General features: G+C 72.0%; 51 protein-coding genes (2 of these 51 only partly in view). 22 read left to right on the top strand and 29 right to left on the bottom strand.

Annotation, left to right across the window (positions count from 1 at the left end; genetic code table 11):
• Positions 1–514: the 5' portion of a hypothetical protein gene (locus ACZ561_RS29945; RefSeq protein ID WP_471000768.1), read on the bottom strand. The gene continues 920 nt to the left of window position 1, outside the view; only the first 514 of its 1434 coding nucleotides appear in the window; it begins with the start codon at positions 512–514; its stop codon lies off the left edge, out of view.
• Between the two features lie 193 nt (positions 515–707).
• On the opposite strand from ACZ561_RS29945, the gene ACZ561_RS29940 reads away from it, so the two are divergent.
• The gene (locus tag ACZ561_RS29940) at positions 708–1625 is read left to right on the top strand and encodes a Gfo/Idh/MocA family protein (protein WP_471000765.1); all 918 of its coding nucleotides are present in this window, start codon (positions 708–710) and stop codon (positions 1623–1625) included.
• Positions 1626–1672: 47 nt separating this feature from the next.
• Here the strand turns inward: ACZ561_RS29940 and ACZ561_RS29935 are convergent, their stop codons facing one another.
• The 3 genes from ACZ561_RS29935 to ACZ561_RS29925 all read right to left on the bottom strand — a co-directional run bounded on the left by ACZ561_RS29935 (position 1673) and on the right by ACZ561_RS29925 (position 4401).
• Positions 1673–2326 (bottom strand): hypothetical protein, encoded by a 654-nt coding sequence (locus ACZ561_RS29935; protein WP_471000762.1) that lies wholly within the window; start codon positions 2324–2326, stop codon positions 1673–1675.
• A 65-nt stretch (positions 2327–2391) separates the two neighbouring features.
• Entirely contained in the window at positions 2392–3825 is a 1434-nt protein-coding gene (pdxR, locus tag ACZ561_RS29930; protein WP_471000759.1) for a MocR-like pyridoxine biosynthesis transcription factor PdxR, read from the bottom strand.
• A 108-nt stretch (positions 3826–3933) separates the two neighbouring features.
• Entirely contained in the window at positions 3934–4401 is a 468-nt protein-coding gene (locus ACZ561_RS29925) for a MarR family transcriptional regulator (RefSeq protein ID WP_471000756.1), read from the bottom strand.
• Between the two features lie 64 nt (positions 4402–4465).
• Here ACZ561_RS29925 and ACZ561_RS29920 point away from each other — a divergent pair, with 64 nt between their 5' ends.
• Positions 4466–5320, top strand: coding sequence for an alpha/beta fold hydrolase (locus ACZ561_RS29920; RefSeq protein ID WP_471000753.1), 855 nt, complete (start codon positions 4466–4468; stop codon positions 5318–5320).
• Between the two features lie 5 nt (positions 5321–5325).
• Here the strand turns inward: ACZ561_RS29920 and ACZ561_RS29915 are convergent, their stop codons facing one another.
• On the bottom strand, positions 5326–5685 hold the full coding sequence (locus ACZ561_RS29915) for an arsenate reductase family protein (protein ID WP_471000751.1): 360 nt from the start codon (positions 5683–5685) through the stop codon (positions 5326–5328).
• Positions 5686–5833: 148 nt separating this feature from the next.
• On the opposite strand from ACZ561_RS29915, the gene ACZ561_RS29910 reads away from it, so the two are divergent.
• The 3 genes from ACZ561_RS29910 to ACZ561_RS29900 all read left to right on the top strand — a co-directional run bounded on the left by ACZ561_RS29910 (position 5834) and on the right by ACZ561_RS29900 (position 9638).
• Positions 5834–6109 (top strand): hypothetical protein, encoded by a 276-nt coding sequence (locus ACZ561_RS29910; protein WP_383559931.1) that lies wholly within the window; start codon positions 5834–5836, stop codon positions 6107–6109.
• Between the two features lie 219 nt (positions 6110–6328).
• Complete coding sequence (locus ACZ561_RS29905) at positions 6329–6640, top strand: trypco2 family protein (protein ID WP_376446378.1); 312 nt, start codon at positions 6329–6331, stop codon at positions 6638–6640.
• Between the two features lie 7 nt (positions 6641–6647).
• Positions 6648–9638, top strand: coding sequence for a trypsin-like peptidase domain-containing protein (locus tag ACZ561_RS29900; protein WP_471000748.1), 2991 nt, complete (start codon positions 6648–6650; stop codon positions 9636–9638).
• Positions 9639–9738: 100 nt separating this feature from the next.
• Here the strand turns inward: ACZ561_RS29900 and glnA are convergent, their stop codons facing one another.
• The gene (gene glnA, locus ACZ561_RS29895; RefSeq protein ID WP_352191411.1) at positions 9739–11148 is read right to left on the bottom strand and encodes a type I glutamate--ammonia ligase; all 1410 of its coding nucleotides are present in this window, start codon (positions 11146–11148) and stop codon (positions 9739–9741) included.
• A gap of 231 nt (positions 11149–11379) precedes the next feature.
• Between glnA and ACZ561_RS29890 the strand changes: the two genes are divergently transcribed.
• The gene (locus ACZ561_RS29890) at positions 11380–11847 is read left to right on the top strand and encodes an RDD family protein (RefSeq protein ID WP_471000745.1); all 468 of its coding nucleotides are present in this window, start codon (positions 11380–11382) and stop codon (positions 11845–11847) included.
• Between the two features lie 79 nt (positions 11848–11926).
• Here the strand turns inward: ACZ561_RS29890 and ACZ561_RS29885 are convergent, their stop codons facing one another.
• The 4 genes from ACZ561_RS29885 to lipB form a co-directional block, all read right to left on the bottom strand.
• Positions 11927–12631 (bottom strand): DUF4191 domain-containing protein, encoded by a 705-nt coding sequence (locus ACZ561_RS29885; RefSeq protein WP_376440925.1) that lies wholly within the window; start codon positions 12629–12631, stop codon positions 11927–11929.
• A gap of 10 nt (positions 12632–12641) precedes the next feature.
• Entirely contained in the window at positions 12642–12854 is a 213-nt protein-coding gene (locus ACZ561_RS29880; protein WP_329121351.1) for an SCO2195 family GlnR-regulated protein, read from the bottom strand.
• 471 nt (positions 12855–13325) lie between these two features.
• Positions 13326–14279, bottom strand: coding sequence for a lipoyl synthase (lipA, locus tag ACZ561_RS29875; RefSeq protein WP_471000742.1), 954 nt, complete (start codon positions 14277–14279; stop codon positions 13326–13328).
• 106 nt (positions 14280–14385) lie between these two features.
• The gene (lipB, locus tag ACZ561_RS29870) at positions 14386–15195 is read right to left on the bottom strand and encodes a lipoyl(octanoyl) transferase LipB (RefSeq protein ID WP_471000739.1); all 810 of its coding nucleotides are present in this window, start codon (positions 15193–15195) and stop codon (positions 14386–14388) included.
• A gap of 300 nt (positions 15196–15495) precedes the next feature.
• Here lipB and ACZ561_RS29865 point away from each other — a divergent pair, with 300 nt between their 5' ends.
• Positions 15496–17088: a regulator gene (locus ACZ561_RS29865; protein ID WP_471000737.1), complete on the top strand. Its 1593-nt coding sequence runs from the start codon at positions 15496–15498 to the stop codon at positions 17086–17088.
• A 63-nt stretch (positions 17089–17151) separates the two neighbouring features.
• Here the strand turns inward: ACZ561_RS29865 and ACZ561_RS29860 are convergent, their stop codons facing one another.
• Together ACZ561_RS29860 and ACZ561_RS29855 are read right to left on the bottom strand one after the other, a co-directional pair.
• On the bottom strand, positions 17152–18564 hold the full coding sequence (locus ACZ561_RS29860; protein WP_471000734.1) for an NAD(P)/FAD-dependent oxidoreductase: 1413 nt from the start codon (positions 18562–18564) through the stop codon (positions 17152–17154).
• Between the two features lie 175 nt (positions 18565–18739).
• Positions 18740–19636, bottom strand: coding sequence for a TIGR01777 family oxidoreductase (locus ACZ561_RS29855; protein ID WP_471000731.1), 897 nt, complete (start codon positions 19634–19636; stop codon positions 18740–18742).
• A 46-nt stretch (positions 19637–19682) separates the two neighbouring features.
• Here ACZ561_RS29855 and ACZ561_RS29850 point away from each other — a divergent pair, with 46 nt between their 5' ends.
• On the top strand, positions 19683–20183 hold the full coding sequence (locus tag ACZ561_RS29850; RefSeq protein WP_471000727.1) for a GNAT family N-acetyltransferase: 501 nt from the start codon (positions 19683–19685) through the stop codon (positions 20181–20183).
• Positions 20184–20244: 61 nt separating this feature from the next.
• On the opposite strand, the gene ACZ561_RS29845 is transcribed toward ACZ561_RS29850, so the two are convergent.
• Positions 20245–20892 carry a TetR/AcrR family transcriptional regulator gene (locus tag ACZ561_RS29845; protein WP_471000724.1) on the bottom strand — a complete coding sequence of 216 codons (648 nt, stop codon included), beginning with the start codon at positions 20890–20892 and terminating at the stop codon, positions 20245–20247.
• A 138-nt stretch (positions 20893–21030) separates the two neighbouring features.
• On the opposite strand from ACZ561_RS29845, the gene ACZ561_RS29840 reads away from it, so the two are divergent.
• Positions 21031–21816, top strand: coding sequence for an SDR family NAD(P)-dependent oxidoreductase (locus ACZ561_RS29840; RefSeq protein WP_471000721.1), 786 nt, complete (start codon positions 21031–21033; stop codon positions 21814–21816).
• The gene (locus ACZ561_RS29835) at positions 21816–22661 is read left to right on the top strand and encodes an SDR family NAD(P)-dependent oxidoreductase (protein ID WP_471000718.1); all 846 of its coding nucleotides are present in this window, start codon (positions 21816–21818) and stop codon (positions 22659–22661) included. Before ACZ561_RS29840 ends, ACZ561_RS29835 begins: the two co-directional genes overlap by 1 nt.
• A gap of 65 nt (positions 22662–22726) precedes the next feature.
• On the opposite strand, the gene ACZ561_RS29830 is transcribed toward ACZ561_RS29835, so the two are convergent.
• Positions 22727–23245, bottom strand: coding sequence for a DUF4240 domain-containing protein (locus ACZ561_RS29830; protein WP_471001006.1), 519 nt, complete (start codon positions 23243–23245; stop codon positions 22727–22729).
• 99 nt (positions 23246–23344) lie between these two features.
• Here ACZ561_RS29830 and ACZ561_RS29825 point away from each other — a divergent pair, with 99 nt between their 5' ends.
• Positions 23345–24262: an SDR family oxidoreductase gene (locus ACZ561_RS29825; protein WP_471000715.1), complete on the top strand. Its 918-nt coding sequence runs from the start codon at positions 23345–23347 to the stop codon at positions 24260–24262.
• A gap of 279 nt (positions 24263–24541) precedes the next feature.
• Here ACZ561_RS29825 and ACZ561_RS29820 read toward each other — a convergent pair whose 3' ends face one another.
• From ACZ561_RS29820 to ACZ561_RS29795, 6 genes are all read right to left on the bottom strand, one after another.
• Positions 24542–25504 (bottom strand): helix-turn-helix transcriptional regulator, encoded by a 963-nt coding sequence (locus ACZ561_RS29820; protein ID WP_471000713.1) that lies wholly within the window; start codon positions 25502–25504, stop codon positions 24542–24544.
• Between the two features lie 39 nt (positions 25505–25543).
• The gene (aceE, locus tag ACZ561_RS29815) at positions 25544–28249 is read right to left on the bottom strand and encodes a pyruvate dehydrogenase (acetyl-transferring), homodimeric type (protein ID WP_471000710.1); all 2706 of its coding nucleotides are present in this window, start codon (positions 28247–28249) and stop codon (positions 25544–25546) included.
• A gap of 316 nt (positions 28250–28565) precedes the next feature.
• The gene (locus ACZ561_RS29810; protein ID WP_329121377.1) at positions 28566–29189 is read right to left on the bottom strand and encodes a GntR family transcriptional regulator; all 624 of its coding nucleotides are present in this window, start codon (positions 29187–29189) and stop codon (positions 28566–28568) included.
• Positions 29190–29306: 117 nt separating this feature from the next.
• Entirely contained in the window at positions 29307–31073 is a 1767-nt protein-coding gene (gene sucB / locus ACZ561_RS29805) for a 2-oxoglutarate dehydrogenase, E2 component, dihydrolipoamide succinyltransferase (RefSeq protein ID WP_471000707.1), read from the bottom strand.
• 62 nt (positions 31074–31135) lie between these two features.
• Complete coding sequence (gene lpdA, locus ACZ561_RS29800) at positions 31136–32524, bottom strand: dihydrolipoyl dehydrogenase (protein ID WP_376440962.1); 1389 nt, start codon at positions 32522–32524, stop codon at positions 31136–31138.
• Positions 32525–32827: 303 nt separating this feature from the next.
• Positions 32828–34342: a leucyl aminopeptidase gene (locus ACZ561_RS29795; protein ID WP_471000704.1), complete on the bottom strand. Its 1515-nt coding sequence runs from the start codon at positions 34340–34342 to the stop codon at positions 32828–32830.
• A 325-nt stretch (positions 34343–34667) separates the two neighbouring features.
• On the opposite strand from ACZ561_RS29795, the gene ACZ561_RS29790 reads away from it, so the two are divergent.
• Genes ACZ561_RS29790 through ACZ561_RS29775 form a run of 4 tightly spaced genes read left to right on the top strand, consistent with a single transcriptional unit; the run spans position 34668 to position 40322 of the window.
• A complete protein-coding gene (locus ACZ561_RS29790; protein WP_471000701.1) occupies positions 34668–36692 on the top strand; it encodes a hypothetical protein in 2025 nt (674 codons plus the stop codon).
• A 57-nt stretch (positions 36693–36749) separates the two neighbouring features.
• Positions 36750–38273 carry a GT4 family glycosyltransferase PelF gene (gene pelF / locus ACZ561_RS29785; RefSeq protein ID WP_471000698.1) on the top strand — a complete coding sequence of 508 codons (1524 nt, stop codon included), beginning with the start codon at positions 36750–36752 and terminating at the stop codon, positions 38271–38273.
• The gene (locus tag ACZ561_RS29780; protein ID WP_471000695.1) at positions 38270–39694 is read left to right on the top strand and encodes a hypothetical protein; all 1425 of its coding nucleotides are present in this window, start codon (positions 38270–38272) and stop codon (positions 39692–39694) included. Before pelF ends, ACZ561_RS29780 begins: the two co-directional genes overlap by 4 nt.
• Before the next feature lie 7 nt (positions 39695–39701).
• Complete coding sequence (locus ACZ561_RS29775; RefSeq protein ID WP_471000692.1) at positions 39702–40322, top strand: spherulation-specific family 4 protein; 621 nt, start codon at positions 39702–39704, stop codon at positions 40320–40322.
• Positions 40323–40337: 15 nt separating this feature from the next.
• Here the strand turns inward: ACZ561_RS29775 and ACZ561_RS29770 are convergent, their stop codons facing one another.
• Positions 40338–41516, bottom strand: coding sequence for a hypothetical protein (locus tag ACZ561_RS29770; RefSeq protein WP_471000688.1), 1179 nt, complete (start codon positions 41514–41516; stop codon positions 40338–40340).
• A gap of 56 nt (positions 41517–41572) precedes the next feature.
• The gene (gene cobS / locus ACZ561_RS29765; protein ID WP_471000685.1) at positions 41573–42337 is read right to left on the bottom strand and encodes an adenosylcobinamide-GDP ribazoletransferase; all 765 of its coding nucleotides are present in this window, start codon (positions 42335–42337) and stop codon (positions 41573–41575) included.
• A gap of 67 nt (positions 42338–42404) precedes the next feature.
• Between cobS and ACZ561_RS29760 the strand changes: the two genes are divergently transcribed.
• The gene (locus ACZ561_RS29760; RefSeq protein ID WP_471000683.1) at positions 42405–43184 is read left to right on the top strand and encodes a hypothetical protein; all 780 of its coding nucleotides are present in this window, start codon (positions 42405–42407) and stop codon (positions 43182–43184) included.
• On the opposite strand, the gene ACZ561_RS29755 is transcribed toward ACZ561_RS29760, so the two are convergent.
• The 4 genes from ACZ561_RS29755 to ACZ561_RS29740 form a co-directional block, all read right to left on the bottom strand.
• Positions 43112–43834 (bottom strand): hypothetical protein, encoded by a 723-nt coding sequence (locus ACZ561_RS29755; protein WP_471000680.1) that lies wholly within the window; start codon positions 43832–43834, stop codon positions 43112–43114. The genes ACZ561_RS29760 and ACZ561_RS29755 overlap by 73 nt on opposite strands.
• A complete protein-coding gene (locus ACZ561_RS29750; RefSeq protein WP_471000677.1) occupies positions 43831–45591 on the bottom strand; it encodes a phosphatidylglycerol lysyltransferase domain-containing protein in 1761 nt (586 codons plus the stop codon). The genes ACZ561_RS29755 and ACZ561_RS29750 overlap by 4 nt, the downstream gene beginning before the upstream one ends.
• 96 nt (positions 45592–45687) lie before the next feature.
• Positions 45688–46776 (bottom strand): nicotinate-nucleotide--dimethylbenzimidazole phosphoribosyltransferase, encoded by a 1089-nt coding sequence (gene cobT / locus ACZ561_RS29745; RefSeq protein WP_471000674.1) that lies wholly within the window; start codon positions 46774–46776, stop codon positions 45688–45690.
• A gap of 44 nt (positions 46777–46820) precedes the next feature.
• Positions 46821–48026 carry a bifunctional adenosylcobinamide kinase/adenosylcobinamide-phosphate guanylyltransferase gene (locus tag ACZ561_RS29740; RefSeq protein ID WP_471000671.1) on the bottom strand — a complete coding sequence of 402 codons (1206 nt, stop codon included), beginning with the start codon at positions 48024–48026 and terminating at the stop codon, positions 46821–46823.
• Between the two features lie 91 nt (positions 48027–48117).
• Between ACZ561_RS29740 and ACZ561_RS29735 the strand changes: the two genes are divergently transcribed.
• Positions 48118–48321, top strand: a complete 204-nt coding sequence (locus ACZ561_RS29735) for a hypothetical protein (RefSeq protein ID WP_376441001.1) — start codon at positions 48118–48120, stop codon at positions 48319–48321.
• Positions 48322–48391: 70 nt separating this feature from the next.
• On the opposite strand, the gene ACZ561_RS29730 is transcribed toward ACZ561_RS29735, so the two are convergent.
• Positions 48392–49126: a class I SAM-dependent methyltransferase gene (locus ACZ561_RS29730; protein ID WP_471000668.1), complete on the bottom strand. Its 735-nt coding sequence runs from the start codon at positions 49124–49126 to the stop codon at positions 48392–48394.
• A gap of 80 nt (positions 49127–49206) precedes the next feature.
• Complete coding sequence (locus ACZ561_RS29725) at positions 49207–49803, bottom strand: DUF3043 domain-containing protein (protein WP_329121412.1); 597 nt, start codon at positions 49801–49803, stop codon at positions 49207–49209.
• A 269-nt stretch (positions 49804–50072) separates the two neighbouring features.
• Between ACZ561_RS29725 and ACZ561_RS29720 the strand changes: the two genes are divergently transcribed.
• The 5 genes from ACZ561_RS29720 to ACZ561_RS29700 all read left to right on the top strand — a co-directional run bounded on the left by ACZ561_RS29720 (position 50073) and on the right by ACZ561_RS29700 (position 56478).
• Positions 50073–50870, top strand: coding sequence for a PspA/IM30 family protein (locus tag ACZ561_RS29720; protein WP_471000665.1), 798 nt, complete (start codon positions 50073–50075; stop codon positions 50868–50870).
• 12 nt (positions 50871–50882) lie between these two features.
• The gene (gene pspAA / locus ACZ561_RS29715; RefSeq protein ID WP_376441013.1) at positions 50883–51161 is read left to right on the top strand and encodes a PspA-associated protein PspAA; all 279 of its coding nucleotides are present in this window, start codon (positions 50883–50885) and stop codon (positions 51159–51161) included.
• A gap of 85 nt (positions 51162–51246) precedes the next feature.
• On the top strand, positions 51247–52473 hold the full coding sequence (locus ACZ561_RS29710) for a sensor histidine kinase (protein WP_471000662.1): 1227 nt from the start codon (positions 51247–51249) through the stop codon (positions 52471–52473).
• Complete coding sequence (locus ACZ561_RS29705) at positions 52470–53162, top strand: response regulator (RefSeq protein ID WP_376441019.1); 693 nt, start codon at positions 52470–52472, stop codon at positions 53160–53162. Before ACZ561_RS29710 ends, ACZ561_RS29705 begins: the two co-directional genes overlap by 4 nt.
• Before the next feature lie 157 nt (positions 53163–53319).
• Positions 53320–56478 (top strand): efflux RND transporter permease subunit, encoded by a 3159-nt coding sequence (locus ACZ561_RS29700; protein ID WP_471000659.1) that lies wholly within the window; start codon positions 53320–53322, stop codon positions 56476–56478.
• Positions 56479–56617: 139 nt separating this feature from the next.
• On the opposite strand, the gene nadA is transcribed toward ACZ561_RS29700, so the two are convergent.
• Positions 56618–57217: the 3' portion of a quinolinate synthase NadA gene (gene nadA / locus ACZ561_RS29695; protein WP_376446752.1), read on the bottom strand. It continues 582 nt past the right edge of the window; the window shows 600 of its 1182 coding nt (coding positions 583–1182); its start codon lies off the right edge, out of view; its stop codon occupies positions 56618–56620.

Below are 57217 nucleotides of genomic sequence, written 5' to 3'. Positions count from 1 at the left end.
CGGATTCGGCGGCTGCGTCGGGGAAGGGGAGATGGGTGTGGCGGGCGGCGGTCTTCAGGCCGGCGCGGTACTTGACGGCGTCGTGGCCGAGGTCGGCGCGGTCGGCGAGCCAGTCGCGGACGATCGCGCGCGTACGGCGGTTGTTGACCTTCGCGGCGCGCAGGGCGCGGAAGAGCCGGTAGACCCGCTGCGGGGGCAGCAGCGCGAGCCGTGCCGCGATCAGCCGGCCCTCGACGCGCTTCTCGACGGGCCCGCCGGCCTCGTCCGCGGTGCGGAGCAGCTGCTCGACGATCGTCGCGGCGTTGTGGTCGTTGATGTCGAGCGCGAGCGCGGCGGCGTACACCGGGCGGTAGTTGACGCGGACGTACTCGTGGAGGAAGGCGAGGGACAGCCGCTGTTCACCGGCCGAGGAGCGGAACTCCCGCTGTCCGGTGGCGGTGACGGCCGCGTTGACGAAGAGTAGGACGTCCTCGGCGGCGATGAGGTCGGAGAGCGTCTCCGTCGGCGTGGTCATGGGTTCCCTCGCAGTGGCATGGGTGCCGGCCGGGGAATGGGGGAGCGAACAGCGAAAACGTTGCTTCAAAGGCAGGTCCCGGAAGTCGCACCGGAGTCCCGCGGCCGGCGGACGAAACGTAACACCGGGGGAGGGGAGGGGTGCCAGCGGATTTGCGGTCCCCGGTGTCGGTGGGGACGGGCAGACTGGGCCCATGACCAAGCACCCGGGCGTGAAGCCCCGTATCGGACTCCTCGGCACCGGCCCCTGGGCCGCCCGCGCCCACGCGCCCGCGCTCGCCGCGCACGACGGGGTCGAGTTCGTCGGGGTGTGGGGACGGCGGCCCGAGGCGGCGGCGGAGATCGCCGCCGCGTCCGGGGCGACCGTGTACGAGGACGTGGACGCGCTCTTCGAGGCGTGCGACGCCGTCGCCTTCGCCCTGCCCCCGGACGTGCAGGCACCGCTCGCCGTCCGGGCGGCGGCCGCCGGCTGTCATCTGCTCCTGGACAAGCCCGTGGCCACGACGCCCGCGACGGCGCGGGAGGTGGCCGACGCGGCCGAGAAGGCCGGGGTCGCGTCGGTGGTGTTCTGCACGCTGCGGTTCGCCGAGCCGACGGGGCGTTGGATCGACGAACAGGCGGCGGCGGGCGGCTGGTTCCTGGGGGAGGCGCACTGGCTGGGTTCGCTGTACGGCCCCGGATCCCGGAGCGCGTACGCGGACTCGCCGTGGCGGCGTGAGAAGGGCGGTCTCTGGGACGTCGGCCCGCATGTGCTCTCCGTGTACCTGCCGGTGCTCGGCGACGTCACCGAGGTGACGGCCGTGCGGGGCCCGGCGGACACCCGGCACCTGGTCCTGCGGCACGCCTCGGGCGCGAGCAGCACGGCGACGCTGACCCTCTCCGCCCCGCCGGAGGCGGCGGAGGCCGCGCTCACCCTGTTCGGGGAGCGGGGCAGGGCGGTGCTGCCGGCGTGGGACGGCGCGTTGGGTGCGTTCGCCGGGGCGGTGGACGCGCTCGTCGAGTCGGCTCGGACGGGGGTACCGCACGGGTGCGACGCCCGGTTCGGGGTGCGGCTCACGGAGATCCTGACCCTGGCGGAGGAGGCGGTGGGCCCCGAGGGGCCCACCGCCTGACACCGGACCCGAGCGCCCCACCGCCTCACGCCGCGCTTGGGTCGTTCCTAGCCGACGCGCTCGATCCGGGCCTTGCGGATCAGGAACTTTCCGGGTTCGCGGACCTGCTCGAAGGCCGCGTTGTTGAGGAGTACGCAGCTGCCGGAGACGGAGGTGACTTCGACGGTGGTCGACTGCGCGTTGTCGAGGTTGGTCACCTTGAGGCGGGTGCCGAGCGGGAACTGGTTGCTCGACGCCGCCGGGGCTCCGCCCTCGCCGGAGAGGGTGACGGTGGAGCCGGCGCAGACGACGTCTCCGGAGCCGGTGTCCCCGGCCCCGCCGCCGGCGGGCGGGGCGGACTCGGCGGGCGGCGCGGTCGTCGCGGGCGGCGCGGCCTGCGTGGGCGGTGCGGCCGGCGGGGCGGCCTGCGCCGGGGGAGCCGCCTCGGCCCCGCCCCCGCACCCGGACGCCGCCTGCTTGCGCCGGATCTCGGCGATCACCGCCTCCCGGTTGGCGATCCGTGCCTGCGACAGCGCGTCCGGGTTGGCGCGCTGGTCCGCGATGAACCGCTCGTTGTTCGCGAGCGCCGTGGCCAGGCCGTCGCAGGCCACGGACGCCTGACTCGTACCGGCCACGACCACCGCGGTTCCCCCGGCGAGTACGAGGGCACTGGCCAACAGCGCGATCTTCTTCTTCCGGCTGAGCGTTTTCCTGCGTGACACGTGAGGCTCCGTTCGATTCCTGTCGGTTCCTGTGGCGTCAGATACGAGGAGCCCTCCGGTTCTGCTCAACGCAGTGCGGAATCAAGGGCGTTGCACAGTGCGTCGAGTGCCCCGCCGTACAGCCGCTCGGGCGGCGTCGCATACCCCACGACCAGCCCGTCCCGTCGTTCCGGCCCTTCCCGCCCGTCGTCGCGTACGCGATCCGCCGTGTCCGGATGCTGGTACGCGCTCAGCCCTTCCACCGCGACCCCGTGCCGCTCCGCCGCCGCGAGCGCCGCGCGTTCCGTCCCCGGGGGAAGCTCCACCACCGCGTGCAGTCCGGCCGCGATCCCCGTCACGCGCACCTCCGGCACCCGTTCGGCGAGGACCGCCACCAGGAGGTCGCGGCGCTCACGATGGCGCCGGCGCATCCGCCGGACATGCCGGTCGTACGCGCCCGAGCCGAGGAAGTCGGCGAGTGTGAGCTGCTCGGTGGCGGAGGAGTACGGCTCGCGCTCGCCCTTCGCCGCCACCACACCGTCCACCATCCCGCCCGGCAGCACCATCCAGCCGATCCGGAGGGTGGGGGAGAGGCTCTTGCTGACGGACCCGATGAGGGCCACACGGTCCGGGTCGAGGCCCTGGAGGGCGCCGACGGGACGGCGGTCGTAACGGAACTCCCCGTCGTAGTCGTCCTCCAGGACGAGCCCGCCGGCCGCCCGCGCCCAGTCCACGACGGCCGAACGCCGCTCGGGATGCAGTGGCCCGCCCGTCGGGAACTGATGCGCGGGCGTGAGCAGGACGGCGCCCGACCCGCGCGGGATCTCGTCGACGCGCGCCCCCTCCTCGTCGACGGCCACCGGCACGGTACGGACCCCGGCCTCGGCGAGCAGCCCCCGGTGGAAGGGGAGCCCGTATGCCTCCACCGCCCAGGGGCGGCCGCCGACGACCCGGGCGAGGAGCCGCAGAGCGTGGGCCGCGCCCGAGCAGACGACGATCCTGTCCGGCACGGTCCGCACCCCGCGCACCCGCGCCAGATACGCGGCGAGCTCCCGACGCAGCTCCACCCGGCCCCGGGGATCACCGATGCCGAAGGCGTCGTTCGGCGCGGCGGTCAGTGCCCGCCGCGCCGAGGCCAGCCAGGCCGTACGGGGGAAGGCGGCCGGGTCCGGCTTGCCCTGGACCAGGTCGTACGGGAGCGCTCGTACCGTGCCCCTCCGCGCCCCCTCCGGCTGCGGCGCCGCGACGCGCTCGGCGACCCGTGTCCCCGATCCCTGCCGCGAGGACAGCCATCCTTCGGCGACCAGCTCCGCGTACGCGTCGGCGACGGTGTTGCGGGCGACCCCCAGATCGGCGGCGAGCGACCGGTAGGGCGGCAGGCGCGTCCCCGCGGCCAGCCGCCCGCTCCGTACCGCCTCGCGCAGCGCCCGGATGAGCACGGCCCTTCGGCTGCCGGCCCCGGTCAGCTCCAGATGCAGATCGACCCCGAGAACCTCGGCGACCTCGCTCCCCTCGCTCACGCGCCCACTCCGGCCGCGTCCAGGACATCGGCCATGTCGTCTTCGGGGAGTGCGGGGTTGGCGGCGACTCCGCTCGGAGCCGATGAGTACACGGCGACCATGAATTCCCTACCCCTGTGTCGTTCCGGGCCCGTCGGCGGTGGACATGATCTCCCGTGCGCCCGTCAGGAACCGCTGTACGGCATCCACCTCGTCCTCGTCGAAGGTGTTCAGCAGCGCGATCGTCCGGTCGATCAGCGGGCCGAACGACGCCCGGCCCAGTTCCTTGGCGCTCTCCTCGACGCGCAGCAGTACGCGGCGCCGGTCGCGGTCGTCCCGCACACGGCCGACATGGCCGAGCCGTTCGAGGCGGTCGATGACGGCGGTCGTCCCCGCGGAGTTGAGCCCGAGCTGTGCGCCGAGCCATCCGGCGGTCGCGTCCGTCCCCGCGCGTTCGGCGTCGAGGAGGCAGATCAGAGCCCGGACGTCCGTGGCGTGCATGTCGTTGCGGGCGGCGAACTCGCCCTGCCGCAGACCGAATTCGACCGTGACCGCGCGCAGCAGATGAAAGATCCGCAGCTCCGGTGAGTCTGTCACTCCGCCGCTCTCCCTTCTATTATCTCGCTCAGCAAGATTATCGCCGAGCGAGAGGTCTTCCGCCATGTCCGTCGCCGTCTCCCGGGCCTTCCTCGCCGCCTACGACGCGGTCCTCGCCCGCTGGCCCGCCGGCACCACCACGTCCGAGCTGGTAACGGCGCACGGCACGACCCATCTGATCAGCCACGGCCCCGAGGGCGCCCCGCCCGTCCTCCTGCTGCCGGGCGGCGGCGCCACCGCCACCGGCTGGTACGCCACGGCCGCGGCCCTCGGCCGAACCCGCCGCGTCCATGCCGTCGACCTCATCGGGGAGCCCGGCCGCAGCGTCCCGGAGGAGGGCAACCCCATCCGTACGGCCGACGACCTGACGGCCTGGTTCGGCAGCCTCCTCGACGCCCTGGGGCTGCGCTCCACCAGCCTGGTGGGCCACTCCTACGGCGCCTGGATCGCGCTTCGGTACGCCCTGAAGGCCCCGGCCCGCGTCGACCGGCTCGTCCTCCTCGACCCCACGAACTGCTTCACCGGCTTCAGCCCGCGCTATCTGCTCCGGGCCCTGCCGATGCTGCTGCGCCCCACCCCTGCCCGGAGCGCCGCGTTCCTGCGGTGGGAGACCGGCGGCGAGGAACTCGACCCGCGGTGGCGGCATCTGGCCGCACTGGCCGCGGACTTCCCGGCCGCCCGCCCGGTCGTCGGCCCGCGTCCCACGCCCGCGCGGCTGCGCACCCTGAAGCCGCCGACCCTGCTCCTGCTCGCCGAGCGCAGTCGCGCCCACGACATCGCCAAGGTGGCGGCCCGGGCGCGGGCGGCCCTCCCCGACGTGGAGACGGCGACGCTGCCGAAGGCCACGCACCACACCCTGCCGGTGGGGTCCCCGCCGGAGACGTACGACCGCGTCGCGGGCTTCCTGGCGTCGGAGTGACGACGTCAGCGGGACAACGCGTCCCGCACCGCCTCCTCCGTCCGCCCCACGACGGCCGTGCCGTCCTCCGCCGTGATGATCGGTCGCTGGATGAGCTTGGGGTGCGCGGCGAGCGCCTCCACCCACCGGTCCCGGTTCGCCTCGTCGCGCGGCCAGTCCTTCAGGCCCAGCTCCTTGGCATCGGCCTCCCCGGTTCGCGTGATGTCCCACGGTTCGAGTCCGAGCCGCTCCAGAACGGCCCGGATCTCGTCCGGGTTCGGCACGTCCTCCAGGTAGCGGCGCACCGTGTACTCGGCGCCCTCCGCGTCGAGCAGACTGATCGCGCTGCGGCACTTGGAACAGGCGGGATTGATCCAGATCTCCATGCGCCACACGGTACCCCCTCCGCCCTGCTCCACCACCCCCCAAACCCTGTCTGGCCAGGGGCGATTGTCAGTGGGGGCGCCTAAAATAGGGGGTGAAGGTGAGGGTCCCGGGGAGGGCCCGCACCCAGTTTGCGCCAGGAGGTCGCCCATGGCTCTCGCCGTGATCCGGACACCGTCCCTCGAACCCTGGAAGCCCCTCCAGAAGAGGCCGCTCCCCGCGGGCCGTCCCCGCGAGTGGTACATCGCCCACAACCGCCGGCTGAAGGCCATGCGCCTCGCGATCGTCCTGCTCGACGCGGGGGTCCACGACCCCGCGAAGGCCGGCAACGCGAAGATACGCACCACGGCCGAACTGCTCGGCATCCACCCGCCGTCCGACACCACCTGCCGCATGGTCCGCGCCCTGATCCGCTACGGCCGCTGATCCGACCGCACCACCCTGCCCGAACGGGCCGTCACCCCGACCCAGGGGCGGCGGCCCGTTCGCAACTCGACCGGAGGGGGGCCTACTTGAGGGCGAGTGAGTCGACCTGCCGCCGCCCTCCGTCGACCTCCCGCCGATATGATCTCCACGTAGACGTACGGCCGTTCGGGCCCGGGAGGGACGGCCGCCCGGGGCGACGGGGGACGAGGGGGCACACCGGTGGACAACGCCGTGGAGTTGGCGGACATCATCGCTCAGCTGCGCCACGACCTGAGCCGCGCCATGGCGGAGGGCGAGGGCACCGACCTGCGCTTCCAGGCGGAGCAGATCGAGCTGGAGCTGACCGTGGGCGTGGAGCGGAGCCGGGAGCCCGGGGTGAAGGTCCGGTTCTGGGTGTTCGACGCCGGAGCCACCGCGCGCAAGGCGACCACCGACACCCAGCGGCTCACCCTGACCCTGAAGCCGGTACGACCCGACGCACCGGACCGTTCGGTGCTGATCTCCGGTGACGAACTGCTCGGTGAGGACTGATCGCACCATGCCCGAAACCAGCAGGCGCGCCGCCGGCGGACTCGACCCGCACCGCATCGCCGAGGTCATCGTCACCACGCCGGCCGGCCGCCGGCGCGGCTCGGGCTACCGGGTCACCGACACGACGGTGCTCACCGCCGCGCATGTCGTGACCGGCACCGCCGGGACCCGGGTCCGCTTCGACGTGGACCGGCCCGGACAGTGGGAGGCACCGGCGGACGTGGCCTGGTACGACGCCGGCAGCGACGTGGCCGTCCTGACCTTCGTACCGCCGCCGGACGCCCCGGCCGTCGAGCCCGCGCCGTTCGGGCGCATCACATCGGACCACCACGCCGTCGTCGCCGTCCACGCCGCGGGCTTCCCGCTGTGGAAGCAGCGTCGCCGACCGGACGGCGGACAGTTCCGGGAACTCCACCAGACCGACGGCACCGTCGCGGCCCTGTCCAACCTCAGGACGGGCACGCTGGAGATCACCGTCGCACCGGCCGGAGCCGACCCCAACCCCCAGGTGTCGCCATGGTCGGGGATGTCGGGTGCGGCGGTGTGGGCCGGAGACCTCATCGTCGGCGTGGTCGCCGAGCACCACCGCTGGGAAGGATCGGGACGGCTGACCGCCGCCCGGATCGACCACGCGCTGCTCCCGCCCGGCGCACCGCCCCCGGCCGAGCCGGCCGCGCTGCTGGCCGTCGACCCGCAGGCGCTGCCCGAAGCGGGCGCCGAACGGCCGGGCGCGCACGGACCGCACCAGGAGGAACCGGCCGCGAGCAGCCCCCCGGTCCGGTCCAAGGTGATCGGGCTGCCGGTCGCCCACGGCATCGAGCTGTTCAAGAACCGCACCCGCGAACTCGACCTGATCGGCGGCCACCTCGGCGATCCCGCCATCCGCATGGTGACGGTCACAGGGCGCCGGGGCATGGGCAAGAGCGCGCTCGCCGCCAAGGTCATGGACCGTCTCGACCAGGGTGAATGGCCCGGCCACACCGGGGCGCCGCTCCCGTCGGGACTCGTCAACCTCAGCACACGTACGTCGGGCATCTCCCTGGAGCGCCTCTACTTCGACTGCGCCCAGCTGCTCGGCGGCGAACACGAGACCCACCTGCGCGAGGTCTGGGCCGCCCAGCTGCCCGTCCAGGACAAGCTCGACGAGCTGTTCGCCGCGATGGGCGACCGGCTGTTCGTCATCCTGATGGACAACTTCGAGGACCTCCTCCACGACGACGGCCGGATCCGGGACGAGGAGGTGGCGATCTTCCTCGACTGCCTCTTCCGGGCCAGATCCACCCCGCGCCTCCTGGTCACGACACAGGTACCGGTACGTCTGGCGCCCGAGCTGCGCCGCTTCGTCGCCCAGGTCGACCTCGCCGAGGGGCTGCACCCCGCCGAGTCCGTCGCGCTGCTGCGTGAACTGGACCGCGACGGCAGCCTCGGTGTCGCCCACCTGCCCGACGAGGAGCTGCTCCAGGCCGCCGTCCGGGTGCACGGCGTCCCGCGCGCCCTGGAGCTCCTCGTCGGCGCGATGGCCGACGACGACATGATGCTGCCCACCCTGCAGGACGTCCTGGCCGACTACGCCCAGCGCCGTGACGTGGTCGAGGGCCTCGTCCAGGACCGCCACCGCCAGCTCGACACCGGCAGCCGTACGGTCGTCGGCGTCCTCGCCGCGCTGCGCACCCCCGTACCGCAGCCGGTGATCCGGACGATCGTCGGCGGTCTCGATCCCACGCTCGACATCGCGCACATCCTGACCCACCTGGTACGGATCCACCTGCTGTCGGTGGACCGCAGGCACCGCACCTTCGCCCTGCACCCGATGGACGCCGACCTGGCGTACGGCGAGCTGCCCGCGGACGGCCCGACGGGGCGCACGGCCGTCGAGCGCCGGATCGCCGACTGGTACGCGAACATCGCCCCGCCCCGTTCGGCCTGGCAGACCGCGGACGACGTCCGGCCGCTGCGCCGGCAGTTCGATCATCTGGTGCGCGCCGGTGACGTCGACGCCGCCGCGATGGTCCTCGGCGGGATGGGGGAGTGGCTGGTCTGGCAGGGCTCGGTGCTCGGGGTGATCTCGATGCACCTGGCCATCGACGGCCGTCTCACCGACGACCGGGCTCGGCTCGCCCACCTCGGCTCGTTCGGGCATGCCAGGTTGACGGCGGGGCCGATCAAGGACGCCGTCGAGCTGTTCACCGAGACGGCCGCCCTGGCGGAGCGTCTCGGTGATCGCCGCGCCCTGCAGAACGCCCAGTTCGGTCTCGGCGACGCCTACCGCCAGCTGGGCCGTCTCGACGCCGCGGTGGGCCCGCTGGCCCGGGCCGGCGAGCTGGCGCACGAGATCGGCGACACCGAGCGCGAGGTGCACGCGATCCTGTCCTTGAGCCTCGCGTACAGCTCCTTGGGCGACGGGGAGACCGCTCTCGCCAGTGCCGACCGGTTGAGTGCCCTCGGTCAGGAGTCCGGGGACCTGCTCACGCAGGCGCGGGCGGGGAACGCCCGCACGATCGCGCTGCTGACGCTCAGCCGCTGGGAGGAGACGATGGCCGCCGGCGACCTGGCAGTCCGCGCGTACCGGGCGTCGGGCATCCCGGAGGGGATCAACAACGCTCTGAACGCCCAGGGCATCGCCCTGCTGGCGCTGGACAGGGTGGACGAGGCGGTGACCATGCTGAAGGCGGCGCTCGACGAGGCACTGCTGACGGAGAACCCCCGCGCCGAAGGCGTCTGCCTCTGCAATCTCGCCTGGGCCCACTGGCGCGACGGACAGTACGCGCAGGCGGCCGAGACGGCCGAGCGGGCGGCGGTCTCGCTGGGGATCGCGGGTGCGGCGGAAGCGGCGGCGGCCCAGGCCCTCGCGGAGGCCGCCCACGCCCGCGCCGTACCCCGCCCCCGGGCCGCCGCCGAGGCCCTGCTCCGCGCGGCCGACGCACTGGGAGGCAACGTCGAGGTGGTCGGCCCGACCTGGCTCGTCGCCCAGGCGGACCTCCTCCGCGCGGACGGCTGACGCCCTGCGGCCGTCGCCGGCCGACAACGGCGAGGGCCGCCACCCCGATGCCGGGGTGGCGGCCCAAGTCGTCGATCAGTCCGCGACGTCGGTCCGCGATCTAGAGGTCGAAGTAGAGCTCGAACTCGTGCGGGTGCGGGCGCAGCTGGATCGGGGCGATCTCGTTGGTGCGCTTGTAGTCGATCCAGGTCTCGATGAGGTCGGAGGTGAAGACACCGCCGGCCTGCAGGTACTCGTTGTCCGCCTCGAGGGCGTCCAGGACCGCCGGCAGGGAGGTCGGGACCTGCTGGACGTTCGCGTGCTCCTCGGGAGCCAGCTCGTACAGGTCCTTGTCGATCGGCTCGGCCGGCTCGATCTTGTTCTTGACGCCGTCGAGGCCCGCGAGGAGCAGCGCCGAGAAGGCGAGGTACGGGTTCGAGGACGGGTCCGGCGCGCGGAACTCGACGCGCTTGGCCTTCGGGTTCGAGCCCGTGATCGGGATACGCATGGCGGCGGAGCGGTTGCGCTGCGAGTACACCATGTTGACCGGGGCCTCGAAGCCCGGGACCAGGCGGTGGTACGAGTTCACCGTCGGGTTGGTGAAGGCGAGCAGCGACGGGGCGTGCTTGAGGATGCCGCCGATGTAGTAGCGGGCGGTGTCCGAGAGGCCCGCGTAGCCGGTCTCGTCGTAGAACAGCGGGTCGCCGTTGGCCCACAGCGACTGGTGGACGTGCATGCCCGAGCCGTTGTCGCCGAAGATCGGCTTCGGCATGAAGGTCGCGGTCTTGCCGTTGCGCCAGGCGACGTTCTTCACGATGTACTTGAAGAGCATCAGGTCGTCGGCCGCGGCGAGCAGCGTGTTGAACTTGTAGTTGATCTCGGCCTGGCCGGCGGTGCCGACCTCGTGGTGCTGGCGCTCGACCTGGAGGCCGACGTTCTCCAGCTCCAGGGAGATCTCCGCGCGCAGGTCGGCGAAGTGGTCGACCGGCGGGGCCGGGAAGTAGCCGCCCTTGTAGCGGACCTTGTAGCCACGGTTGTCCTCGACCGCACCGGTGTTCCAGGCGCCGGCCTCGGAGTCGATGTGGTAGAAGCCCTCGTTGGCGGTGGTGTTGAAGCGCACCGAGTCGAAGACGTAGAACTCGGCCTCGGGGCCGAAGTACGCGGTGTCGGCGATGCCGGTGGAGGCGAGGTACGCCTCGGCCTTCTTCGCGATGTTGCGCGGGTCACGGCTGTACTGCTCGCCCGTGATCGGGTCGTGGATGAAGAAGTTGATGTTCAGCGTCTTGTCACGGCGGAACGGGTCCAGACGGGCCGTCGACAGGTCGGCGCGCAGCGCCATGTCGGACTCGTGGATGGCCTGGAAGCCGCGGATCGACGAGCCGTCGAAGGCGAGCTCCTCGGACGGGTCGAACGCCGTCGCCGGGATCGTGAAGTGCTGCATCACTCCCGGAAGGTCACAGAAACGGACGTCGACCATCTTGACGTCGTTGTCCTTGATGAACTTCTTGGCCTCGTCGGCGTTCTGGAACATCCAACTCCTCCTACTCCCGGCCCGGGGAGGGGCGGGGTTGCAGCTCGGTCGTGCGGCCAGTGCGGTGGCACACGCTGGACCCGACCATAGGCAGACGGGATTTCTCAAGCATGACCCATTTGTTTCGCCCAAGTTAACCGGGGCGGCCGCGCTCGGCATCGCGAAGCGCCGTCCGTTCCTCACGTCGACCCGGGCCGAAGTGATCAAAAACGGGCGCAGTACCGTGGACGCGTGGACAACAGGCAAGCAATGGGATCGTGGCTCTCGGGACCCCGCGCGGCGGCCGAGGACGCAGGCGTCGACTTCGGTTACCGGGGGGAGCAGCTCGGGCTTCCCGAGGAGGGGCCCGGCTCGATCGCCCGGCCCGGCCGCCGGATCGGCGCCCTCGCCGTCGACTGGGCTCTGTGCATGTTGATCGCATACGGCCTGATCACCGACGGCTACAGCCAGGCGACCGGCAACTGGGCCCTCGTCATCCTGCTCATCCTGAGCGTGCTCACGGTCGGCACCATTGGCTCCACTCCCGGTAAGCGGCTCTTCGGCCTCCGTGTCGCCTCGGTGAACGGCGGCCGGCTCGGCTTCCTCCGTGTCGTCGCCCGCAGCATTCTCGTCTGCCTCGCCATCCCGGCCCTCATCTGGGACCGCGACGGCCGCGGCCTCCACGACCGCCTCTCCGGTGCCGTACAGGTCCGGATCTGACACACGCGGGACGAAGGACGAAGAAGGGGCGCCCCGGAACCGATCGGTTCCGGGGCGCCCCTTCTTCTCACAGAGATCGTCAGCGCATCTTTCCGCCGCGCGGCATCCGCATGCCCTTCGGCATCGGGCCCTTCGGCAGGGGCATGTTGCTCATCAGGTCGCCCATGGCACGCAGCCGGTCGTTGGCCGCCGTCACCTGCGGGCCGGAGAGCACCCGCGGCAGCTTCAGCATGGTCGTACGGACCTTCTTCAGCGGCACCTGGCCCTCGCCGTTGCCGACGACGATGTCGGTCACCGGAACGTCCACGACGATCCGGGCCATCCGCTTCTTCTCGGCCGCGAGCAGCGACCGCAGGCCGTTCGGGTTGCCCTCGCCGACCAGCACGATGCCGGCCTTGCCGACCGCGCGGTGCACGACGTCCTGGTTCTTGTTCATCGCGACCGCCGGGGTCGTCGTCCAGCCGCGCCCGACGTTCTGCAGGACGGCGGCCGCCGCGCCGGGCTGCCCTTCCATCTGACCGAAGGCCGCGCGCTCGGCACGTCGTCCGAAGATGATCGCCATCGCCAGCAGCGCCAGGATGAAGCCCAGGATGCCCAGGTAGACCGGGTGCCCGATCAGGAAGCCGATCGCGAGGAGAACGCCGAGTACGACGATGCCCACGCCCGCGACGACAAGCCCGACCTTCGGGTCGGCCTTTCGGGTCATCTTGTACGTGAGGGCGATCTGCTTCAGTCGCCCCTGGTTCGCAGCGTCACCGCTGCCCGTGTTTGCAGTCCTCGCCATGTCCTGAAGTTTACGTGGCCCGAGAGGCGCGGCCAGCCACCGCCTCCATCACATGCTGGGCCTCGACCCGGTCCTTGGCCCGGCGGCGGTCCTCCAGGACGGAGGTCCAGGCGTTGCGGCGGGCGGTCCGCTGGCCGCTGCCGAGCAGCACGGCCTCCACGGCCCGCAGGGCATCGGTGACGGACGGGATCGCGGTGGCGCGGACGTGGGTCGCGGCCTGCATGACGGGGTCCTCCCTCAAGCATGGATGAGATGAGGTGGGGGGCTGAGCGAGAGATGTCACTCGTGTTGTGGCGGTGTGTGAAGCCAGGCTCACAGACTGGTGTTACCAGCGCATGACTCGGTGGTCAAACACTGATGAAACGTTGATGCGGCCATCCGTACGAACCCGTGAACGCCGACGCGGCCCGTACGCACCCCCTGACCTGCGGGGGCGTACGGGCCGCGACGAATTCGGCCACTACTGGCCGGTAACTACTTGTGCTTGGATTCACACGGTCGGCGTGGTGGCCGTCTCGGCGCTTCTCCTGCCTGTCGGTCGCGCTCCGCCTCGCCACCGCTCCGGCCGCGTGCCTCGGGCGGACCCGCAACCTACGCTCCGGCTCGGCTGCGCTTCTCCTGCCTGTCGGTCGCGCTCCGCCTCGCCACCGCTCCGGCCGCGTGCCCACCCTCGTGCCTCGGGCGGACCCGCAACCTACGCTCCGGCTCGGCTGCGCTTCTCCATCGCCTGCTGGTAGAGCCGGCCGGCACGGTACGAGGAACGGACCAGCGGGCCCGACATCACACCGGAGAAGCCGATCTCGTCGGCCTCCTCCTTCAGCTCCACGAACTCCTGCGGCTTCACCCAGCGCTCCACGGGGTGGTGGCGCACCGACGGGCGCAGGTACTGCGTGATCGTGATGAGCTCGCAACCGGCGGCGTGCAGCTGCTGCAGCGCCTCGCTGATTTCCTCGCGGGTCTCGCCCATGCCGAGGATCAGGTTCGACTTCGTGACCAGACCGTAGTCACGGGCCTTCGAGATGACGTCCAGCGAGCGCTCGTAGCGGAAGCCGGGGCGGATCCGCTTGAAGATCCGCGGCACCGTCTCGACGTTGTGCGCGAAGACCTCGGGGCGGGAGGCGAAGACCTCCGCCAGGAGCTCCGGCACCGCGTTGAAGTCGGGGGCGAGCAGCTCGACCTTCGTACGGCCGTCGGCGCGGGCCGCGGTCTGCTCGTGGATCTGGCGCACGGTCTCCGCGTACAGCCAGGCACCGCCGTCCTCCAGGTCGTCGCGCGCGACGCCGGTGATGGTGGCGTAGTTCAGGTCCATCGTGACGACCGACTCGCCGACACGGCGGGGCTCGTCACGGTCCAGAGCCTCGGGCTTGCCCGTGTCGATCTGGCAGAAGTCGCAACGCCGCGTGCACTGGTCACCGCCGATGAGGAAGGTGGCCTCGCGATCCTCCCAGCACTCGAAGATGTTGGGACAGCCCGCCTCCTGGCAGACCGTGTGCAGCCCCTCGCTCTTCACGAGACTCTGCATCTTCGTGTACTCGGGACCCATCTTCGCCCGGGTCTTGATCCACTCGGGCTTGCGCTCGATGGGGGTCTGGGCGTTACGGACCTCCAGGCGCAGCATCTTGCGTCCGTCGGGTGCGACTGCGGACACGACCGGCTCCCTGTAGCTTCGATTCTTCGGCGCACACCAGGGTACGCCCGTTGTTCATGCGGTTTTGTTTACGCCTGGGCAACCTGTGGCCAGAGCCCGGCATTCCCTAGGCGTTCGCCTCTACGGGAGAGGTCTCGATCTCGCGCGGCTTCAGCTCCGCGTTCTCCAGGACCGCCCGCAGGTGCTTCTCGACCACCGGCAGGACTTCCTCGATGGTGACGTCCCGGCCGAGCTCGCTCGCCAGCGAGGCCACGCCGGCGTCCCGGATCCCGCAGGGGATGATCCGGTCGAACCAGGCGTTGTCCGGGTTCACGTTCAGGGCGAAGCCGTGCATCGTGACGCCCTTGGCGACCCGGATGCCGATCGCCGCCAGCTTGCGGTCCTCGCGGCGCTGCCCGGCGTTGGACGGGGCGTACTCCGGGCCGTTGAGACGGGGGTCGAACTCCGGGTCACCGAGGCGCGGGTCGAAGTCCAGCGACAGGCCGCCGAGCGACGGGCGCTGCTCCACCGGATCGCCCAGCACCCAGACACCGCTGCGGCCCTCGATCCGGGTGGTCTCCACGCCGAACTCGGCGGCGGTGCGGATCAGCGCGTCCTCCAGGCGACGGACGTGCGCGACGACGTCGACCGGGCGGGGCAGCTTCATGATCGGGTAGCCGACGAGCTGGCCCGGGCCGTGCCAGGTGATCTTTCCGCCGCGGTCCACGTCGACGACCGGCGTCCCGTCCAGGGGGCGCTCGCTCTCCTCCGTGCGCCGGCCCGCCGTGTACACGGGCGGGTGCTCCAGGAGCAGACAGGTGTCGGTGATCTCGTCGGCGAACCGGGCGGCGTGCACCTCGCGCTGCTTGTCCCAGGCCACCTGGTACTCGACGGCGTCGTCGCCGAAGCCCAGACGGACGAATCGCAGCTCACTCACGGCAGTGCCTCCTCCTGGGTGCCGGTGCCGGGTTCCGGGGATCGTCCCGGGGCCGGCTCGGCACCATGCGTCATTCGCGCCCATGCCACTGTACGGCCGCCCGGCGGAAAGCCGTCCGGCAGGTGCGGAGGGCCGGCGACGAGGACGTTTGTGTCAGCGACGACCCAGATCCTCACACGATCGGATGAATGTGGGGCGAAGGAGGCGGTATAGGCAGTGAGGGCCGCTAAATTCACGCCGTTCCATGAGGGTCCATACGGGCTTGCTCCGGGGCCCGGAAGGCAGGAGACCGCACAGCTGATGACGGAACGACCCCCGCAGCGCATCCCGAACCGCCAGCTCGCCGCGCTCATCGCCGAAGCCGGGTTCTCCAACGCGGGTCTGGCCAGGAGGGTGGACCAGCTCGGCCTGGAGCACGGACTCGACCTGCGGTACGACAAGACCTCCGTGACCCGTTGGCTGCGCGGTCAGCAGCCGCGGGGCACCACCCCCGCACTGATCGCCGAGGTCTTCACCCGGCGCCTGGGCCGTCGTCTCTCCGCGCAGGACCTCGGTCTGGACGCCTGCGCCCCCGTCTACGCGGGGCTGGAGTTCGCGGCGACGCCCGAGGAGGCGGTCGACATCGTCAGCGGGCTGTGGCGGAAGGACTCCGGCAGCCATGCCGAACTCCGCAAGATCGCCTTCACCCCGGCCGGGCTCGTGGTCCCCAGCCGCGACTGGCTGATCGGCCGGGCGGACGACCGAGTCGCGCGGGGGGACATGGCGGCGCCCAACGGCCGTCTCGGCCCGGAGGGTCGGCTCGGCCAGGACGGCCGTCCCGGCTCGGACGGTCGGCTCGCGACGGAGGCCCGCCACGGCGCCGAGGCACGTCCGGGCGGGGACGGCGGACGGCTCGCCACCGAAGCGCGCCGCCCGGTCCAGGACCCCCGGGTCCCGCAGCAGGGCAGGGTCTCCGTCCCCCGCCAGCGCGGCACCGACCGGGGCCCCGGGCAGCGGGTCTCCAGCGGCGACATCGCCGCCCTGCGCTCCGTCGGCGAGCTCTTCCGCACCCTCGACCACGCCTACGGCGGCGGTCACGCCCGCCAGGCTCTCGTCCGCTACCTGGAGCACGAGGCCGAGCCGATGCTGCGCGGCACGTACGGCGAGTCCGTCGGACGGCGTCTCTTCGCCGCGGCCGCCGACCTGACGAGGCTGGCCGGCTGGACCTCGTACGACATCGCCGCCCACGGCCTGGCCCAGCGCTACTTCGTCCAGGCGCTGCGGCTTGCGCAGGCGGCGGGGGACCGCGCGTACGGCTCGTACGTCCTGATCACCATGAGCCGGCAGGCCGTGTACCTCGGCCACGGGCGCGAGGCCGTGCAGCTGGCGCGCGTCGCCCAGCAGGGCGTGGGCTCCTCCGCGCCGCCCGTCGTCCAGGCGCTGCTGCACGCGGTGGAGGCCCGCGGGCACGGTGTGCTCGGCGAGGCGCGGGCGTGCAGTGCGTCCCTCGCCCGGGCCGAGCGGGCCCTGGAGGCGGCCCGGCCGGGCGACGACGTGCCGTACTGGGCGCGGCCCTTCGACGAGGCGCAGCTCGCCGACGAGTTCGGGCACTGCCACCGGGACCTCCAGCAGTACCGCCCCGCGGCGCAGCACGCCGAACGCTCCCTGCAGCTGCGCGCCCCCGGGTTCGCCCGCAGCCGCCTCTTCTGCCGTGTGGTCCTCGCCTCGGCCAGGCTCGGCCTCGGCGAGCTGGACCAGGCGTGTGCGCTGGGCGCGGAGGCGGCGCAGCAGGCGTCCGAGATGCGCTCGGCGCGGGCGGTGGAGTACGTACGCGACTTCGAGCGCCGCCTGGAGCCGTACCGCGACGCGGCGGCGGTCCGCACGTACCGCGACCGCGTGGCAGCGATCGGCTGACCGGCCGGGCGCGCCACGACGGCTGACGCCGGTCCTGGGCTCGCGCCGGCGTGCGCGGGGTCGTCAGGCAGCCTCCGTCGTCGATTCCCCGTGGGCGCCGACCCCCAGGTCGCGCAGGGCCGCCTGGGCCGCGCGGCGGCCCGAGGACAGGGCGCCCTGGGGCGTGGACGTGTCGCGGTGGTCGCCGCAGACGTACAGGCCCGCGAGCAGCCGGACCGGCCGGCGCGGGTCGTGCGGCGGCGGCATCGCCGGAATCGCGTCCGGGGTGTGATGGAGCGCCAGCAGCTCCCACTCGTCCGTCGACGTGCCGTACAGCGTCGCGAGGTGCTTGCGGACCCGCCGCTCGGTGTCGTCCGGCGGAGTGCCCAGGACCGTCGAGGTGACGAGCACCCGGCCCGCCGGCGCCCGCGTGGGATCGACCGCGCTCATCACCGCCGTGTGCGCGACCGGGCCGCCCGGGTCGGACTCCAGGAGCAGCACCGGATCGGGCGTCGGCGCTGCCGGAGCGGTGTGGTGCAGCACGGTGACGGGGTGGAAGGCGGGGGTCCGCAGCCCGGGCAGCAGCTCGGCGGCGGTGCGGGCGCCTGTCGCCAGCACCACCGAGCGGCACCGGAACACCCCGTGCTCCGCCGTCGTGACCCGGTCGACCGCGATGTCCGTGACCCGGACGCCCGTACGAACCGTGCCGGACGGCAGCGTCGCTGCCAGCAGGTCGGGCAGCGTCGCCGAGCCGCCCTGCGGCACGCACAACCGCCCCCGGGCGAACGCGCGCAGCGCCAGATCGGCCCAGCGGCTGGACGTGGTGAGGTCGGGGTCGCCGAGCAGCGCGGCGACCAGCGGCCGCAGCACCCCCTGGACGGTACGGGCCGGCAGCCGGGCCGTCAGGGCCTCGCGCGCGGCCCGCTCCGGACGGGTCAGCAGCCGCTGCGCCGGCGTGGTCGCGAGCCGCGCCAGCGAGGCGCCGAGACGCGCCTGGTCGAGCGAGGCGGCCGGATGGCGCGGGGCGCTCGCGAGGGCGCGCGCCACCGTGAAAGCTCCCCCTACGCGCCGGGGCGGCTGGGGGGACCCCCACCCCACGCCCCAAGGAGCCTGCGCGGACCCCCTCGCCGTACCCCGGGCCCCCCGCGCGACCCCCACGCGCCAGGGCGCGTGCGGGAACGGTTCGCCGACCCTGACGTACCGTCCGTCGCTGTGCACCAGAGCCCCCGGTGCGAACGGCCGCAGCGCCACCCCGCCCAGACCGGGCGTGCGGCACAGTTCGGCGTACGAGGCGGTCAGCAGCGGCCCGACCCGGTCGAGCCGGAAGCCGTCGATGTCGTCCGTGGTCATCCGGCCGCCGACCCGCGGCCCGGCCTCCAGGACCGTGACGCCGATTCCGGCGCTGGTCAGCCGATGGGCGGCTGCGAGCCCCGCGATCCCGGCTCCCACGACGACGACGTCCGTGACGGCGTCCGAATGGCGTGCGGTACTGAGCACGTGCCCCTCCCCAGGTCGGCGCGGCTGGTGGGGTGCCTATGCCCCCAACGTGCCCCAGGAATGCCCGCGTTCGCATTCAGGGCCTGCCAGCCTAGGCAGCGCTCCCACGGGTGCCAGCCGCGCGCGGCGGGGTGCACGAAGCACGGGTCGCACACGCCGTGCTCCCCGCCCGTGGTCAGGCGGCGGCGCGGATCGCCTCGTCGATCGTGGGGAACGCGAACCGGAACCCGGACTCCGACAACCGGCCCGGCAGCACCCGCTGACTGCCCAGCACATCCTGGGCGAAGTCCCCGAGTACGAGCCTGAGCGCCGGCGCGGGGACCGCGCAGACCGTGGGACGACGCAGCACACGGCCCATCGCCGCCGTCACCTCGCGGTTGGTGACCGGTTCGGGCGCCGTCAGATTCACCGGGCCCGAGAGGGAGTCGGTCTCGATCAGATGCCGCAGGGCGGCCACCTCGTCGTGCAGCGAGATGAAGCTCCAGTACTGGCGGCCATCGCCCATCCGGCCACCCACACCGGCACGGAAGACCGGGAACAGCCGGCCCCACGCCCCGCCCTCGCGGGCCACCACCAGACCCGTGCGGGCGTACGCGACCCGGATACCGGCCTCTTCGGCGGGGGCGGCCGCGGCCTCCCACTCCACGCACACCGAGGGCAGGAAACCCTCGCCCGCGGGTGCGCTCTCGTCCACGGCGCGCGAGCCGGTGTCGCCGTAGTAGCCCAGTGCCGTGCCGCACACCAGGACCTTCGGCGGATCGGCGAGCGAGGCGAGGGCCTGCGCGATCGCCGTCGTACCGAGCACGCGGCTGTCGCGGATCTCCTTCTTGTACGCCTCGCTCCAGCGGCGCTCACCGACGCCGGCGCCCGCCAGATGCACGACCGCGTCGACGCCCACGAGCCCCGCCGCGTCCACGTACAGCCGCGCCGGGTCCCACTCGACCTCGTCCGCGGTCCGGGCGGGCCGCCGTACCAGCCGGAGCACCTGATGGCCGTCGGCGCGCAGCGAGCGCACCAGGGCGGAGCCGATGAGTCCGGAGGCGCCGGTGACCGCGATTCGGGAGCGTTGCATGGGGACATCCTGCCCTCCCCGGTCCGCACATGGCACAGTTGCCGACATGATCGCGCCGGAGACGCACATACGACGGGCCCTTCCCGCCGACGAGTACGCCCTCGGGGAGCTGGACCGCGCCACCTGGTCGCCGCTGCACGCCGTGATGCCCGCGCCGGAACCCCCGTACGAACCGTTCTTCGACGAGCGGCACCGGCCCGAGGACTATCTGGTCGCGGAGCAGGGCAGGACCGTCGTCGGCTATCTGCGGCTCGTGCCGCCCACCCCGCTCGCCTGCAACGCGCACGTCCGCCAGATCCAGGGCCTCGCCGTCGCCGAGAGCGCCCGTGGCCGGGGCGTGGCCCGCGCGCTGCTGCGCGCCGCCATGGAGGAGACCCGGCGGCAGGGCGGCACCCGGCTCACCCTGCGCGTCCTCGGCCACAACAAGCCCGCCCGCGCCCTCTACGCGTCCGAGGGCTTCGTGGTCGAGGGCGTCCTGCCCGGAGAGTTCTTCCTGGGCGGCGCGTACGTCGACGACGTCCTGATGGGCCGCGCGGTCACGCCGTAGGGAGGCGCGGTCCGGCGGATCATGGCCGGTGCCCGAGGGGGTCCGGCGGATCATGGCCGGTCTAGGAGCGCCCGGCCTCCCGGGGTGTCAACGGGGCCATCCCGCCCATCAGTTCGCGCAGGCACCGCACCGCCAGCTCGGCCGGTGCCCCCTTGCCCCGTACCGGCGCGTCCGTCTCCGCCCATGCCTCCAGGGCCACCCGGATCGCGTCGGTCGCCGCCGCCGCCGCGAGCCGTACCTCCAGCGGGTCGGCGTCCGGGCCGGCCAGCTGGGCCACCACGGCCAGCAGCTTCTCCTCCGACTCCTGGTTGACCCGGTACCAGACCGCCCGCAGCGCAGGGTCCGTGGCGGCCGCGCGCAGCAGCCCCCGCGTCCACCGCAGCCCCTCCGCGGCCTCGTCGTCGGCAGCCGCGAGCGCTTCCCTGATCGACCGTTCCAGCGCGGTCGGCACGGTCGAACCCGGCTCCGCCGCCGCGAGCGACTCGCGCCAGCGGTCCGCGCCGCCCGCCAGGAGCGGGGCGACGGCGTCCTGCTTGGAGCGGAAGTAGCGGTAGAAGGTCCGCAGCGCGACCCCGGCGCGCAGGGCGATGTCCTCGGCCGTCGTGCCGTCCGGGCCGCGCTCGGTGAAGAGCTCGGCGGCGGCCCGGGCGATGTCGAGCTGGGTGGCGGCCTTGCGGCGCTCCGTCAGGGAGGGGGGCTTGGTGCTCACCGTACGAAGGGTACGCCCCGCCTCTGCCGTCCATGCATTTCATGCAGGTGTGGCAAATCGTGCCACATGGACGTACGGTGTCCGTACATCGTGAGGCTCGCCACCGAGAGCCCTCGTCGTCGAGAGGTCGGACAGGACATGAACCGCTACGAAGGACGCCGCGCACTGGTCACCGGTGGCGGCTCCGGCATCGGCCAGGCCACCGTGCTGCGCATACTCGCCGAGGGCGGCAGCGTCGTCGCCGCGGACATCAGCGAGGACGGCCTGAAGGACACCGTCGCCAAGGCGGACGCGGCCGACGGCCGACTGGCCACCGTCGTCCTGGACGTCGCCGACGAGGCCTCGGTGCGCGCGGCCGTCGCCACCGCCGTCGAGACGCTGGGCGGCCTGGACGTCCTGGTCAACGCTGCGGGCATCCTGCGCTCCTCGCACACCCACGAGACCAGCCTCGACTCCTTCGAGCAGGTCCTCCGGACCAACCTGACCGGCACCTTCCTGGTGATCCGCGAGGCGATCCCCGCGCTCCTGGAGGGCAGCGGCTCCGCCGTGGTCAACTTCTCCTCCACCTCGGCGATGTTCGCCCACCCGTACATGGCCGCCTACGCGGCCAGCAAGGGCGGCATCCAGTCCATGACCCACGCCCTCGCCGCCGAGTACGCCAAGCAGGGCATCCGCTTCACCGCCGTCCAGCCCGGCTCCATCTCCTCCGGCATGACCGACGGCACCGGCGCCAGCCGCCAGTCCGTCGGCCCCGGCCTGCCCGAGGACACCGACTGGTCCCTCTTCGCCAAGCTCGCCCCCGCCCTCGGCCAGGGCTTCGCCGGACCGGAGACCGTCGCCGGCGTCGTGGCCATGCTGGCGAGCGAGGACGGGAAGTTCATCACCGGCACCGAGGTCCGCGTCGACGGCGGGACCCACTTCTGATGTCCTCCCTCGCCGCACGTGTCTTCGGCGGCCGGACCGCCGTGATCACCGGCGCCTCCTCCGGCATCGGCGCCGGGCTCGCCCGCCACGCCGCCGGACTCGGCATGAAACTGGTGCTCGCCGACATCGCCGCCGAACGCCTCGCCGCCTTCGCCGACGAGCTGCGCGCGACCGACACCGCGCCCGAGGTCGAGACCGTCGTCACCGACGTCGCCGACCCGGCCTCCGTCGACGCCCTCGCCGACCACGCGTACACCCGCTTCGGCACCGTCGACCTGTTGGTCAACAACGCCGGGATCATGGCCATGGGTTACTCCTGGGAGATCCCCGCCGACCGCTGGGACGCCATGCTCCGGGTCAACATCGGCGGCTACGTCAACGGCATCCGCTCCTTCGTCCCCCGGATGCTGGAGCGCGGCGAGCGGGCCTGGGTGGTCAACGTGTCCTCCATCGGCGGCCTGCTGCCCAGCCCGCTGATGGCGCCGTACAGCGCGACCAAGTTCGGCGCGCTCGCACTGACCGAGTCGCTGCACTACGAGATGCGGATGAAGGGTGCTCCGATCCAGGTGTCCGTGGTGACCCCCGGCGCCGTCAAGAGCGAGATCTTCCGGGCGGCCCGCCCCGGCGCGGACGAAGCGCCCGAGGTCACCGGGTTCGCCGAGCGGCTGCAGACGCTCAGCGACGAGCACGGGCTGACGCCGGAGGAACACGCCGAGCGGGTCTTCGCGCAGGTCGCGGAGGGGAAGTACTGGGTGGTCCCGCAGCCCGACACCCTCCACGAGGCGCTCCCTGCGCGGACGGACATGATCCTCGGCCAGGTGGACCCCGAGCTGCGGCTCGGCTGACGGACCGGTACGGACCCGGGGTGGGGACGACCCCCCGGGTCCGTACCTTCCATGGAGCCCGCGGCCTAGCCGCCGAAGCGCTCCCACAGCCGGGGATAGCGCGCGGAGAGCACCTCGTCGTCCTCCAGGTCGAACGCCACGCCCTCCGGCTCCGCCGGCTGCGGCGGAATCCCCAGGTCCGGCGCCTCCGCGCCCGTGAGCTGCTCGTACGCCTCGTCGGCGGCGAAGCCCAACTCCTCGCCGTCCCCGTCGATCTCCTCGTCGAACTCGACCAGCAGCTCGGCCAGCGCGTCGGGTTCGTGCACCGCGCCCTCGAAGACCTCCCGGCCCTGCCCGATCAGCCAGCAGCGGAAGTAGTCGAAGGCGTCGTCGCCCGCCCCGTCGAGCAGCACCGCGGCCGCGCCCCACAGATCCCAGCGGTACGCGCGGTTGTAGCGGGCCTCGAAGTGGCGGGCGAAGTCGAGCACGGAGTCGGGGTCGAGCTGCAGCAGCCGCTCGACGAGCAGGTCGGCGTGTTCCTCGGGGTCGCCCTCGGCGGCCTCGCGGGTGGAGTCGATGATCTCCCAGAACTCCGTCTCGTCCATCACGGACCAAGCATCGACCTTGGGGGAGGGCGACGCACCCGGAAACGACCAAAATGAAACCGGACGGGAGATGTCGTATTTTCCTGTCACGCTCGTTCCATGGAGACGGAAACGAAGCCGCTCAGCGGCAGGATCGCACTGGTCGCGGGCGCGACGCGGGGCGCCGGACGGGCCATCGCCGTGGAGCTCGGCGCGGCGGGCGCCACCGTGTATGTGACCGGGCGCACCACCCGGGAGAAGGTCAGCGAGGTCGGCCGTACGACCGAGACCATCGAGCAGACGGCCGAGCTGGTGACGGCGGCGGGCGGTGAGGGCGTCGCCGTTCCCACCGACCATCTGGAGATCGACCAGGTCCGTGCGCTCGTCGAAAGGATCGACAAGGAGCAGGGGCGGCTCGACGTCCTGGTGAACGACGTCTGGGGTGGCGAGCACCTGATCGAGTTCGACAAGAAGGTCTGGGAGACCGATCTGACGGGCGGGCTGCGGATGCTGGAGCTCGGCGTGAAGACGCACGCGATCACCTCCCGCCTGGCGCTGCCCCTGCTGATCAGGAACCCCGGCGGCCTGGTCGTCGAGATGACCGACGGCACGGCCGAGTACAACACCCGCTTCCGGAACAACTTCTTCTACGATCTCGCGAAGACCGCGCCCCTCCGGATGGCGTTCGCGCTCGCCCACGACCTCGAGAGCGTGGGCGGCACCGCCGTCGCGCTCACACCGGGCTGGCTGCGCTCCGAGCAGATGCTCGCCGCGTTCGGCGTCACGGAGGAGAACTGGCACGACGCGGTCGAGAGGATCCCCGGCTTCGCCATCGCCGAGTCGCCGGTGTACGTCGGCAGAGCGGTGGCGGCGCTCGCCGCCGACCCCGAACGGGCCCGCTGGAACGGCCGGTCGCTCGACAGCGGCCGGCTCGCGAAGGAGTACGGCTTCACGGACGCCGACGGCTCCCAGCCGGACGCGTGGGGCTTCATGATCGCGGGCGAGACCGGGGATCCGGACGTGGCGGACTACCGCTAGGGAGTGCGGCGCGTGTCATGGGAGGCGGCCCGCGCCCGCCCGGCCGTCAGCCGCTGGCCCGTGCCCGCGGGCACGGTCAGCAGGGGCCGCGCGGCTCTGCCGAGCGGCAGGGCGCCCCGGGCCGCGCCGCGACCCGGCCGCCGACGCCCCGAAGCCCGTAGTGCCGCGAGCCGTTGTGCCTCAAGTCGCCGCGCTGCGGCTGGGAAGCGGGTGGCCGACGGCGGGCCGCCCAGTCGACGGCGCGGTAAGGGACCGCGGGCCCGGGCCGCCCGCCCCCGCTCAGTCGTAGAGCGCCCCGAGACCCCGTGCCGCCTCCGTGAAGCGGGCTCGCAGGGGGGCGGGGGCGAGGATCTCCGCCTCCGGGCCGAGTGCGAGCAGCTGGCTGAAGGCGACCTGCTCGTTCTCCACGCGGAGCGTCACCGTCAGCCGGCCCTCGGCGTCCTTCGCTCCCGCCGCCAGCGCCTCCTCGGCCGCCGCGCGGTCCGTCACGTACGGCAGTCGGCGCGCCCCCGCATCCGAGAGCCGGAGCACGACCTCGGCGCGCAGGATCGACCGCGCGAACTCCGCGGCCCGCTCCGCCCAGAAGGCCGGCAGGTCGAACGACTCGTCCCGTTCGAAACGCTCCTCGCCGACGGCCACGGCCGCGAAGCGGTCCACCCGGTACGTACGGAACGCCGTGCCCGAACGCGCGCACAGGTACCAGACCCCGGCCTTGAGAACGAGGCCGTACGGTGCCAGCTCACGCTCCACCTCGGTGTCCCCGCGCCGGTAGCGGGCCGATATCGTCCGGTCGTCCCAGACCGCTTCCGCGATCGGGGCGAGCAACTCGGGCGTCTCCGGCTCCTGGTACCAGCCCGGGGCGTCCAGATGGAAGCGCTGGGCTGCCGACTCCGGGGCGTCGCGCAGCGAGGGCAGCAGCGCCGCGGACACCTTCAGACGGGCCGCCGACGCCGCGTCGTCGAGCCCCATGTCCCGCAGCGCGCCCGGCAGCCCGGACAGGAACAGTGCCTCGGCCTCGCCGCGCGCCAGGCCCGTCAGACGGGTGCGGTACCCACCGATCAGCCGGTATCCACCCGCCCGACCCCGGTCCGCATACACCGGAACCCCCGCCTCGGAGAGGGCGAGGGCATCACGGGTGATGGTCCGTTCGGACACCTCCAGCTCCTCGGCCAGTTCGGCCGCCGTCATCGACGGACGGGACTGGAGCAGCAGGACCATCTTGATCAACCGGGCGGCACGCATGACCCCATCATGCGTGCCCGCACCGACGGTCGGACCTCGTCAGAGGCCGTAGCGCTCGCGCGCCTCCTTCACGGCCGAGGCCGGAACCTCGCCGCGGCGGGCGAGCTGGGCGAGGGCCGCGACCACGATCGACTGCGCGTCGACACCGAAGTGGCGGCGGGCCGCCTCGCGGGTGTCGGAGAGACCGAAGCCGTCCGCACCGAGCGAGGACCAGTCCTGCTCGACCCACTGGGCGATCTGGTCGGGGACCTGACGCATGTAGTCCGACACCGCGAGGACCGGGGACTCCACGCCCTCCAGCGCCTGGCGGACGTACGGGACCCGCTCCTCGCCGCGCAGCAGCGCCGCGTCGGCCTCCAGCGCGTCGCGCCGCAGCTCCGTCCACGAGGTCGCGGACCACACGTCGGCGCCCACGCCCCACTCGGAGGCGAGCAGCTTCTGGGCCTCCAGGGCCCAGTGGATGGCCGTACCGGAGGAGAGCAGCTGGATCCGCGAGGCGTCCGCCGGCAGGTCCAGGCCGGCCGACTCCGCCGTGTTGAAGCGGTACAGGCCCTTGATGATGCCCTCGTCGGCACCGGCCGGCTTGGCCGGCTGCGGCATCGGCTCGTTGTAGACCGTGAGGTAGTAGAAGACGTTCTGGTCCTCGCCCTCGGCGGCCTCGCCGTACATCCGGCGCAGACCCTCCTTGACGATCGCCGCGACCTCGTAGGCGAACGCCGGGTCGTACGACAGCGCCGCCGGGTTGGTGGCCGCGATCATCGGGGAGTGGCCGTCCGCGTGCTGGAGGCCCTCACCGGTCAGCGTCGTACGGCCCGCGGTGGCGCCGACGAGGAAGCCGCGGCCGAGCTGGTCGCCGAGCTGCCACATCTGGTCGGCGGTGCGCTGCCAGCCGAACATCGAGTAGAAGATGTAGAAGGGGATCATCGCCTCGCCGTGCGTCGCGTACGACGACGAAGCGGCGATGAAGTCCGCCATCGAGCCGGCCTCGGTGATCCCCTCGTTGAGGATCTGGCCGTTGACGGCCTCCTTGTAGTACATCAGCTGGTCGCGGTCGACCGGCTCGTACGTCTGGCCCTTCGGCGAGTAGATACCGAGCGACGGGAACAGCGACTCCATACCGAAGGTACGGGCCTCGTCCGGGACGATCGGGACCCAGCGCTTGCCGGTCTCCTTGTCGCGGATCAGGTCCTTCACGAGGCGGACGAACGCCATCGTGGTCGCCATCGACTGCGTGCCGGAGCCCTTGTCGAAGGCGGCGAACGCCTTCTCGGCCGGGGCCGGCAGCGGGGCGAGCGGCTGGACGCGACGGGCCGGGGCCGGGCCGCCGAGGGCCGCGCGGCGCTCCTGGAGGTAGCGGACCTCGGGGGAGTCGGCGCCGGGGTGGCCGTAGGGCACCACGCCGTCGACGAACTGCGCGTCCGAGATCGGCAGGCCGAGCAGGTCGCGCATGTTCTTGAACTCGTCCACCGAGAGCTTCTTCATCTGGTGGTTCGCGTTCTTGGAGGCGAAGCCCTCGCCGAGGGTGAAGCCCTTGACGGTCTGCGCGAGGACGACCGTCGGCGCGCCCTTGAACTCCAGCGCGGCCTTGTACGCGGCGTAGACCTTGCGCGGCTCGTGGCCACCGCGCGAGAGGTGGAAGCACTCCAGGATCTTGTCGTCGCTCAGCAGCTGCGCCATCGCGACGAGCGCCGGGTCGGAGCCGAAGAAGTCCTGGCGGATGTAGGCGGCGTCGCGGGTCTGGTACGTCTGGACCTGCGCGTCCGGGACCTCGCGGAGGCGGCGGACGAGGGCGCCGGTGGTGTCGAGCGCGAACAGCTCGTCCCAGGCGCCGCCCCACAGCGACTTCACGACGTTCCAGCCGGCGCCGCGGAACTGGGCCTCCAGCTCCTGCACGATCTTGAAGTTGGCGCGGACCGGGCCGTCGAGGCGCTGCAGGTTGCAGTTGATGACGAAGGTCAGGTTGTCCAGACCCTCGCGGGCGGCGAGTGCGAGTGCCGCGGTCGACTCGGGCTCGTCCATCTCGCCGTCACCGAGGAACGCCCACACGTGCGAGGACGAGACGTCCTTGATGCCGCGGTTGGTGAGGTAGCGGTTGAAGCGCGCCTGGTAGATGGCGGAGAGCGGGCCCAGACCCATGGAGACGGTCGGGAACTCCCACAGCCAGGGGAGGCGGCGCGGGTGCGGGTAGGAGGGGAGGCCGTTGCCGCCCGACTCCTGCCGGAAGTTGTCGAGGTGCGCCTCGTTGAGGCGGCCGTCGAGGAAGGCGCGGGCGTAGATGCCGGGGGAGGCGTGGCCCTGGATGTAGAGCTGGTCGCCGGAGCCGGCGGCGTCGCCGGACTCCTTGCCCTTGAAGAAGTGGTTGAAGCCGGTCTCGTAGAGCCAGGCGGCGGAGGCGAAGGTGGCGATGTGGCCGCCGACGCCGTGCTTGGCTCCGCGGGTGACCATGGCGGCCGCGTTCCAGCGGTTCCAGGCGGTGATCTTCCGCTCCATCTCCTCGTCGCCGTCGATGACGGGTTCCGCGGAGGTGGGGATGGAGTTGACGTAGTCCGTCTCCAGCAGCTTGGGCAGGGCGAGGCCCGCACCCTCGGCGTGCTGCAGCGTGCGGCGCATCAGGTAGGCGGCCCGGTGCGGGCCGGCGGCCTTGGTGACGGCATCCAGGGAGGCCGCCCACTCGGCGGTCTCCTCGGTGTCACGGTCCGGGAGCTGGTCGAGCTCGCTCGGAATCTTGCCTACGGGATCGGTCATGATCGCCGCCTTCCGGACAGGTGGGGGTGGAGAAGGGGTGCCTTGTCTGGCAGGACAGGGCGAAGGGCCGGGTAGCGGCCCGCCGAAGACTGTAAGCCGCCGATCGATGATCGATCAAAGGGTTGAAGGAGAAAACCTCTTCAGATCGAGAAAGTCGGCACAGGGTGCCGCGAAAAGGGGCACCGGGTGCCTTGTTTTCGCAGGTGAGAGGGCGAATGAGAGGGGGGTCGCACGAATGAGCGGACCCACCGGGGTGGGTCCGCTCAGGAGGTGCTCAGGAACCGCTCGGGACGTACGCGGGGGGTACGAGGCCGATTCAGGCTCTCGGCGCGCAGCCGAGGACATGGGCCTTGACCAGGGCGCCGATGTTCGGATCGCCGCGGCGGAAGGCCTCCACGAGCTCCTGGTGCTCCTCCGCGTACGACTTCTGGACCGTGCCGAGCCAGCGGATCGACAGCGCCGTGAACACCTCGATGCCCAGGCCCTCCCAGGTGTGCAGCAGCACGCTGTTCCCCGCGGCCTTCACCAGCTCCCGGTGGAAGGCCACCGTGTGCCGCACCTGCGCCGTGCCGTCGGCTGTCCGGTCCGCCTCGTACAAGGCCGTCACATGCGGCTCCAGGGTGGAACAGTCGGCCGCGAGACGCGTCGCCGCCAGCTCCGCCGCGATCTGCTCCAGACCTGCCCGGACCGGGTAACTCTCTTCCAGGTCGGCCGCGGTGAGGTTCCGGACCCGTACGCCCTTGTTCGGCGACGACTCGATCAGCCGCAGCGACTCCAGCTCGCGCAGCGCCTCACGCACCGGCGTCTGGCTGACCTCCAGCTCCGTGGCGATACGGCGCTCGACGATCCGCTCGCCCGGCTTCCAGCGACCGCTGACGATGCCCTCCACGATGTGCTCGCGGATCTGTTCGCGCAGCGAGTGGACGACGGGCACGCTCATGAAGCCGCTCCTTAGGGACGCGTTGACACCCAAGACAATACGGCGGCGCCCCCACCCGGAAACACTTCCAGGTGGGGGCGCCGCAGGTGAGGCTTGTTACAGCTCAGTAGCTTGCGCTCACAGGCCGAGCTCGACCTCGAACTCGCCGGCCTCCAGGATCGCCTTGACGGCCGTCAGGTAACGGGCCGCGTCGGCGCCGTCCACCAGGCGGTGGTCGTAGGAGAGCGCGACGTACGTCATGTCGCGGATCGCGATCGTCTCACCCAGGTCAGGGTGGTTCACGACGACCGGACGACGGACCGTGGCACCGATGCCCAGGATGGCGACCTGGTTCGGGGGCACGATGATCGTGTCGAACAGCGCACCGCGCGAGCCGGTGTTGGAGATCGTGAAGGTCGCACCGGCGAGGTCGTCCGGCGTGATCTTGCTGGCGCGGACGGCGCCCGCGAGCTCCGCGGTCTTCTTGGCGATACCGGCGATGTTCAGGTCGCCCGCACCCTTGATGACCGGGGTCATCAGACCCTTCTCGGAGTCCACGGCGATGCCGATGTTCTCCGAGTCGAAGTACGTGATGGTGCCCTCGTCCTCGTTGATCCGGGCGTTGATGACCGGGTGGGCCTTCAGCGCCTGGGCCGCCGCCTTCACGAAGAACGGCATCGGGGACAGCTTGACGCCCTCACGGGCGGCGAAGGAGTTCTTCGCCTGGTTGCGCAGCTTCATCAGCTTGGTGATGTCGACCTCGACGACCGAGGTCAGCTGGGCCTGGCCGTGCAGCGCCTTCATCATGTTGTCGCCGATGACCTTGCGCATCCGCGTCATCTTGACGGTCTGACCGCGCAGCGGGGAGACCTCGAGGGCCGGGGCCTTCGACGCGGCGGCCGGAGCGGCGGCGACGGGGGCCGGGGCGGCCTTCTTGGCCTCGGCGGCAGCGAGGACGTCCTGCTTGCGGATGCGGCCGCCGACGCCGGTGCCCTTGACGGACGCCAGCTCGATGCCGTTCTCCGCGGCGAGCTTACGGACCAGCGGGGTCACGTAGGCGCCGTCCTCCGCCGGCTGTGCGGCGGCGGGGGCGGCCGGGGCCGGGGTGACCGGAGCCGGAGCGGCCACGGGGGCCGGAGCGGCGACCGGAGCCGGAGCCGGGGCGGCGGGCGCGACCGGAGCCGGAGCGGCGACCGGGGCGGCCGGAGCCACGGGGGCGGGGGCCGGGGCGGCCGGAGCCGGGGCGGCGGCGGGGGCCGGGGCGGCAGCCGGGGCCGGGGCGGCCGGAGCGGCACCCGCGGCACCGATGACGGCGAGCTTGGCGCCGACCTCGGCGGTCTCGTCCTCGGCGACGACGATCTCCAGCAGGACACCCGAAGCCGGGGCCGGGATCTCGGTGTCGACCTTGTCCGTGGAGACCTCGAGCAGCGGCTCGTCGGCCTCGACGGTCTCGCCGACCGACTTCAGCCAGCGGGTGACGGTGCCCTCGGTGACGGACTCGCCGAGCGCCGGCAGGACGACGTCCGTACCGGTGGCGCCACCGGCCGGAGCCGCGGCGGGGGCCTCGGCCACGGGGGCCGGGGCGGCGGGGGCCTCGGCGACCGGCGCCGGAGCGGCGGCCGGAGCCGGAGCGGCCTCGGCGGCCGGGGCGGCAGCCGGCGCACCGGTGCCGTCGTCGATGATCGCCAGCTCGGCGCCGACCTCGACGGTCTCGTCCTCGGCGACCTTGATGGAGGCCAGGATGCCCGAGGCGGGGGCGGGGATCTCGGTGTCGACCTTGTCGGTCGAGACCTCGAGCAGCGGCTCGTCGGCCTCGACACGCTCACCCTCGGCCTTGAGCCAGCGGGTGACGGTGCCCTCGGTGACGCTCTCGCCGAGCGCCGGCAGGGTTACGGAAACCGACATGGTTTCAGTTGCTCCTAACGAATTGCGGAAAGTGGTCGTCGCGCCCGTGGATGACGTGAGCGTCAGTCGTGGGAGTGCAGAGGCTTGCCGGCCAGCGCCAGGTGCGCCTCGCCGAGCGCCTCGTTCTGCGTCGGGTGGGCGTGGATGAGCTGCGCGACCTCGGCCGGCAGCGCCTCCCAGTTGTAGATCAGCTGCGCTTCGCCGACCTGCTCGCCCATGCGGTCACCGACCATGTGGACGCCGACCACGGCACCGTCCTTGACCTGGACGAGCTTGATCTCGCCCGCGGTCTTCAGGATCTTGCTCTTGCCGTTGCCCGCGAGGTTGTACTTCAGGGCGACGACCTTGTCCGCGCCGTAGATCTCCTTGGCCTTGGCCTCGGTGATGCCGACGGAGGCGACCTCGGGGTGGCAGTACGTCACCCGCGGCACGCCGTCGTAGTCGATCGGAACGGTCTTCAGACCCGCCAGTCGCTCCGCCACCAGGATGCCCTCGGCGAAGCCGACGTGCGCGAGCTGCAGGGTCGGGACGAGGTCGCCGACCGCGGAGATCGTGGGCACGTTGGTACGCATGTACTCGTCGACGAGGACGTAGCCGCGGTCCATCGCGACGCCCTGCTCCTCGTAGCCGAGACCGGACGAGACGGGGCCGCGGCCGATGGCGACGAGCAGGACCTCCGCCTCGAAGGTCTTGCCGTCGGCCAGGGTGACCTTGACGCCGCTGTCGGTGTACTCGGCGGACTGGAAGAAGGTGCCGAGGTTGAACTTGATGCCGCGCTTGCGGAAGGCGCGCTCAAGAAGCTTGGAGCTGTTCTCGTCCTCGACCGGGACCAGGTGCTTCAGGCCCTCGATGACGGTGACGTCCGTACCGAAGGACTTCCACGCGGAGGCGAACTCGACGCCGATGACACCGCCGCCGAGGATGATCGCGGACTCCGGGACGCGGTCCAGGGTCAGCGCGTGGTCCGAGGAGATGATGCGGTTGCCGTCGATCTCCAGGCCCGGCAGCGACTTCGGTACGGAGCCGGTGGCGAGGAGGACGTGACGACCCTCGACGCGGCGGCCGTCCACGTCGACGGAGGTCGGGGAGGAGAGGCGGCCGTGGCCCTCGATGTATGTCACCTTGCGGGAGGCGACCAGACCCTGCAGACCCTTGTAGAGGCCCGAGATCACATCGTCCTTGTACTTGTGGACGGCCTTGATGTCGATGCCCTCGAAGGAGGCCTTGACACCGAACTGCTCCGCCTCGCGGGTCTGGTCGGCGACCTCGCCGGCGTGGAGCAGGGCCTTCGTCGGGATGCAGCCGTTGTGCAGGCAGGTGCCGCCGAGCTTGTTCTTCTCGATCAGTGCGACGTCCAGGCCCAGCTGCGCTCCGCGCAGCGCCGCGGCGTAACCGCCGCTACCGCCGCCGAGGATCACTAGGTCGAAAACGGTGCTGGCGTCGTTCGCCACGTCACGTCCTCCATGCATGTGCGCCGCTCGCCGGCACCCTGTCCCGCTTCCGGGGGGATTGACCGGCCTGTCGGCTGGTGTTCGGCCGCTTTTATTTCGGCCCTGTGGTGGGGGCCCTGTCCTGCCGAGAACCCATCTTCGCACTTGTTGCCGGAAGGCGGGACGCGGGGCCGGTGTCTGAGACGGGGGGATCGTCCGTACGGCCGGGTAACAGAGGCGTACGAACCTACGGATTTCGTCGAGGGCGCAACGTACACGGCCCCGGGGAGCGGGTCCCCGGGGCCGTGTACGTCACACGACGGCTCAGAGCTCGCCGTCGGCCGTCCGCTCGGCCAGCTTCACCAGGGTGCGGACCGCGGAGCCCGTGCCGCCCTTGGGGGTGTAGCCGTAAGGAGCGCCCTCGTGGAAGGCCGGGCCCGCGATGTCGAGGTGGGCCCAGGTGATGCCCTCGCCCACGAACTCCCGCAGGAACAGACCGGCGACCAGGCCGCCGCCCATCCGCTCGCCCATGTTCGCGATGTCCGCGGTCGGGGAGTCCATGCCCTTGCGCAGGTCGGCCGGGAGCGGCATCGGCCAGGACTGCTCGCCGACCTCCTCGGCGATCTCGTGGATCGCGGTGCGGTAGTCGTCGTCGTTGGCCATGATGCCGAAGGTCCGGTTGCCCAGGGCCAGCACCATCGCGCCGGTCAGCGTCGCCACGTCGACGATCGCGTCCGGGTTCTCCTCCGAGGCCCTGGTCAGCGCGTCGGCGAGGACGAGCCGGCCCTCGGCGTCGGTGTTGAGGACCTCGACGGTCTTGCCGCTGTACATGCGCAGCACGTCGCCGGGGCGGGTGGCCGAGCCCGACGGCATGTTCTCGGCCAGCGCCAGCCAGCCGGTGACGTTGACGGCCAGGCCGATGCGGGAGGCGGCGACGACCGCGGCGAACACGGCGGCGGCGCCGCTCATGTCGCACTTCATCGTCTCGTTGTGACCGGCCGGCTTCAGGGAGATGCCGCCCGAGTCGTAGGTGATGCCCTTGCCGACCAGCGCGAGGGTCTTCTCCGCCTCCGGGTGGGTGTAGGCGATCTTGACCAGGCGCGGGCCGCGGACCGCGCCCTTGCCGACGCCGAGGATGCCGCCGTAGCCGCCCTTGTCGAGCGCCTTCTCGTCGAGCACCTGCACCTTGAGGCCGTGCTCCTTGCCCGCGGCGGTGACGATGGCGGCGAACGTCTCGGGGTAGAGGTCGTTCGGCGGCATGTTGATCAGGTCGCGGGCGCGGTTGATCTCCTCGGTGAGCGCCAGCGCACGCTCGGCGGCGGCCTTGAAGGCCTTGTCGCGCGGCTTGGCGCCGAGCAGGGCGACCTCGGCCAGCGGCTTCTTCGCGTCCTTGCCGTTCCTGCTTTCCTGGTACGCGGTGTAGGCGTACGCACCGAGCAGGGCGCCCTCGGCGATCGCCTCGGCGTCTTCGACGGCGGTGATCGGCAGCGCGAACGCGGCCTTCTTGGCGCCGGTCAGGGTGCGGGCGGCGGTGCCGGCGGCGCGGCGCAGGGCCTCGGCGCCGTACGCCTGGCCGTCCTCGGGTGCGGAGCCCAGGCCGACGGCGAGCACGACGGGGGCCTTCAGGCCGGCGGGGGCGGGCAGCTTGGTGGCCTCACCCTCGGCACCCGCGGCGCCCAGGGTCTCCAGGACAGCGGCGAGCTTGCCGTCGAACGCCTGGTCCACGGCCTCGGCGCCCGGGGCGACGAGCAGACCCTTTCCGGACTTCGCTACGCCGACGACAAGGGCGTCGGCGCGCAGCGTCGCCGCGCCGGCAGTGCTGAGAGTGAGAGCAGTCACGGTGGTGAAATCTCGCTTCCATTGAGTTCTGTGGCGGTCGAGGGATGGGCCGACCGTGCCCGCCGCATCGTATTTCGGCCCGGGGAACGCCGAGAACGAGCCTACGCTCGCTCTTCGTCTTCGCTCACGGCGACGGTGATTCACTCATCCGTGGTGTCTCTTTCACGTTTACCCCTCAGTGTCGGAGAGCTCGGTCACACTCGCCTCATTCGCGCAAGGGCAGCAGCCGCTCCTTTGCATCATCCGCATCATCTCCACAGGTCCTCCCTGACCGGCCGGGCCTGTCGAGGGGGGACACCACCAGATGGACTCTGCCGGATCCCGTATGCCCAGAACAGCCAGGACGGCATCCCTGCTGGCCGCCGCGCTCCTGGCCACCGTCATCCCGTCCGCGGGGGCCAGTGCGGCCGAAGTGGTTCCGCGGATCGACCTCACCGTCCTGGTCGTCGACGACGGCGGCAGCGCCGTGGAGGCGATCACCTCCGAACTTCGCTCCACAGGCGTCCCGTACCGCCGGGTCGATCTGGCCGATTCCGGCCGCCCGGTCATCAACGCCGGATTCCTCAGCGACACGGTCTCCGGGCGCCCCCGGGCCAAGTACCAGGGCGTCGTCCTGCCCCACGAGTCCGCCTTCGGCCCCGACTCGGCCGAGCAGGCGGCCCTCACCGCGTACGAGAAGACCTTCGGCATCCCGCAGGTCGACGCGTACACCTGGGCCCACCCCGGCGTCGGTCTCGACTACACCAGCGAAGGGGGCCAGTCCGGTCCCCTCGACGGGGCCGCGGCCTCCGTCACCGCGGCCGGCCGGGCCGGACCCTTCCGCCACCTGGACGGGCCGCTGACCTTCGAGGACAACGACCCGACGATCTCCGAGAGCTACGGCTACGCCGGCCGTCCGCGCGAGGGCTTCACCAGCTTCCTCGACATCCCCGTCGACGGCGGCGGCCGGGCCAGCCTGATCGGCGAGTACGCCCACGACGGGCGCCGCGAACTGGTCGTCACCTTCGCCTACAACCAGTACCAGCGGCAGTTCCGGGCGCTCGCCCGCGGCATCGTCGAATGGCTCACCCAGGGCGTCCACCTCGGCCAGAGCCGCAGCTACTTCTCCGTCCACGTCGACGACGTCCTCGCCCCCGACGCCCGCTGGGACACGGTCCGCAACTGCACCCCCGGCGACTTCGACTGCGTGGGCGGCGACGGGGAGGGCGTGAACCCCGTCCGGATGACCGCCGACGACGCCCGGTACGCGGCCGCCTGGCAGAAGTCCTCCGGCTTCACCCTCGACATGGTCTACAACGGCGGCCAGGGCGAGCAGTGGAAGACCGAGCACGGAGGCACCGACCCGCTCGCCACCCAGCTGATCGCCGACCGCGCCCAGTACCGCTGGGTGAACCACACCTACACCCACCCCTTCCTCGGCTGCGTCCAGGACAACACCACCGTCCCCTGGCAGTGCGCCAAGAACGCCACCGGCGCCACCCTGTGGACGAGCCGCGGCGCGATCTCCGGACAGATCCGCGACAACCACAACTGGGCCGTCGCCAAGGGCATCTCCGTCGACCGCACCGAACTCGTCACCGGCGAGCACTCCGGTCTGAAGACCCTCCCGCAGCAGGGCGCCGACAACCCGAACCTGGCCGGCGCGCTCGCCGACAACGGCGTGAAGTGGATCGCCAGCGACAACTCCCGCGAGCCCCGGCAGCGCGCCGTCGGCGCCGCGAAAACCGTCCCGCGACACCCCATGAACGTGTACTACAACGTGGGAACGGCCGCCGAGATGGCCGACGAGTACAACTGGATCTACACCTCGCGTGCCGCCGGCGGCAGCGGGATCTGCGAGTCCAACCCGGCCTCCACCTGCCTGCCCGCACCGCTCGACACCGCCACCGGGTACGTGTCCCACATCGTCCCGCAGGAGGCGCGCACGGCCCTCTCCCACATCGTGGCGAACGACCCGCGCCCGCACTACGTCCACCAGTCCAACCTCGCCGAGGAGCGGATCCTCTACCCCGTCCTCGACCGGGTGCTCGCCGACTACCGGGCCCTCTTCGCCGACAACACCCCGCTGGTGAACCCCCGTCAGCGCGACGTCGGCACCGAGCTGAACCGCCGTGCCGCCTGGGATCAGGCGCTCGCGGCCGGCCAGGTCACCGCGTACCGCATCGGCACCACCGTCACCGTCAAGGCGCCCGCCGGCGTGACCGCGCCGATCACCGTCCCCGAGGGCACGCGCAAGCAACTCCTCCTCGGCACCGCGGTGTTCGGGACGGCCTACGCCGGAACGCGCTCGGCCTGGACGGCCCCGGAGCCCCTGCAGAGCGCGACCACGCTCCGGCTCCCGACCGTCTGAGACCCGCCGACCGCTTCGCGCACCGACCGCTGACCGTACGTTCTGGGGGAAACGCACATGCCGAGCAGTGGCCGTCACGTCACCATGCTCACCGAAGGCACCTATCCGCATGTCCACGGGGGAGTCAGCACCTGGTGCGACCAGCTCGTCCGGGGGATGCCCGAGGTCGACTTCGAGGTCCTCGCCCTCACCGGCAGCGGCCGCGAACCGGTCACCTGGGAGCTGCCGTCCAACGTCCGACGGCACACCGCCTTCCCGCTCTGGGGCCTCGCCCCGGAGCGGGGCCGGGCCCCGCGCGGGCGGGCACGCCGTCGCCTCGTCGACACCTATGAGCGCTTCCTGCTCTCGATACTCGACCCGGGCGCCGGCTGCGACTTCGGCGAGGGCCTCTACGCCCTGGCCGAACTCGCCCGGCGCGGAGGGCTCACCGCGGCCCTGCGCTCCGAAAGCATGCTCCGCTCCCTGATGTGGATCTGGACCATGCCGCATCTGCCGACGGCCGCCGCGAGGCCCACCGTCCACGACGCGCTCACCGCCACCGATCTGCTGGAGCACGCGCTGCGGCCGCTCGCCGCCCGGATATCCGGCAGCAGCGTCGCGCACGCCGTCTCCAGCGGCCTCGCGACGCTGCCGGCGCTCGCCGCCCAGCGCTTCGAAGGAGTGCCCTTTCTGCTCACCGAACACGGCATCTATCTGAGAGAGCGCTACCTCGGCTACCGCACCGAGGCCCAACGCTGGCCCGTCAAGGCCCTGATGCTCGGCTTCTACCGCGAGCTCAACACCCTCGGCTACCGCAAAGCCGACCTGATCACCCCCTGCAACCAGTACAACCGGCGCTGGGAGGAGCGCGGCGGCGCACCCGCCGCCCGGATCCGCACCGTCTACAACGGCGTCGACCCGCACGCCTTCCCCTACGCGGGCCCCGAGCCGGAGGTCCCCACCCTGAGCTGGTGCGGCCGGATCGACCCCATCAAGGACCTGGAGACGCTGATCCGGGCGTACGCGATCTCCCGCGCCGAACTCCCGGAACTGAGGCTCAGGTTGTTCGGCCCGGTACCGGCCGGGAACGAGGACTACCGGACCCGCCTGGAGAAACTGGCGGCCGAACTGGGCGTCACCGACGGCATCACCTTCGAGGGCCGGGTCTCCGACGTGGCCGGCGCCTACGCGGCGGGGAGCGTGGTGGCGCTGTCCTCGATCAGTGAAGGCTTCCCCTTCTCCCTGATCGAAGCCATGTCCTGCGGCCGGGCCACGGTGTCCACGGATGTGGGCGGAGTACGGGAGGCCGTCGGCGACACGGGACTCGTCGTCCCGCCCCGCGAACCCGCCGTGCTGGCCGCGGCCATGACGGAGCTGCTGCGCGACGGGGAACGGCGCGCCGAACTGGGCCGCCGGGCCCGGCAGCGGGTCGTCGACCGCTTCACCCTGCACCGCTCGGTGGACGGCTTCCGCCGGATCTACCGCGAACTCGCCGGGCAGCCCGACACGCCACCGGTCGATCTCGACGACGGAACGGACTGGACCGTGCGCCTCACCGATCCCTGGCGCCAGGAACTCGTCGGCGGAGGCTCCCTGTCGTGAGCGGCTCGCTGTGGCTCAAGAACGGCACGATGCGGGACACCCTGCCGGTGATCCCACGCCCTCACGCGGGCGGCGGACAGGGGCTCCTCGTGCAGGATCCGCTCGATCAGGGTGCCCTCGATCAGGGTGCCCTCGCCGTCGACCCGCTCGACGAACTCGCCGACCGGCTCGACGCGTTGGCCGCCTGCGCCGTGCACCCCGACGAGATCGCCGCGATCCTCGAATCCGACGGCATGACCGACGACCACATCCGCCTCACCTACGGGCGCGCCGACTCCTTCGCGCTCGCCGAGGACCTCTACGCGCGCGTGGAGCGGCGCCACCCCCAGCCGGATGCCCCGCCCACCGGGCCCTGGCACAGCGGCCTCGTCGGCTGCCTGCTGCGCGGACTCGTCTTCGCCCTGCCCGGCCTCGCGTACGTCCTCGCGGCGCCGCTCCTGGCCGGGCCGGGCAAGGGCCCGCTGCTCGCGTCGGCCGTGGCCGGATGGGTGTGGAACCAGGCCCTGGCCCATCGCGCGTACTCCTGGCTCGGCCTCGGCGAACGCGGGGCGGCCGCCCGCGCCCTGCTTCTCGGCGGCCCGGCGGGTGCGCTCGTCGGCTCGGCCGTCGCCCTCGCCGCCGCCGGGCCCGGAGCGTGGCCGGTCGTCGTCTTCGCCGCCGGACAGTCGCTCTACCTCGGCGCCGCGACCGTCCTGCTCGTTCTCGGCCGCGAACGCGCCCTGCTCTGCGCCCTGCTGCCGCTCGCCGGAGCGGTGCCCGCGTTCTGGTACGACCTCCCCGACGCCCTCCGCGCCGGGCTGCTCGTCCTCGCCCTGGCGACCACGGTCACTTTCGCGGCGATCGTGCTGCGCCCGGGCCCGAGGCTCCGGTCCGGCCCGCCGCTCGTCGCCTCCCTCCCGTACGGCCTCTTCGGCCTCGGCACCGGCCTGCTGGTGCTGTACGCGGGGGCCGGCGACGCCCTGGTGACGGGCGCCGCGCCCGTGGTCGCCCTGACCCTGTCGATGGGGCCCGCCGAGTGGCTGCTGCACCGCTTCCGCCGCGAGACCCTCACCGGACTGCGCACCCTCACCAGTGCCCGCGCGTTCCGACGGGCGGCCGCGGGGACGCTGGCGCACTGCCTCGGCGCGTATCTCACCGTCCTGCTCGCCCTGGCCTCCGTCGGCACGCTGCTGTGGCCGGGGGCCCCGGCGCTCGACGGGGCCCGGCTCCTCGGGCTCCTGCTGGTCGGGGTCGTGCTCTGGCTCGCCCTGCTCCTCCAGGCCTTCGGCGCGGTTCGCAGCGCCGCCGCGGTGTGCACGCTCGCCGCGGTGGCGCAGACCCTCACCCCGACGGCCGGCCCCGTCGCGGCCGGGGCGGCGGCCACCGTCCTGGCCGTCCTGGCCGGCGCCCTGCTCATACGCCCGACAGCCCACCGCGCCTAGGACGACCGTGAAGAAACCTTCCCTCCTCGTGCCCTTCTACGAGCATCCCGCCGAGCGACCGGATGCCTGGGACGCCGTGATCGAGGCCGCGCCGTCGCTGTACGGCGTCGTCCTCAACCCCGCGAACGGTGCGGGGCGGACACCCGATCCCGCCTTCGCCGCCGTCGCCGAGCGGCTGCGCGCCGCCGGGACGCGGGTCCTCGGCTACGTCGACACCGCGTACGGCCGCCGACCGCACTGCGAGGTCGTCGCCGAGCTGCTGCGCCACCGCGACTGGTACGGAGCCGACGGGGCGTTCCTCGACCAGGTGCCGACCGCGCCCGAGGCCCTCGAGCACTTCCGGCGCATCGGCGTCGCCGCCCGAGCCGCCGGGGCCCGGACGCTGGTCCTCAACCACGGCGCCCACCCCGACCCCGGCTATGCCGCGCTCGCCGATCTGCTGGTCACCTTCGAGGGCCCCTGGGACTCCTACCGAGCCCTCGACCTCCCGGTCGCCGACCACTACTGCCATCTGGTCTACGCGGCCCCCCACGGCGCCCTGCCGACCACCCCCGTCCACTGCGCGGTCCCGGGCACGGGCGCCCACCCGTGGGGCACGCTCCCGCACGCCCTGGAGCCGGCCCGATGACCCGGGGGCCGACGGTCAGCCGCGGGTGACGGAGTAGCAGGTGGCCCGGCCCTCGCCGTTGTCCGTCCACTCCCGTTCGGTCGACCACGTGTACCAGGACCGGTCGCCGGCCACGTCCGCACACGCCCGCTCGGCCCGGTTCTTCGCCGACTCGGTTCCGGGCCAGCCGCCCGCGAGCGTGTGCTGCCCCAGGACCTTGCCGTCGTAGGAGCCGGTACACGGCACCCGCGTCACCAACCGGTGCTGACGCAGCCCGGTGTTGAAGTCCATGCAGTCCCCCGCCTTCGCGTCGTACGTGGCGATCACCGCCGTGCCGGCGTCCAGGGTGCGCTCGGCGGGTGTCGCCGCGGACGTCGGCTTCGCGGCGCCGAATCCACCCAGGGTGAGGTCGGCGTGGAGCGCGGTGACCTCCGCGAGGGCGCTGTCCTTCTCCTTGGAGAGCAGGGCGGACAGATCGGCCCGGGCACGCGTGACCCGGCCGTCGGCGTCGGCGTCGACGGTCACCGGGATCCCGACCGTCTTCACGGTGGCGTTCAGCGGGATGGGGACGAACTCCTTCCGCAGGTCGTACGGGAAGAGGTTCATCGCCGCCTGCAGCGGGAACGTGGCGGTGTACGAACGCCCCGCCGTGCCCGACTGCGCCGTCGCCTCCGCCGTCCCGAGTGCCTCCAGGAGCGTGCTGCCGATCGCGGCCTCGGAGCCGCGCAGATGGCTGATCGAGTCGACGCCCCAGAGCGGCTTGATGTCGCCCGAGTACCGCAGCCAGTAGCCGGCGGAGGCGGCGCGGTAGTGGATGGCCCGGGTGTCCACCGTGTACCGGCTGGAGGTGTCGCCCGTGGTCCGCCCCGGAAGCGATCCGAGGATCGTCGCGCGGGCGTCCTCAGGGAACTGCCGGGGAACGCGCCAGGTGCTCGCCGCCTCTCCTCGGCTGCCGGTGAAGTCCACGCGTCCTGTGAGGGTCTGGACGGCCTTGCCGTGCCGCGAGGTGAAGGTGACCGTCTGGCGTAGCTCGGCACTGCCGGCCTTCTGGGTGTGGCGCAGCGCGAGGAAGACCTGCCGGTCGAGCGGCTCGGAGAACACGGGGTGGGCGGCCGGTTTCGCGGCCCCGCCGTCGTCGGTGCCGCCGCCGCAGGCGGTGAGTGAAAGGGAGGCTGCGGCGAGCGCGGCAGCGGTACGGGCAAGGCGTCTGATCACGCCTTCTTGACCGGGCGGACCTGCGGAAGGTTGTCCTCCGGCAGGTCACGGAACGATCACCCCAGCGTCAGCGCGACGAGCGCCACCGTCCCGGCCGTCTCCTCCACCGCTCCGAACACATCGCCGGTCACCCCGCCGAACCTCCGCACGCACCGGCGCAGCAGCAGCGCCGCGGCGCCGAGCCCCGCCGCTGCCGCCAGGACGTGACGGATCGCGTCGTACGGGGAGAAGAGCGCGCCCGCGGCGGCGCACAGGACGAGGACGCCCCCGGTGACCAGCGCGGCCGAGCGCACCGGGACCGTGGCGGCGACCATCGCGCCCAGGCCCTCCGGGCGGGCCGCCGGGACGCCATGGCGGGAGGCGTGGGTGAGGGCGAGGCGGGCGACGGTCGCGGCGAGTGCGGCGGCGACCGTGCCGTACGCCCAGCCCTCCTCGTACAACCGGTACAACGCGGCGACCTGGGCGAGCAGGACGAAGAGCAGCACGATGACACCGAACGGGCCGATGTCCGACTGCTTCATGATCCGCAGCGCGTCCTCCGCGGGCTTGGCGCTGCCGAGCCCGTCCGCCGTGTCCGCGAGGCCGTCCAGATGCAGGCCCCGGGTCATCAGCGCCGGTACGGCGGCGGTGACGACGGCCGCGAGCAGCGGGCCGGAGCCGAACAGGAGGAACAGGCCGCCGAGCGCCGCGGAGAAGAGACCCACGACGAGGCCCGCGAGCGGGGCCCACAACATGCCGGCGCGCGCCGCGTCCCGGTCCCAGCGGGTGATGCGGGCGGGAAGCACGGTGAGAGTGCCGAAGGCGAAACGCAGGCCATCCATCCGGGCAGGGTAAAGCAGACCGCTACCTTGTAAATTGCGCATCAGGTACATACCGGAAGCGGGTGGCATGGGTCACTGGTTCTACAGCAACTTCGTCGAGCCCGGGAAGCTCCCGCTGCTCATCGCCCTGTTCTCCTTCGTGGTGACCTTCCTGGTCACGCGGACGATCGTGCGGATGATCAGGGCGGGGAAGGGCCCGTTCGGCAATGTTCAGTCCGCCGGCGGGCTGCACATCCACCATGTCGTTCCCGGCGTCGTCCTCACCGTCGTCGGCGGCTTCGGCGCGGTCGCCAGCGGCCGGGAGGGGGTCACCGCCTGTGTCTTCGCGGCGGTCTTCGGGGTCGGCGCCGGCCTGGTCCTCGACGAGTTCGCGCTCATCCTCCACCTCGACGACGTCTACTGGAGCGACCAGGGCCGTAAGAGCGTCGAGGTGGTCGTCCTGACCGCCGCGCTGGTGGTGCTGGTCCTCGGCGGCTTCTCGCCGCTCGGCGTCAACGAACTCACCCCCGACGAGCGCCAGAACCGGGCCACCGTCGTCCTCACCATCGTGGTGAACTTCCTCTTCGTCCTGATCGCCCTGGTGAAGGGGAAGTTCCGGATCGCGGTGCTGGGCACCCTGGTGCCGTTCGTCGCGATCGTCGGAGCGGTCCGGCTCGCCCGGCCCGGCTCCTGGTGGTCCCGCCACTTCTACCGCCGGCGCCACCGGGCCCGCGCCAAGTCCCGGCTGCGCACCTACCGGCACGACCGGCGCTGGGACCGAGTCCGCCGACGGACTCAGGATCTGATCGGCGGCTTCCAGGAGCGGGTCCCCGGCCGCGGCTCCGGCCCGGGGGCCGGTGGCGGCTGACGGCGCTCCCGCCACGCCGTGACCGCCACGAGCACCAGCACCGCGGCGATCGCCGCCAGATGCTCCTTGCCCGCCAGGTTGCTCTTGATCAGCACCTCCACGACCATCGCGACGATCACCAGCGCCCCGGTCCAGCGGGCCCGGTGGCGCCAGCAGACGTAGACGGCGAGGCCGACCACGGCCGCCGAGGGGCCGGTGTCGACGACCCGGGCGTCCGAGGCGGGCAGCCCGAGAGGGCTGTCCGGGCCGAGCGCGATGCCCACCCGCGCGTACAACGTCCCGGCCAGCGTCGCCAGATACGCGATGGCGAGGGTCCGCCACCTCCCCAGACAGATCTCGGCGATGCCGAACACCAGCAGGACCTGCGCAAGCGCGCCCCACACCGGCAGGTCGAGCGCCGGGACGAAGAGCGAGAGCGGCGTACGGAGCAGGGCGAGCCAGAGCGGGTCCTCGGCCCGCACCGAGCCGATGTTCTGGACCGGCTGGTAGCCCCAGTCCTGGTTCTGCACGAGCTGGAAGAGCGCCGTGAGGCACACGGCGGCCAGCGTCATCGGTACGGCACGCCACTTCCTCGTGACGAGCGCGGTCCGCACGGCGGTGTACAGCGGGCCCCACTCGCGGTGCGCGAACTCCCGGACGGCGGGCCTCAACGCCGGCCCTCCAGGTGCTTGCGGTGTATCCACTTCGGCAGCCCGGGGGCTTCCAGGAAGCCCTCGGCGCGGCCCGCGGCGAGGCCGATGCGCAGTAGGTCGGCGCTCTTCTCGAAGAGCATGAAGCGGGGCTCCCAGATCGGTCGGTACTTGGCGTTGGCGCGGTACAGCGACTCGATCTGCCACCAGCGGGAGAAGAAGCTGAGCAGTGAACGCCACATGCGCAGCACGGGTCCCGCCCCGAGCTTCGAGCCACGTTCGAAGACGGAACGGAACATGGCGAAGTTGAGCGACACCTGCGTGATCCCGATCTCCTTGGCGCGCTGGAGAAGTTCGATGACCATGAACTCCATCAGGCCGTTCTCCGAGTCCCGGTCACGGCGCATCAGGTCCAGCGAGAGGCCCTTGGGGCCCCAGGGAACGAAGGACAGCACCGCCCGCAGCTCGCCCTGTCCGTCGGTGCACTCCAGCATCACGCACCGGCCGTCCCACGGGTCGCCGAGACGGCCGAGCGCCATGGAGAAGCCCCGTTCGGTGGCCCCGTCGCGCCAGTCGTCCGCCTTGCGGAGCAGCGCGTCCATCTCGTCGGCGGGGATGTCCTCGTGGCGCCGGATCCGTACCTCGTACCCGGCCCGCTTGACCCGGTTGAAGGCCTGTCGCACCGTGCGCATGGCGCGTCCGTCGAGGGTGAACTCGTCGGTCTCCACGATCGCCTCGTCGCCCAGCTCCAGGGCGTCCAGGCCGTGCCGGGCGTAGATGGTGCCGGCCTCCTCGCTCGCGCCCATCACCGCCGGGACCCAGCCGTGCTCGCGGGCCTCGGCCAGCCAGGGTTCGATCGCCCCCGGCCAGGCCTCCGGGTCGCCGATCGGGTCGCCGGAGGCGAGCGAGACCCCGCCGACCACCCGGTAGGCGATGGCGGCCTTCTCGCTGGGGGACCACACCACGCTCTTCTCACGGCGCAGGGCGAAGTAGCCGAGCGAGTCGCGGTCGCCGTGCTTGTCGAGCAGCAGCCGCAGCTTCTCCTCGTCGCCCTCGGTCAGCGGATCGACGGCCCGGCGTGAACGGAACGCGGCGTAGAGCACGGCGATGATCAGCAGCGTGGACAGCACGTTGATGGTGACGTCGACCCAGCCGGGGGTGGCGATCCCGTCGAAGCGCGAGTCGTCGGCGGCCAGGGTGATCAGCCGCATCACGCCGTACCGCCAGCGCTCCAGGAAGGTGGAGCCGCCGGTGGCGGTGTTGGTGACGGTGACGAGGACGGCGGCGAGCAGGGAGGTGACGAGCAGTCCGCCGACCGCCACGACGGCGGCGGCCAGCGGGTTGGAGCGGTCGCCCTTCGCGTAGAACTCCTTGCGGCCGAGCAGCAGCGCGAGCACGAACCCGGCGGTCAGGACGAGCGAGATCCAGTTCTGGGCGTGCTGCCGGATCTCGGGGAAGGCCATCGCGAGGGCGAAGAGCGCGAGGAAGAGTCCGCTGAGGACGATGTTGAGGATCCAGGCGGCGCGCTTGCGGCGTCGCATGGTGATCGCCAGGAAGAGCGTGAAGACACCCGAGGCGAAGCCCGCGGTCAGCAGGTACGGAGTGAAGTAGTCGTCCGTGTTGTGTCTGCGGAGGTCCTGGCCGAGCGAGACCCACACGGCGCTCAGGAAGTTGATGAACGTGACGGCGCGCAGGTACCAGACGGCGAACGCGGCGCTGCGCCGCGAACGGACGGTGCCCCGGGGCGTTCCTTCGGTGGACAAACGGACCTCTCCCATGAAAAGCGATCTTATGGGGCATCGCTTGCCATGGCGGGGCGCCGGAGGCGGTCGTCCGCGCGTGGCGGAACGACTGCCTCCGGCGCCGTGACGCGACTAGCTCTCCTCGTCCGGGGAGTCCGCCCCGGCATCGTCCGGAATGGTCAGTTCCGGCTGCTCGGGCAGCTCCGCGGCGAGCGCCGCCGCGGCCTGGACGAGGGGAAGAGCGAGCATGCCCCCGGTTCCCTCGCCCACGGAGACGCCATGGTCGAGCAGCGGGTTGAGTGCCATCCGGTCCAGCGCCTTCGCCTGCGCCGGCTCACCGCTGACCTGACCCGCCAGCCACCAGTCCGGCGCCCGGAACGCCGCCCGCTGCGCCACCAGCGCACAGGCCGCACCCACCACACCGTCCAGGATCACCGGCATCCGGCGCACCGCGCTCTGCAGCAGGAAGCCCGTCATCGCCGCCAGGTCCGCCCCGCCGACCGCCGCGAGCAGCTCCAACTGGTCGCCCAGGACCGGCCGGGCACGCCGCAGCGAGTCCCGGACCGCCGCACACTTGCGCATCCACGCCAGATCGTCGATCCCGGCGCCGCCCCGGCCGGTCACCACCGAGGCGTCCGTCCCGCAGAGGGCCGCGATCAGGGTCGAGGCCGGCGTCGTACCGCCCACGCTCAGATCGCCGAGCACGACCAGATCCGTACCCGAGTCGGCCTCCTCGTCGGCGATCGCCATGCCGAGCCGTACCGCCGCCTCGGTCTCCTCCGTGGTCAGCGCGTTCTCGACGTCGATCCGGCCGCTGCCGCGCCGCACCCGGTGGCGTACCACCTCGGCCGGCAGCAGCTCCGGCTCGCAGTCCAGACCGGCATCGACCACCCGCACCGGGACGTTCGCCGCGCGGGCGAGCACCGCCACCGGGCTCGCGCCGTCGAGGACCGAGCGGACCAGCTCGTAGGCCGTCCCGGCCGGACGCCCGGACACCCCGAGCGAGGCCACCCCGTGATCGCCCGCGAAGAGCACCACGCGCGGCTGCTCGATCGCCCGCACCTCGACCGAACCCTGCGCCGCCGACAGCCACTCGCCGAGTTCGTCGAGTCGGCCGAGCGCACCGGGCGGAACGATCAACCGATCCCGGCGTTCCTCGGCGTCACGCCGTATCCCGCCGTCGGGGCGCTCGATCAGATCGGAGAAGTCGTCCAGGTTCAAGGCTCTTCCTTGTGGCGTCGGCGGTGGCCATCGGTGATCGCACCCTACCCGCGCAGCACCAGAGCCTGTCCCGAGACGACGAGGAGCACCTGCTCGCACTCGTCGCCGAAGGCCGCGTTCAGCCGGCCCAGCTCGTCCCGGAAGCGCCGCCCCGCCGCCGTGGCGGGCACGACCCCCGAGCCCACCTCGTTGGTGACGGCGACGACCGTACGGGAGGTGGCGCGGACCGCCGCCACCAGTTCCTCGATCCGCTTCCGCAACGCCTCCTGCCCGCCGTCCGCCCACCGCTCGTCGTCCCAGGCCCCCACCGCGTCCATCGCGTCCGTCAGCCAGAGGGACAGGCAGTCGATCAGCAGCGCCGGGCCCTCGGCCTCGGCAAGGAGCGGTACAAGGTCGCAGGTCTCGGCCGTACGCCAGGAGCCGGGCCGCCGGTCCCGATGCAGGGCCACCCGCTCCGCCCACTCCGGGTCGGCCTCGCGGGTCCCGGAGGTCGCCACGTACAGCACCTCGGGAAACGTCTCCAGGCGCCGCTCGGCCTCCACCGACTTGCCCGACCGGGCCCCGCCGGTCACCAGCGTGCGGCGCGGGACCTCGGGCACGGCGTGATACTCGCCGACGTACAGGGTCGTGCCGTCCGGCACCATCCGCGCCCCGGCCGCGGCGAGGCGACGGTCCAGCTCCGCGCCGTTCGGCACGTCGTGGTCGAGATGGACGGCGATCACATCGGTGCTCGCGGAGACCGCCCCGGTCGCCCGCAGCCTGGCCAGCGCGTCGGGGCGGCCGGTGACGTCCATGACGACCATGTCGTAAGGGCTGCGGTGATCGTCGGTCAGTCCGGCGGGGGAGCCGCCCGGCGGCAGATAGAGCAGCCGCTCGCCCTCCGGGGACGTCACCTCGTACCCCGTACCGGGTGAGTCCATCGGCACGGCCCGGACCCGGTGCCCGCTGATCAGCGTCAACTCCCGTCCGTCCGGCACCCGTCCCGCGGACGGCAGCCCGGCCGGCACCTCCACGGCCGGTCCGTCGTGCGGATGCGTCAGGAGCACCTGCCGTACGCCGACCAGCGAATGCCCCGCCCGGGCGGCGGCCAGCGCGGCCCCCGGCGTCAGGTCGAGCAGCAGCGCCTCGTCCACGAGCAGCGCGGTGGCGGCCCGCGCCCGGTCGCCGCGGGAGGACGCGCACACGGCGCAGGGGCAGTCGGGGCGGGGGAGCCCGAGGGGGGCGCCGGTGCCGAGCAGAGTCAGTTCCACGCATTGATCCTCCCGCGTCACCGCGAGGGGTGCGCGCCCGGCTACGCTGCGGGCAGGAAACCGATCATCCGGTGAGCCTCAGGAGGCGGACATGGCATGGACGTGGCGGTTCGAGAAGTCCGACGGCACGGAGACCGCTCCCGCGGTGGAACCGGAGGAGTGGACGACCCAGGGCGACGCCGAATCCTGGATCGGTGAGGTCTGGAAGGACCTCCTCGAGGGCGGAGCGGACCAGGCCACGCTCTTCGAGGACGAGACCAAGATCTACACGATGTCCCTGAACGCGGAGGCGTAGGACTCCCTGCGGCCGGTCCCTCCGCGGGCCCGGCCGCTCGCCGTCCCGCTTCCCGGGGGGCGGGCGGGGGTCAGCCCCGGACACCGCACAGATGCAGCAGCGCCGCTATCCGGCGGTACGGTTCCGCTCGCCCGGCGCGGTCCTCGGCGGCGAGCAGCCGCTCCAGCTCCTCGGCGGCCGGCAGACCCACATCGCCCGCCATGCCGTCGGTGAAGACCCGCACGCCGTACCAGGCGTGCAGCGGTGCGGCGATCCCCGCCAGCGTCGACGTCAGCGCGTCGAGCCGGTCGGCCCGCACCTTGAATCCGTTGTCGTCGGTGTACGTGTCCGACTCGAAGCCGGTCAGCGCGCCCGACCAGTCCCCGGCCAGGCCGGGCCGCATGGCCAGCGCGTCCGCGTTCCGTACGACGAGGGAGAGCAGACCTCCGGGGGCCAGCATCCGGGCGAGGCCCGCGAGCAGGGCGTCCGGCTCGTCCGCGTACATCAGGACACCGTGGCAGAGCACCACGTCGAAGCTGCCCGGCAGGAAGTGCACACCGGTCTCGCGGCCGTCGCCCTCGATCAGCCGGACCCGCTCACGGATCCCGGCCGGTTCGGTGGCCAGCGAGTCCCGGGCGGCCTTGAGCAGCTCGGGATCAGCCTCCAGGCCGGTCACCGTGTGACCCGCCCGTGCCAGCCGCAGCGCCTGGGTTCCCTGCCCCATGCCCGCGTCCAGGATCCGCAGCCGCTGCCCCACCGGGTAGCGGCCGGCTATCTGCTCGTCGAGCTGGCGCGCGATGAGCTCCTGACGGACGGTCTCGCGCAACCCCCCGTAACCGCTCGGCCACGGGGAGGCGGCGGGCAGCAGCGGACCGCTGCCCGCGCCGGAACCGGAGCCGTTCGTGCTCAGGGCCGCTCTCCGCGCTTGACCTGCGGCTTCGGCAGTCGCAGTCGGCGCATCTGGAGCGTACGCATCAGGCCGTAGGCCACGGCACCCCGCTTCGGCTCGTTCGGGAAGCGCTCGTTCAGCTGCTTCTTCAGACGGAGCCAGATGCCGATCGAGTCGATGACGATCATCACGATCACACCGAGCCAGAGCAGCAGCGAGATGTTCTGCAGCGCCGGGACACGGATCATCGACAGGACGAGGATCACCACGGCCATCGGGAGGAAGAACTCCGCGATGGAGAAGCGCGAGTCGACGAAGTCGCGCACGAAGCGGCGGACCGGACCCTTGTCACGGGCCGGCAGATAACGCTCGTCGCCGCTGGCCAGCGCCTCGCGCTGACGAGCCAGGTCGGTGCGGCGTGCCTCGCGCTGGCGCTTGGCGGCCTCCTTGCGGTCGGTCGGCACCGTCGCGGCGCGACGGCGCTGGGTCTGCGCCTCACTCCGCTTCGGGGTCGGGCGGCCCTTGGGGGCCTCGGGGTCGCGGGGCTGCTTGGAGAGGTCCGCCGTCACCTTGTCGGTGGGGGCCTTCTCTTCCTTGGAACGGCTACGGAACACATTCCCCAGAGTACGTGGTGGGGGGTGTGGACCCCAGTCCGGCCGGGAACGATCCGGTATCGGCCTGCGTCTGTGGGGGTACGCACGGACGACACGCACGCTTTCCCTGAGGTCCATCTACACCCTGGGCCTGAGAGAGCGCATGCGTAGTCGTCCTTGGGGAGGAGCACATCCGGCCCCGAACAGTGCGGTAATGGAGGCAGGGACCGTACTGTGGATCCTGTTGGAGTGCTTGAGCCGAGTCCGTCAGAAGGGGGCGCGCGAAGCCCATGAGCGGTGTCATGAAGCGTATGGGGATGATCTTCCGCGCGAAGGCAAACAAGGCCCTCGACCGGGCCGAGGATCCGCGCGAGACCCTCGATTACTCCTACCAGAAGCAGCTGGAGCTCCTGCAGAAGGTCCGGCGGGGCGTCGCCGACGTGGCGACGTCGCGCAAGCGGCTCGAACTGCAGCTGAACCAGCTCCAGGGCCAGTCCGCCAAGCTGGAGGACCAGGGCCGCAAGGCACTGGCGCTCGGCCGTGAGGACCTGGCCCGCGAGGCGCTGTCCCGGCGGGCGGCGCTGCAGCAGCAGGTGAGCGACCTCGAGGTGCAGCATCAGACGCTGCAGGGCGAGGAGGAGAAGCTCACGCTGGCCGCGCAGCGACTCCAGGCCAAGGTCGACGCCTTCCGTACGAAGAAGGAGACGATCAAGGCGACCTACACCGCCGCGCAGGCGCAGACCAGGATCGCCGAGTCGTTCTCCGGCATCTCGGAGGAGATGAGCGACGTCGGCGTGGCGATCCAGCGAGCCGAGGACAAGACGGCCCAGCTGCAGGCCCGCGCCGGCGCGATCGACGAGCTGCTCGCCTCGGGCGCGCTCGACGACCAGTCGGGCCTGGCCAAGGACGACATCCAGGCGGAGCTGGACCGGCTGTCCGGCGGCACGGACGTCGAGCTGGAGCTCCAGCGGATGAAGGCCGAGCTGGCGGGAGGCCCTTCGGACGCGAAGCAGGCGATCGAGGGTGGTACGGGAACGTCGCAGGACCAGGGCCAGCAGTCCTCCAACCCGAGGTTCGACAAGCAGTAAGGACGGCGCGTCATGATCGTAAGGATCATGGGGGAGGGCCAGTGGGAACTGGCCGACAGTCACTTCGTCGAGTTGAACAAGCTGGACGACGAACTGCTCGCCGAGATGGAGTCGGGAGACGCCGACGGCTTCCGCCGTACGTTCTCGGCCCTGCTCGACGCGGTCCGGCGCCTCGGCGAACCGCTCCCCGACGCGGCACTGGAACCCTCGGAACTGATTCTTCCGGAACCTGACGCGACGCTCGAAGAGGTCCGGGAGATGCTCTCCGACGACGGGCTGATCCCGGGCTGACGACTCCGACATCAACGGCAGCGCCCCGCCTCCCGCACCAGGGAAGCGGGGCGCTGCCGTGTCCACCACCCCGTACCGTTGCTCCGTGACCTCCCTCGACAGCGGCTTCCCGCAGGCCCGGCACTGGCTGCGGGCCCACCCCCTCGCCTTCGACGCCGGCCTCGCCCTCGCCGTGCTCGCCTGCATGGTCACGGGATCCTTCGCCGACCCCCACGGCAGCCCCAACGGACCCACCTTCGGCGACCGCACCCCCGACGCCACCAGCGTCCTCCTCATGGTGCTCGGCGCCGCCGCGCTCGTCCTGCGGCGACGCGACCCCCTCGCCGTCCTCGCCTTCACCGGCGGGGTCACCCTCGTCGAACTGATCACCGACGACCGGCCGGCCCCGGTCGCGATGAGCGCCGTCATCGCGCTCTACACCGTCGCCGCCCGCACCGACCGCCCCACCACCTGGCGCGTCGGACTGCTCACCATGGGCGTCCTGTCGGGCGCATCGATGCTCTTCGGCCCCACCCCCTGGTACGCCCAGGAGAACCTCGGCGTCTTCGCCTGGGCCGGCATGGCCGCGGCCGCCGGCGACGCCGTCCGCAGCCGCCGCGCCTTCGTCGACGCCATCCGCGAGCGCGCCGAGCGGGCGGAACGGACCCGCGACGAGGAGGCCCGGCGCCGGGTCGCCGAGGAGCGCCTCCGTATCGCCCGTGACCTCCACGACGTCGTCGCCCACCACATCGCCCTGGTCAACGTCCAGGCCGGGGTCGCCTCCCACGTCATGGACAAGCGCCCCGACCAGGCCAAGGAGGCCCTCGCGCACGTCCGCGAGGCCAGCCGCTCCGCCCTCAACGAGCTGCGTGCCACCGTCGGTCTGCTCCGCCAGTCCGGCGACCCCGAGGCGCCCACCGAACCCGCCCCCGGCCTCGCCGTCCTCGACGAGCTGCTCGCCACCTTCCGCAACGCGGGCCTCCCCGTCGAGCTGGCCCGGGCGGACGACGACGCCGAGCTCCCGGCCGCCGTCGACCTCGCCGCGTACCGGATCATCCAGGAGGCGCTGACCAATGTGCAGAAGCACGCCGGCCCGGACGCCAAGGCCGAGGTGAGCGTGGTCCGGGTCGGCCGTACCGTCGAGATCACCGTCCTCGACAGCGGAGTGCCGCAGCCGGCGACGCCCGCCGACACCGGCGGGCACGGACTGATCGGCATGAGGGAGCGCGTCACCGCGCTCCGCGGCACGCTGACCGCGGCACCCCGCTACGGCGGCGGCTTCCGTGTCCAGGCGATACTGCCCGCAACGGCCCGTACGGGGGAGGACACATGACCATCCGGGTGCTGCTCGCCGACGACCAGGCCCTGCTCCGCAGCGCCTTCAAGGTGCTCGTGGACTCCGAGCCGGACATGGAGGTCGTCGCCGAGGCCGCCGACGGGGCCCAGGCGGTCGCGCTCGCCCGGACCACGGGGGCCGACGTCGTCCTGATGGACATCCGGATGCCCGGCACGGACGGGCTCGCCGCCACCCGGATGATCACCGCGGACCCGGAGCTGTCCGCCGTACGGATCGTCATGCTGACCACCTTCGAGGTCGACGAGTACGTCGTGCAGTCGCTCCGCGCCGGCGCCTCCGGCTTCCTCGGCAAGGGGGCCGAACCGGAGGAGCTGCTGAACGCCATCCGGATCGCCGCCGCGGGAGAGGCCCTGCTCTCGCCCGTCGCGACCAAGGGTCTGATCGCCAAGTTCCTCGCGCAGGGCGGCAGTTCGGACTCCGAGAGCGGTGAGGACGGGCCGGCGTACTCCGAGCGTCTGGCCGCCCTCACCACCCGCGAGCGGGAGGTCCTCGTCCTCGTCGCCGGCGGCCACTCCAACGACGAGATCGCCGAGCGCCTCGAGGTCAGCCCCCTCACGGTCAAGACGCATGTCAACCGGACCATGGCCAAGCTCGGCGCCCGCGACCGCGCCCAGCTGGTGGTCACGGCCTACGAGTCCGGCCTGGTACGTCCAAGGGTGGAGTGAGGGAGTACCCCGGCGTACTCCAGACGCGGTATGCGCGGGATAAGGAATTGGACCCGGGGGCCGAGGATCCGGGGCTTCCCATGGCTGAAGGTGTAAGCGGGCACCCCTGGAACGTCCTGGCGCCCGCCTGCCGAGTACGCCACAGAAGAGAGACCCCATGTCCTGGCTGTCCAGATTCAGCCTCGCGCAACGGGCCCTGATCGGGCTGATGTCCATCGTCGCCATCGTCTTCGGGGCGATAGCGATACCGCAGCTGAAGCAGCAACTGCTGCCCTCGATCGAGCTCCCGATGGTCTCGGTCCTCGCTCCCTATCAGGGCGCGTCGCCCGACGTGGTCGAGAAGCAGGTCGTCGAACCGCTCGAGAACACCATCAAGGCCGTCGACGGCATCAAGGGCGTGACCTCCACCGCCTCCGAGGGCAGCGCCGTGATCATGGCCACCTTCGACTACGGCGACGAGGGCACCAAGCAGCTCGTCGCCGACGTCCAGCAGGCCGTGAACCGGGCGCGCGCGGTGCTCCCGGACGACGTCGACCCTCAGGTCGTCGCCGGTTCGACGGACGACATCCCGACCGTCGTCCTCGCGGTCACCTCCGACAAGGACCAGCAGGCGCTCGCCGACCAGCTGGAGCGGACCGTCGTCCCGGCCCTGGAAGACATCGACGGCGTCGGCCAGGTCTCCATCGACGGCGTCCAGGACCTCCAGGTCTCCGTCACCCCGGACGAGAAGAAGCTCGCCGCGGCGGGGCTGAACTCCATGAAGCTCGCCCAGGCTCTCCAGGCGGGCGGCGCGACGGTGCCGGCGGGCTCGTTCTCCGAGGCCGGCAAGAGCCGCACGGTCCAGGTCGGCGGCGGCTTCACCTCTCTCCAGCAGATCCAGGACCTGCGCGTCAAGCCCGAGCAGGGCAAGGCCGTCCGCGTCGGCGACGTGGCCACGGTGAAGCAGGAGGAGTCCTCCCGGGTCTCCATCACCCGTACCAACGGCAAGCCCAGCCTGGCCGTGCTGGCCACCATGGACAACGACGGCAGCGCCGTCGCCATCTCCGAGGCCGTCCAGGACAAGCTGCCCGAGCTCCGCAAGGACCTCGGCGCCGGCGCCGAGCTGACGGTCGTCTCCGACCAGGGCCCGGCCGTCTCCAAGTCGATCTCCGGTCTCACCACCGAGGGCGCGCTCGGCCTCGTCATGGCCGTCCTCGTGATCCTGGTCTTCCTGGCCTCGATCCGCTCGACGCTGGTCACCGCGGTCTCCATCCCGCTCTCGGTCGTCCTGGCCCTGATCGTGCTGTGGACCCGTGACCTCTCGCTCAACATGCTGACCCTGGGCGCCCTCACGATCGCGATCGGCCGGGTCGTCGACGACTCGATCGTGGTCCTGGAGAACATCAAGCGGCACCTCGGCTACGGCGAGGAGCGCCAGTCGGCGATCCTCACGGCGGTCCGCGAGGTCGCCGGCGCCGTGACCTCCTCGACCCTCACCACGGTCGCGGTCTTCCTGCCGATCGGTCTGGTCGGCGGCATGGTCGGCGAGCTGTTCGGCTCGTTCAGCCTGACGGTCACCGCCGCGCTGCTCGCCTCGCTCCTGGTCTCCCTCACCGTCGTCCCGGTTCTCTCGTACTGGTTCCTGCGCGCCCCCAAGGGCACGTCGGCGGACCCGGACGAGGCCCGGCGCCTCGCGGAGGAGAAGGAGAACAAGAGCCGCCTCCAGCGCCTGTACGTCCCGGTCCTGCGCTTCGCGACCCGTCGCCGCCTCACCAGCGTGGCGATCGCGATCGTCGTCCTGGTCGGCACCTTCGGCATGGCCCCGCTCCTGAAGACCAACTTCTTCGACCAGGGCGAGCAGGAGGTCATGAGCATCAAGCAGGAGCTGGCTCCGGGCACCAGCCTCGTGGCGGCCGACGAGGCCGCACGGAAGGTGGAGAAGGTCCTCGCCTCCACCGACGGTGTGAAGGACTACCAGGTCACGGTCGGCTCCTCGGGCTTCATGGCGGCCTTCGGCGGCGGTACGGGCGCCAACCAGGCCTCGTACCAGCTGACCCTGGAGGACTCGGCGACGTACGAGAAGACGCGCGACGCCATCGACGAGGCCCTCGGCAGGCTCGACGGCATCGGCGACACGACGATCGCGGCAGGCGACGGCTTCGGCAGCCAGGACCTGAGCGTGGTGGTCAAGGCCTCCGACGCGGACACCCTGAAGAAGGCGTCCGAGGCGGTCAAGGCCGAGGTCGCGGAGCTCGACGACGTCACCGACGTCCAGAGCGACCTGTCGCAGTCCGTGCCGCGGATCTCCGTCAAGGCCAACGCGAAGGCGGCGGACCTCGGCTTCGACGACACGACGCTCGGCATGGCCGTCGCCCAGGCGGTCCGTGGCACCCCCGCCGGCAAGGCGATCCTCGACGACACCGAGCGGAACGTCGTCCTGACCTCGGCGAACCCGGCCACGACGTTGGACGGCCTCAAGAAGCTGCCGCTGGGCCCGGTCAAGCTCGGCGACATCGCCGAGGTGAAGCTGGTCCCCGGCCCGGTCTCGATGACCCGGATCGACGGCGCCCGCGCGGCGACGATCACGGCCAAGCCGACCGGTGACAACACCGGAGCGGTGAGCACGGCGCTCCAGTCGAAGATCAACGCGCTCGACCTGCCCGAGGGCGCGACGGCGTCCATCGGCGGTGTCTCCGAGGACCAGTCCGAGGCGTTCGCCAACCTGGGCCTGGCGATGCTCGCGGCCATCGCGATCGTCTTCATGCTCCTGGTCGCGACCTTCAGGTCCCTGATCCAGCCGCTGATCCTGCTGGTGTCGATCCCGTTCGCGGCGACCGGCGCGATCGGTCTGCTGATCGTGACCGGGACCGCGATGGGCGTCCCGGCGATGATCGGCATGTTGATGCTGATCGGCATCGTGGTCACCAACGCGATCGTCCTGATCGACCTGATCAACCAGTACCGGGCCCAGGGCCTGGGCGTCGTCGAGGCGGTCGTCGAGGGTGGCCGCCACCGTCTGCGCCCGATCCTGATGACGGCACTGGCGACGATCTTCGCGCTGCTCCCGATGGCGCTCGGCATCACCGGCGAGGGCGGCTTCATCGCCCAGCCGCTGGCGGTGGTGGTGATCGGCGGTCTGATCACCTCGACGCTGCTGACGCTGCTGCTGGTCCCGACGCTCTACGCGATGGTGGAGCTGCGCAAGGAGCGCCGCGCGAAGAAGAAAGCGGCGAAGAAGGCGAAGAAGCGCGACGGCTCCCTGGACAACCCCGAGCAGCCGGACGTGACCCCCGCGGACGCGACCCTGCTGGACAAGCTGGACGCGCTGGACATCTGACACCCCCAGGGCGCCCCACGGAGGCCCGGCTCGGCACTCGTGCCGAGCCGGGCCTCCGGCGTTCCGCAGGGCGCCGCCGCACACGCCGAGGGCGCCCCGCACGATGCGGGGCGCCCTCGGCGTACGTACGGGAGAACCGTTACGGCAGCGCCAGCATCCGCTCCAGCGCCAGCTTCGCGAAGCTCTCCGTCTCCTTGTCGACCTCGATCCGGTTGACCAGGTTGCCCTCGGCCAGCGACTCCAGCGTCCACACCAGGTGCGGCAGGTCGATCCGGTTCATCGTCGAGCAGAAGCAGACCGTCTTGTCGAGGAAGACGACCTCCTTGTCCGGGTGCGCGTTGGCCACGCGTCGGACCAGGTTCAGCTCCGTGCCGATCGCCCACTTCGAGCCGGCCGGGGCCGCCTCCAGCGTCTTGATGATGTACTCCGTCGAGCCGACGTAGTCCGCGGCGGCCACGACCTCGTGCTTGCACTCCGGGTGCACGAGCACGTTCACGCCCGGGATCCGTTCGCGGACGTCGTTGACCGAGTCCAGCGAGAACCGGCCGTGCACCGAGCAGTGACCCCGCCACAGGATCATCTTGGCGTTCCGCAGCTCCTCGGCGGTCAGGCCGCCGTTCGGCTTGTGCGGGTTGTACAGGACGCAGTCGTCGAGCGACATGCCCATCTCGCGCACTGCGGTGTTGCGCCCCAGGTGCTGGTCGGGCAGGAACAGGACCTTCTCGCCCTGCTCGAAGGC

The sequence above is a fragment of the Streptomyces sp. NPDC039609 genome (genome assembly GCF_055596705.1).
The sequence above is the reverse complement of the archived record's forward strand: the minus strand, read 5'-3'. Positions and strand labels throughout refer to the sequence as shown.

Bases quoted from the DNA above. Each gene is read 5' to 3' on its own strand.
- ACZ561_RS29940 (WP_471000765.1), top strand. From the start codon at position 708: ATGACCAAGCACCCGGGCGTGAAGCCCCGTATCGGACTCCTCGGCACC.
- ACZ561_RS29920 (WP_471000753.1), top strand. From the start codon at position 4,466: ATGTCCGTCGCCGTCTCCCGGGCCTTCCTCGCCGCCTACGACGCGGTC.
- ACZ561_RS29915 (WP_471000751.1), bottom strand. From the start codon at position 5,685: ATGGAGATCTGGATCAATCCCGCCTGTTCCAAGTGCCGCAGCGCGATC.
- ACZ561_RS29910 (WP_383559931.1), top strand. From the start codon at position 5,834: ATGGCTCTCGCCGTGATCCGGACACCGTCCCTCGAACCCTGGAAGCCC.
- ACZ561_RS29900 (WP_471000748.1), top strand. From the start codon at position 6,648: ATGCCCGAAACCAGCAGGCGCGCCGCCGGCGGACTCGACCCGCACCGC.
- glnA (WP_352191411.1), bottom strand. From the start codon at position 11,148: ATGTTCCAGAACGCCGACGAGGCCAAGAAGTTCATCAAGGACAACGAC.
- ACZ561_RS29885 (WP_376440925.1), bottom strand. From the start codon at position 12,631: ATGGCGAGGACTGCAAACACGGGCAGCGGTGACGCTGCGAACCAGGGG.
- ACZ561_RS29880 (WP_329121351.1), bottom strand. From the start codon at position 12,854: ATGCAGGCCGCGACCCACGTCCGCGCCACCGCGATCCCGTCCGTCACC.
- ACZ561_RS29865 (WP_471000737.1), top strand. From the start codon at position 15,496: ATGACGGAACGACCCCCGCAGCGCATCCCGAACCGCCAGCTCGCCGCG.
- ACZ561_RS29855 (WP_471000731.1), bottom strand. From the start codon at position 19,636: ATGCAACGCTCCCGAATCGCGGTCACCGGCGCCTCCGGACTCATCGGC.
- ACZ561_RS29850 (WP_471000727.1), top strand. From the start codon at position 19,683: ATGATCGCGCCGGAGACGCACATACGACGGGCCCTTCCCGCCGACGAG.
- ACZ561_RS29840 (WP_471000721.1), top strand. From the start codon at position 21,031: ATGAACCGCTACGAAGGACGCCGCGCACTGGTCACCGGTGGCGGCTCC.
- ACZ561_RS29835 (WP_471000718.1), top strand. From the start codon at position 21,816: ATGTCCTCCCTCGCCGCACGTGTCTTCGGCGGCCGGACCGCCGTGATC.
- ACZ561_RS29830 (WP_471001006.1), bottom strand. From the start codon at position 23,245: ATGGACGAGACGGAGTTCTGGGAGATCATCGACTCCACCCGCGAGGCC.
- ACZ561_RS29825 (WP_471000715.1), top strand. From the start codon at position 23,345: ATGGAGACGGAAACGAAGCCGCTCAGCGGCAGGATCGCACTGGTCGCG.
- ACZ561_RS29820 (WP_471000713.1), bottom strand. From the start codon at position 25,504: ATGCGTGCCGCCCGGTTGATCAAGATGGTCCTGCTGCTCCAGTCCCGT.
- aceE (WP_471000710.1), bottom strand. From the start codon at position 28,249: ATGACCGATCCCGTAGGCAAGATTCCGAGCGAGCTCGACCAGCTCCCG.
- ACZ561_RS29810 (WP_329121377.1), bottom strand. From the start codon at position 29,189: ATGAGCGTGCCCGTCGTCCACTCGCTGCGCGAACAGATCCGCGAGCAC.
- sucB (WP_471000707.1), bottom strand. From the start codon at position 31,073: ATGTCGGTTTCCGTAACCCTGCCGGCGCTCGGCGAGAGCGTCACCGAG.
- ACZ561_RS29790 (WP_471000701.1), top strand. From the start codon at position 34,668: ATGCCCAGAACAGCCAGGACGGCATCCCTGCTGGCCGCCGCGCTCCTG.
- pelF (WP_471000698.1), top strand. From the start codon at position 36,750: ATGCCGAGCAGTGGCCGTCACGTCACCATGCTCACCGAAGGCACCTAT.
- cobS (WP_471000685.1), bottom strand. From the start codon at position 42,337: ATGGATGGCCTGCGTTTCGCCTTCGGCACTCTCACCGTGCTTCCCGCC.
- ACZ561_RS29760 (WP_471000683.1), top strand. From the start codon at position 42,405: ATGGGTCACTGGTTCTACAGCAACTTCGTCGAGCCCGGGAAGCTCCCG.
- ACZ561_RS29750 (WP_471000677.1), bottom strand. From the start codon at position 45,591: ATGGGAGAGGTCCGTTTGTCCACCGAAGGAACGCCCCGGGGCACCGTC.
- ACZ561_RS29735 (WP_376441001.1), top strand. From the start codon at position 48,118: ATGGCATGGACGTGGCGGTTCGAGAAGTCCGACGGCACGGAGACCGCT.
- ACZ561_RS29720 (WP_471000665.1), top strand. From the start codon at position 50,073: ATGAGCGGTGTCATGAAGCGTATGGGGATGATCTTCCGCGCGAAGGCA.
- pspAA (WP_376441013.1), top strand. From the start codon at position 50,883: ATGATCGTAAGGATCATGGGGGAGGGCCAGTGGGAACTGGCCGACAGT.
- ACZ561_RS29705 (WP_376441019.1), top strand. From the start codon at position 52,470: ATGACCATCCGGGTGCTGCTCGCCGACGACCAGGCCCTGCTCCGCAGC.
- ACZ561_RS29700 (WP_471000659.1), top strand. From the start codon at position 53,320: ATGTCCTGGCTGTCCAGATTCAGCCTCGCGCAACGGGCCCTGATCGGG.